Annotated in this window: 49 protein-coding genes and 1 pseudogene (2 of these 50 only partly in view); 20 read left to right on the top strand and 30 right to left on the bottom strand. The window is 71.9% G+C overall.

Annotated elements, in window-relative coordinates; all coding sequences use genetic code 11:
- Together AB3M81_RS14690 and AB3M81_RS14695 are read left to right on the top strand one after the other, a co-directional pair.
- On the top strand, positions 1-121 hold the end of the coding sequence (locus AB3M81_RS14690) for a hypothetical protein (protein WP_412904666.1). The gene continues 464 nt to the left of window position 1, outside the view; 121 of the gene's 585 nt are visible here — the last part of the coding sequence; its start codon lies beyond the left edge, outside the window; it ends in the stop codon at positions 119-121.
- A gap of 155 nt (positions 122-276) precedes the next feature.
- Positions 277-2,040, top strand: a complete 1,764-nt coding sequence (locus AB3M81_RS14695) for an acetyl/propionyl/methylcrotonyl-CoA carboxylase subunit alpha (RefSeq protein ID WP_489671980.1) — start codon at positions 277-279, stop codon at positions 2,038-2,040.
- A 195-nt stretch (positions 2,041-2,235) separates the two neighbouring features.
- Here the strand turns inward: AB3M81_RS14695 and AB3M81_RS14700 are convergent, their stop codons facing one another.
- The 8 genes from AB3M81_RS14700 to AB3M81_RS14735 form a co-directional block, all read right to left on the bottom strand.
- Entirely contained in the window at positions 2,236-2,667 is a 432-nt protein-coding gene (locus AB3M81_RS14700; RefSeq protein ID WP_412904667.1) for a phage holin family protein, read from the bottom strand.
- Between the two features lie 26 nt (positions 2,668-2,693).
- Positions 2,694-6,194, bottom strand: a complete 3,501-nt coding sequence (locus AB3M81_RS14705) for a SpoIID/LytB domain-containing protein (protein WP_412904668.1) — start codon at positions 6,192-6,194, stop codon at positions 2,694-2,696.
- 156 nt (positions 6,195-6,350) lie between these two features.
- Positions 6,351-7,721, bottom strand: coding sequence for an NAD(P)H-quinone dehydrogenase (locus AB3M81_RS14710; RefSeq protein ID WP_412904669.1), 1,371 nt, complete (start codon positions 7,719-7,721; stop codon positions 6,351-6,353).
- 46 nt (positions 7,722-7,767) lie between these two features.
- Positions 7,768-8,427 (bottom strand): biliverdin-producing heme oxygenase, encoded by a 660-nt coding sequence (locus tag AB3M81_RS14715; RefSeq protein ID WP_412904670.1) that lies wholly within the window; start codon positions 8,425-8,427, stop codon positions 7,768-7,770.
- A 53-nt stretch (positions 8,428-8,480) separates the two neighbouring features.
- Positions 8,481-9,275, bottom strand: coding sequence for a heme ABC transporter ATP-binding protein (locus AB3M81_RS14720; RefSeq protein ID WP_412904671.1), 795 nt, complete (start codon positions 9,273-9,275; stop codon positions 8,481-8,483).
- A complete protein-coding gene (locus AB3M81_RS14725) occupies positions 9,272-10,312 on the bottom strand; it encodes a FecCD family ABC transporter permease (RefSeq protein ID WP_412904672.1) in 1,041 nt (346 codons plus the stop codon). Before AB3M81_RS14725 ends, AB3M81_RS14720 begins: the two co-directional genes overlap by 4 nt.
- Positions 10,313-10,319: 7 nt before the next feature.
- The gene (locus AB3M81_RS14730) at positions 10,320-11,417 is read right to left on the bottom strand and encodes a heme/hemin ABC transporter substrate-binding protein (protein WP_412904673.1); all 1,098 of its coding nucleotides are present in this window, start codon (positions 11,415-11,417) and stop codon (positions 10,320-10,322) included.
- Entirely contained in the window at positions 11,414-13,951 is a 2,538-nt protein-coding gene (locus AB3M81_RS14735) for an HtaA domain-containing protein (protein WP_412904674.1), read from the bottom strand. Before AB3M81_RS14735 ends, AB3M81_RS14730 begins: the two co-directional genes overlap by 4 nt.
- A gap of 116 nt (positions 13,952-14,067) precedes the next feature.
- Here AB3M81_RS14735 and AB3M81_RS14740 point away from each other — a divergent pair, with 116 nt between their 5' ends.
- Both AB3M81_RS14740 and AB3M81_RS14745 read left to right on the top strand, forming a co-directional pair.
- Complete coding sequence (locus AB3M81_RS14740; RefSeq protein ID WP_412904675.1) at positions 14,068-15,186, top strand: hypothetical protein; 1,119 nt, start codon at positions 14,068-14,070, stop codon at positions 15,184-15,186.
- Positions 15,187-15,282: 96 nt separating this feature from the next.
- Complete coding sequence (locus AB3M81_RS14745; protein ID WP_412904676.1) at positions 15,283-16,566, top strand: hypothetical protein; 1,284 nt, start codon at positions 15,283-15,285, stop codon at positions 16,564-16,566.
- Between the two features lie 160 nt (positions 16,567-16,726).
- On the opposite strand, the gene AB3M81_RS14750 is transcribed toward AB3M81_RS14745, so the two are convergent.
- Positions 16,727-17,290, bottom strand: coding sequence for a TetR/AcrR family transcriptional regulator (locus AB3M81_RS14750; RefSeq protein ID WP_412904677.1), 564 nt, complete (start codon positions 17,288-17,290; stop codon positions 16,727-16,729).
- Between the two features lie 104 nt (positions 17,291-17,394).
- On the opposite strand from AB3M81_RS14750, the gene AB3M81_RS14755 reads away from it, so the two are divergent.
- Together AB3M81_RS14755 and AB3M81_RS14760 are read left to right on the top strand one after the other, a co-directional pair.
- Entirely contained in the window at positions 17,395-18,186 is a 792-nt protein-coding gene (locus tag AB3M81_RS14755) for a purine-nucleoside phosphorylase (protein ID WP_412904678.1), read from the top strand.
- 97 nt (positions 18,187-18,283) lie between these two features.
- Positions 18,284-19,897: a phospho-sugar mutase gene (locus AB3M81_RS14760; RefSeq protein WP_412904679.1), complete on the top strand. Its 1,614-nt coding sequence runs from the start codon at positions 18,284-18,286 to the stop codon at positions 19,895-19,897.
- 298 nt (positions 19,898-20,195) lie between these two features.
- Here the strand turns inward: AB3M81_RS14760 and AB3M81_RS14765 are convergent.
- A pseudogene (locus AB3M81_RS14765) lies at positions 20,196-20,699 on the bottom strand (Gfo/Idh/MocA family oxidoreductase); the annotation flags it as partial.
- 256 nt (positions 20,700-20,955) lie between these two features.
- Between AB3M81_RS14765 and AB3M81_RS14770 the strand changes: the two are divergent.
- The 6 genes from AB3M81_RS14770 to AB3M81_RS14795 all read left to right on the top strand — a co-directional run bounded on the left by AB3M81_RS14770 (position 20,956) and on the right by AB3M81_RS14795 (position 28,420).
- On the top strand, positions 20,956-22,107 hold the full coding sequence (locus AB3M81_RS14770) for an ROK family protein (protein ID WP_412904680.1): 1,152 nt from the start codon (positions 20,956-20,958) through the stop codon (positions 22,105-22,107).
- Between the two features lie 68 nt (positions 22,108-22,175).
- On the top strand, positions 22,176-24,290 hold the full coding sequence (gene tkt, locus AB3M81_RS14775) for a transketolase (RefSeq protein ID WP_412904681.1): 2,115 nt from the start codon (positions 22,176-22,178) through the stop codon (positions 24,288-24,290).
- A 2-nt stretch (positions 24,291-24,292) separates the two neighbouring features.
- A complete protein-coding gene (deoC, locus tag AB3M81_RS14780; RefSeq protein WP_412904682.1) occupies positions 24,293-25,198 on the top strand; it encodes a deoxyribose-phosphate aldolase in 906 nt (301 codons plus the stop codon).
- Between the two features lie 6 nt (positions 25,199-25,204).
- Positions 25,205-26,644, top strand: a complete 1,440-nt coding sequence (locus AB3M81_RS14785; protein ID WP_412904683.1) for an aldehyde dehydrogenase family protein — start codon at positions 25,205-25,207, stop codon at positions 26,642-26,644.
- Positions 26,641-27,495: an aldehyde dehydrogenase family protein gene (locus tag AB3M81_RS14790; protein WP_412904684.1), complete on the top strand. Its 855-nt coding sequence runs from the start codon at positions 26,641-26,643 to the stop codon at positions 27,493-27,495. The genes AB3M81_RS14785 and AB3M81_RS14790 overlap by 4 nt, the downstream gene beginning before the upstream one ends.
- A 349-nt stretch (positions 27,496-27,844) precedes the next feature.
- A complete protein-coding gene (locus tag AB3M81_RS14795; protein WP_412904685.1) occupies positions 27,845-28,420 on the top strand; it encodes a uridine kinase family protein in 576 nt (191 codons plus the stop codon).
- Between the two features lie 216 nt (positions 28,421-28,636).
- Here AB3M81_RS14795 and AB3M81_RS14800 read toward each other — a convergent pair whose 3' ends face one another.
- The 9 genes from AB3M81_RS14800 to AB3M81_RS14840 all read right to left on the bottom strand — a co-directional run bounded on the left by AB3M81_RS14800 (position 28,637) and on the right by AB3M81_RS14840 (position 38,179).
- Positions 28,637-29,716: an adenosine deaminase gene (locus tag AB3M81_RS14800; RefSeq protein ID WP_412904686.1), complete on the bottom strand. Its 1,080-nt coding sequence runs from the start codon at positions 29,714-29,716 to the stop codon at positions 28,637-28,639.
- Entirely contained in the window at positions 29,713-30,174 is a 462-nt protein-coding gene (locus AB3M81_RS14805) for a MaoC family dehydratase (protein WP_412904687.1), read from the bottom strand. Before AB3M81_RS14805 ends, AB3M81_RS14800 begins: the two co-directional genes overlap by 4 nt.
- Before the next feature lie 51 nt (positions 30,175-30,225).
- Positions 30,226-31,509, bottom strand: coding sequence for a thymidine phosphorylase (locus tag AB3M81_RS14810; protein WP_412904688.1), 1,284 nt, complete (start codon positions 31,507-31,509; stop codon positions 30,226-30,228).
- On the bottom strand, positions 31,502-32,701 hold the full coding sequence (locus AB3M81_RS14815; protein WP_412904689.1) for a cytochrome P450: 1,200 nt from the start codon (positions 32,699-32,701) through the stop codon (positions 31,502-31,504). Before AB3M81_RS14815 ends, AB3M81_RS14810 begins: the two co-directional genes overlap by 8 nt.
- Entirely contained in the window at positions 32,698-33,120 is a 423-nt protein-coding gene (locus tag AB3M81_RS14820) for a cytidine deaminase (RefSeq protein WP_412904690.1), read from the bottom strand. Before AB3M81_RS14820 ends, AB3M81_RS14815 begins: the two co-directional genes overlap by 4 nt.
- On the bottom strand, positions 33,117-34,376 hold the full coding sequence (locus AB3M81_RS14825; RefSeq protein WP_412904691.1) for an ABC transporter permease: 1,260 nt from the start codon (positions 34,374-34,376) through the stop codon (positions 33,117-33,119). Before AB3M81_RS14825 ends, AB3M81_RS14820 begins: the two co-directional genes overlap by 4 nt.
- A complete protein-coding gene (locus AB3M81_RS14830; protein ID WP_412904692.1) occupies positions 34,373-35,473 on the bottom strand; it encodes an ABC transporter permease in 1,101 nt (366 codons plus the stop codon). The genes AB3M81_RS14825 and AB3M81_RS14830 overlap by 4 nt, the downstream gene beginning before the upstream one ends.
- Complete coding sequence (locus AB3M81_RS14835; RefSeq protein WP_412904693.1) at positions 35,470-37,032, bottom strand: ABC transporter ATP-binding protein; 1,563 nt, start codon at positions 37,030-37,032, stop codon at positions 35,470-35,472. Before AB3M81_RS14835 ends, AB3M81_RS14830 begins: the two co-directional genes overlap by 4 nt.
- Before the next feature lie 103 nt (positions 37,033-37,135).
- On the bottom strand, positions 37,136-38,179 hold the full coding sequence (locus tag AB3M81_RS14840) for a BMP family lipoprotein (RefSeq protein WP_412904694.1): 1,044 nt from the start codon (positions 38,177-38,179) through the stop codon (positions 37,136-37,138).
- Between the two features lie 144 nt (positions 38,180-38,323).
- Here AB3M81_RS14840 and AB3M81_RS14845 point away from each other — a divergent pair, with 144 nt between their 5' ends.
- The gene (locus tag AB3M81_RS14845; RefSeq protein ID WP_412904695.1) at positions 38,324-38,794 is read left to right on the top strand and encodes a universal stress protein; all 471 of its coding nucleotides are present in this window, start codon (positions 38,324-38,326) and stop codon (positions 38,792-38,794) included.
- A 71-nt stretch (positions 38,795-38,865) separates the two neighbouring features.
- On the opposite strand, the gene AB3M81_RS14850 is transcribed toward AB3M81_RS14845, so the two are convergent.
- Together AB3M81_RS14850 and AB3M81_RS14855 are read right to left on the bottom strand one after the other, a co-directional pair.
- The gene (locus AB3M81_RS14850) at positions 38,866-40,032 is read right to left on the bottom strand and encodes an amidohydrolase (protein WP_412904696.1); all 1,167 of its coding nucleotides are present in this window, start codon (positions 40,030-40,032) and stop codon (positions 38,866-38,868) included.
- A gap of 129 nt (positions 40,033-40,161) precedes the next feature.
- On the bottom strand, positions 40,162-40,707 hold the full coding sequence (locus AB3M81_RS14855) for a CGNR zinc finger domain-containing protein (protein ID WP_412904697.1): 546 nt from the start codon (positions 40,705-40,707) through the stop codon (positions 40,162-40,164).
- A gap of 39 nt (positions 40,708-40,746) precedes the next feature.
- On the opposite strand from AB3M81_RS14855, the gene AB3M81_RS14860 reads away from it, so the two are divergent.
- Positions 40,747-41,751 carry an EamA family transporter gene (locus AB3M81_RS14860; RefSeq protein ID WP_412904698.1) on the top strand — a complete coding sequence of 335 codons (1,005 nt, stop codon included), beginning with the start codon at positions 40,747-40,749 and terminating at the stop codon, positions 41,749-41,751.
- Here AB3M81_RS14860 and AB3M81_RS14865 read toward each other — a convergent pair.
- From AB3M81_RS14865 to AB3M81_RS14890, 6 genes are all read right to left on the bottom strand, one after another.
- Complete coding sequence (locus AB3M81_RS14865; RefSeq protein ID WP_412904699.1) at positions 41,683-42,981, bottom strand: MFS transporter; 1,299 nt, start codon at positions 42,979-42,981, stop codon at positions 41,683-41,685. The genes AB3M81_RS14860 and AB3M81_RS14865 overlap by 69 nt on opposite strands.
- Positions 42,978-43,394, bottom strand: coding sequence for a MarR family transcriptional regulator (locus AB3M81_RS14870; protein WP_412904700.1), 417 nt, complete (start codon positions 43,392-43,394; stop codon positions 42,978-42,980). The genes AB3M81_RS14865 and AB3M81_RS14870 overlap by 4 nt, the downstream gene beginning before the upstream one ends.
- Positions 43,395-43,465: 71 nt before the next feature.
- A complete protein-coding gene (locus AB3M81_RS14875; RefSeq protein ID WP_412904701.1) occupies positions 43,466-44,704 on the bottom strand; it encodes a hypothetical protein in 1,239 nt (412 codons plus the stop codon).
- A gap of 135 nt (positions 44,705-44,839) precedes the next feature.
- Positions 44,840-45,574, bottom strand: coding sequence for a succinate dehydrogenase/fumarate reductase iron-sulfur subunit (locus AB3M81_RS14880; protein WP_412904702.1), 735 nt, complete (start codon positions 45,572-45,574; stop codon positions 44,840-44,842).
- Positions 45,571-47,523 carry a fumarate reductase/succinate dehydrogenase flavoprotein subunit gene (locus AB3M81_RS14885; protein ID WP_412904703.1) on the bottom strand — a complete coding sequence of 651 codons (1,953 nt, stop codon included), beginning with the start codon at positions 47,521-47,523 and terminating at the stop codon, positions 45,571-45,573. The genes AB3M81_RS14880 and AB3M81_RS14885 overlap by 4 nt, the downstream gene beginning before the upstream one ends.
- A gap of 14 nt (positions 47,524-47,537) precedes the next feature.
- Positions 47,538-48,254, bottom strand: coding sequence for a succinate dehydrogenase cytochrome b subunit (locus AB3M81_RS14890; RefSeq protein WP_412904704.1), 717 nt, complete (start codon positions 48,252-48,254; stop codon positions 47,538-47,540).
- Positions 48,255-48,335: 81 nt separating this feature from the next.
- On the opposite strand from AB3M81_RS14890, the gene AB3M81_RS14895 reads away from it, so the two are divergent.
- Positions 48,336-49,214 carry a LysR family transcriptional regulator gene (locus tag AB3M81_RS14895; protein ID WP_412904705.1) on the top strand — a complete coding sequence of 293 codons (879 nt, stop codon included), beginning with the start codon at positions 48,336-48,338 and terminating at the stop codon, positions 49,212-49,214.
- Position 49,215: 1 nt separating this feature from the next.
- On the opposite strand, the gene AB3M81_RS14900 is transcribed toward AB3M81_RS14895, so the two are convergent.
- On the bottom strand, positions 49,216-49,731 hold the full coding sequence (locus AB3M81_RS14900; protein ID WP_412904706.1) for a 2'-5' RNA ligase family protein: 516 nt from the start codon (positions 49,729-49,731) through the stop codon (positions 49,216-49,218).
- Positions 49,728-50,747 carry a tryptophan--tRNA ligase gene (gene trpS / locus AB3M81_RS14905; RefSeq protein ID WP_412904707.1) on the bottom strand — a complete coding sequence of 340 codons (1,020 nt, stop codon included), beginning with the start codon at positions 50,745-50,747 and terminating at the stop codon, positions 49,728-49,730. Before trpS ends, AB3M81_RS14900 begins: the two co-directional genes overlap by 4 nt.
- A gap of 43 nt (positions 50,748-50,790) precedes the next feature.
- On the opposite strand from trpS, the gene galK reads away from it, so the two are divergent.
- The 5 genes from galK (at position 50,791) to AB3M81_RS14930 (ending at position 56,515) form a co-directional block, all read left to right on the top strand.
- Entirely contained in the window at positions 50,791-51,879 is a 1,089-nt protein-coding gene (galK, locus tag AB3M81_RS14910) for a galactokinase (RefSeq protein ID WP_412904708.1), read from the top strand.
- A gap of 181 nt (positions 51,880-52,060) precedes the next feature.
- Positions 52,061-53,050, top strand: coding sequence for a hypothetical protein (locus AB3M81_RS14915; protein ID WP_412904709.1), 990 nt, complete (start codon positions 52,061-52,063; stop codon positions 53,048-53,050).
- A complete protein-coding gene (locus tag AB3M81_RS14920) occupies positions 53,047-53,886 on the top strand; it encodes a prephenate dehydratase (protein WP_412904710.1) in 840 nt (279 codons plus the stop codon). The genes AB3M81_RS14915 and AB3M81_RS14920 overlap by 4 nt, the downstream gene beginning before the upstream one ends.
- Positions 53,883-54,983 carry a GNAT family N-acetyltransferase gene (locus AB3M81_RS14925; RefSeq protein WP_412904711.1) on the top strand — a complete coding sequence of 367 codons (1,101 nt, stop codon included), beginning with the start codon at positions 53,883-53,885 and terminating at the stop codon, positions 54,981-54,983. The genes AB3M81_RS14920 and AB3M81_RS14925 overlap by 4 nt, the downstream gene beginning before the upstream one ends.
- 41 nt (positions 54,984-55,024) lie before the next feature.
- Complete coding sequence (locus tag AB3M81_RS14930) at positions 55,025-56,515, top strand: DHA2 family efflux MFS transporter permease subunit (protein WP_412904712.1); 1,491 nt, start codon at positions 55,025-55,027, stop codon at positions 56,513-56,515.
- Between the two features lie 61 nt (positions 56,516-56,576).
- On the opposite strand, the gene AB3M81_RS14935 is transcribed toward AB3M81_RS14930, so the two are convergent.
- Positions 56,577-57,671, bottom strand: partial view of an NADP-dependent isocitrate dehydrogenase gene (locus AB3M81_RS14935; RefSeq protein ID WP_412904713.1) — the end only. 1,122 nt of this gene lie beyond the right edge of the window; 1,095 of the gene's 2,217 nt are visible here — the last part of the coding sequence; its start codon lies beyond the right edge, outside the window — the gene reads right to left on this strand; its stop codon occupies positions 56,577-56,579.

Consider the following 57,671-nt stretch of genomic DNA (forward strand, 5'->3'; position numbering starts at 1 on the left):
GGTGATGGTGTCGGAGGCCAGCAAGGACAGGACGATCCTGCGCAAGGATGAGGGTGAGTACTTCCTCAAGGTCACCGCTGCGAATGCTCAGTACACCGTGGTGATCGAGGAGCTTCGCTGAGCCAGCACTTCGAACTCGAGGGGTGACCCAGAGAGAACGCCGCGAGCCCGGACGACGAGCTCGCGGCGTTCGCCGTCTCGGCGCAGAGCCCGCCGAGTCACGCGTCACATTGCTCCCTTAGACTCGCGAAAGCCGTTCAGACGCGAGGAGTATTCGTGAGCAAGCCCCTGCAGAAGGTCCTGATCGCCAACCGTGGCGAGATCGCCGTCCGTGTGATCCGCGCCGCGAAGGATGCCGGCATCGCCAGCGTCGCGGTCTATGCCGAGCCCGACCGGGACGCGCTGTTCGTGCGCCTGGCCGACGAGGCCTACTCGCTCGAGGGCTCCACGCCGGGCGACTCGTACCTCGACATCGCCAAGATCATCGCGGCCGCCGAGCGCAGCGGCGCCGACAGCATCCACCCCGGCTACGGCTTCCTGTCCGAGAACGCCGAGTTCGCCCAGGCCGTCATCGACGCCGGGCTGACCTGGATCGGTCCCCCGCCGGCCGCCATCGAGGCCCTCGGCGACAAGGCCAAGGCCAAGCAGATCGCCCTCAAGGCCGGCGCCCCGCTGGCGCCGGGCCTCAAGGACCCGGTCAAGGACGCCGACGAGGTCATCGCGTTCGCCAAGGAGAACGGCCTGCCGGTCGCCATCAAGGCCGTCTTCGGCGGCGGTGGGCGCGGCCTCAAGGTCGCCAAGACCATGGAGGAGATCCCCGAGCTGTACGACTCGGCCGTCCGTGAGGCCGTCGCGGCCTTCGGTCGCGGCGAGTGCCTCGTGGAGAAGTTCCTCGAGAAGCCGCGCCACGTCGAGACCCAGTGCCTGGCCGACCAGCACGGGAACGTCGTCGTCGTCTCAACGCGCGACTGCTCGCTGCAGCGCCGTCACCAGAAGCTCGTCGAGGAGGCCCCCGCGCCGTTCCTGAGCGACGAGCAGATCGAGCGCCTCTACAGCTCCAGCAAGGCGATCCTGAAGGAGGCCGGCTACGTCGGCGCCGGCACCTGCGAGTTCCTCGTGGGCATCGACGGCACGATCAGCTTCCTCGAGGTGAACACCCGCCTGCAGGTCGAGCACCCCGTCTCGGAGGAGGTCGCCGGTGTCGACCTCGTCCGCGAGATGTTCCGCATCGCCGCCGGCGAGGAGCTCGGCTACGACGACCCGCAGCTGCGCGGCCACTCGATCGAGTTCCGGATCAACGCCGAGGACGGCGGCCGTGGCTTCCTGCCCGCGCCCGGCACCCTGACGAAGTGGGAGCCACCGGCCGGCCCCGGTGTCCGCGTCGACTCCGGCTACGAGGAGGGCGAGACCGTCCCGGGCTCGTTCGACTCCCTCGTCGCGAAGCTCATCGTCACCGGCGCCACCCGCGAACAGGCCATCGAGCGCTCGCGCCGCGCCCTCGACGAGTTCGTCGTCGACGGCATGCCCACCGTCATCCCGTTCCACCGCGACGTGCTGGACGACCCGGCGTACAACGCCTCGAACGGCTCGTTCGACGTCTACACGACGTGGATCGAGACCGACTACGACAACCAGCTCGAGCCCTACAGCGGCGCCAGCGAGACCGACGAGCCGGGCGAGCGCGAGCGCGTCACGGTCGAGGTCGGCGGCAAGCGCGTCGAGGTCGTCCTGCCCGGCGGCCTGGGCGCCAGCGCGGCGGCCGCGGGCGGCGCCAAGAAGGCCAAGCGCAAGGGCGGCAAGTCCGCCGGCGCGGCGGCCAGCGGCGACTCGCTGACCTCGCCCATGCAGGGCACGGTCGTCAAGCTCGCCGTCGAGGACGGCCAGGAGGTCGCCGAGGGCGACCTGGTCGTCGTCATCGAGGCCATGAAGATGGAGCAGCCCATCAACGCGCACAAGTCCGGCACGATCACGGGCCTGGCCGCGGCGATCGGCGAGACGGTCGGCGCCGGCGCCGTCCTGTGCGACATCAAGGACGCCTGAGCTCTTACCGACAGCGCCCCGCCTCCCTGAGGGAGGCGGGGCGCTGTGCGTCGTGGGGCGCTGTCCGATCGCCCGATGGCAACTTTTGGAACGCGTTCCACGCCATTGCGCGAGCAGAAGGTGGATCCCGTTCCAAAAGTCGTGACGGGGGGCGCGGGCCAGGGGGCACCGGCCGCCGGCCGCGCGCCAGCGGCCTCAGGAGGCGCGGCGGTCGCCCTCGCGGGCGGCGGCGCGGACCTCGGGCGAGACGCCCGGCGTGGACTCGGGGGCGTGGTGGTCGACCTCGCCGAACGCGATGCCCGCGGCCCACACGATGAGGGTCGCCAGGATCCACGTGCCGTACCCGTGGATGTCGAAGCCCGAGGCGGGCACGATCCAGTCCGTCAGCGCCAGCGCGACCGCCGTGAGGGCCAGGCCGCCCGTGATGGCGTAGACGCGCAGCCAACGCGTGCTGAGCCGCTGCGCGAGCGTGCGCAGCACGACGCTCAGCACCGTGAACAGCACCACCGCGACCGCCCACCAGGCGAGGGTCAGGTCGAACCCGGGCAGCAGCCAGCCGGCGAGCGCGAGCGACGCGGCGTTGGCCAGCGCGGCGGTGACGATCGTGATCCAGAGGCGAGGACGCATGGGAACGATCATCCCATTGCCGGACCTCAGAACCCGAACCAGTCCGACTTCAGGCCGAACGCCCAGCGCGCGTCGACGCCGGTGATGGTCTTGCTGGCCTTGGAGCCCTTGAGCGTCAGCGACAGCACGCGGCCGCCCTGGTCGCCGTGGCCGTTCCGGCGCGTGATGGTGATCGAGCGCAGCGTGCCGATCGAGTACTTGGACTGGATCGTCGAGGCGCTGACCTTCTGGGTCCACGCGTGCATCTTGTTGCCGCTCCAGTTGTCCCACGGGTCCGAGACGGCCTTGAGGTACGGCATCGAGCCGGCGTTGGTGTAGCCGCCCGAGGAGCTGGAGAACTGCGTGAACGCCGGCGTGCCGCCGTAGGTCAGGATCTTGCCGCGCGTGCCGTCGATCGCCTGGTTGGTGCGGGAGGTCTCGGCCGAGACGCCGCCGTAGACCTGGCACGCGGTCGTGTCGCAGATGTCGTAGTGCTTCGACGAGCCCAGGAAGCGCGAGCCGTACGTGCGGGCCGCGACGGACTGGGCCTTGAGCGCCTCGAGGCTCCAGCTGGACGGCATCTCCCGCGCGACGACGCCGCGCGTGTAGTCCTCGAGGCTCAGCACGTTGACGGTGTCGCGCTTCGTGGACGAGTGGCGCGCCGAGCGCAGCGCGCCGCGGAACGCCTGTGTGGCGCCGCTGGGCATGACGAGAGAGATCGACGTGGGGCCCTCGAACTGCGCGTCGCCGCTGAAGGTCGTGTACGCGTACCAGGTGGAGCCGGAGCGGTAGAACAGCGTGTTCTTCCTCGCGTCGGCCTTGGCCAGGTCGATCGACCAGTCGCTGACGGCGCGGCCGCTGACCTTCGTCGGCAGCGTCGAGACGGCGTTGTTCGCGAGCTTGCGGAGCTTGAGGCCCGACTTGGGCTTCACGCGCACCGAGTTGCTGGTGTCGCCCGAGAGCAGGACGCGGATCGTGGCGGACTTCGAGGACAGCTTCGTGCCCGGGTAGTACTTCGCCAAGATCTGGTTGTACTTCTTCCCCGCCCGGGCGCCACCCTCGGCGCCGTACTGGCTCATGCCGATGCCGTGTCCGTAGCCGTGTCCCTTGAACGTGACCGCGCCGGACGACGGGGTCACCGTGTTCTTCGCGGACGGCTTCGGCGCGGGCGCGCTGGTGGCCGCGCCCTTCGTGGTGAGGACCGGGTACGGAGCGCCGGTGTAGCCGCTGACGCGCTCGCCCGAGGCCGGGTAGACGACCGCGACGCGGACGCGGTACTTCGTGCCCTTCGTCAGGCCGGTGACCATCACCGAGTTCGAGGCGGCCGCGAGGTACCGGGACTTGCCGCCCGCGGCCGGGGTGACCTGGACGCGGTAGCCGGGCGCGCCCGCCTGAGCGGTCCACGTGACGTTGAGGGCCTGGAGGCCCGTCGCCGCGGCGCGGACGCCCGATACCGGCGAGAAGGCCGGCGTGCGGGCGCTGACGGCACTGGGGGTCCAGGCGCCGACCTGCTTCTTCGCGACGGGGTCGTAGGCGGCGATGCGGATCGTGTAGGTCCGGCGCGCCACGAGGTTCGGGATCGTGATGCTCGTGGCGCCGCTCGTGCGGTAGTAGACGCCGCTCGTCGAGCCCGCGGGCGTGACGAGGATGCGGTAGCCGGGAGCCTTCTTCACGGCCTTCCACGACACGTTGATGGACGTGGGGCGCACGCTGGTCTTCACGCCCGTCGGCGCGGCGAGGCTGGCGCCGGCGCTGGGCGTGCCCGTGATGCCCTTGGTGGTGAGCACCGGGTACGGGGTCCTCGTGTAGCCGCTGACGCGCTCGCTCGTGGACGGGTAGACCACGGCGACGCGGACCCGGTACCGCGTGCCCTTCGTGAGGCCGGTGATCATCGCGGAGTTCGTGTAGGTCGTGACGTAGCGGTTCCTGCCGCCCTCCGCGGGCGTGATCTGGACGCGGTAGCCGGGCGCGCCGGCCTGCGCGGCCCACGTGACGTTGATGGCCTGCAGGCCGCGGGCCGCCGCCTTGACGCCGCTCACGGGCTGGAAGGCGGGCGTGCGGGCGCTCGCGCCCGGCGCGGCCGTCCAGGGACCGAGGACCTTCTTGGTCGCCGCGTCGTACACGGCCACGCGGACCCTGTAGTCGCGGCGGGCGTGCAGGTTCGGGATCGTGATGCTCGTGTTCGAGGCGCCGCTCGTGCGGTAGTACAGCGCGTCCTTCGTGCTGCCCGTGGGCGAGATCAGGATGCGGTAGCCGGGAGCCTTGGAGACGGCCTTCCACGAGACGTTGACCGAGGTCGGGCGCACGCTCGTCTTGACGTTCGTGGGCGCGGTGTACTTCGGGGCGGCGCTGGGCGCGCCGGCCGCCTTGGACGCCTTGGAGACGTACGTCGCGACGCGGTCGCGCAGGCCGCCGGACTCGTTCAGCCACGCGTAGCCGTACTTGCCCGGGCACGCCGTGGACTTCACGTCGCGGTGGCCGTTGATGACCTTGTAGGTCCGCCCGCCGGCGGAGTACGTGCCCTTGGGGTTGGCGCCGAAGTACTTGAGCCGCCAGCCGACCAGCTTGACGACGGCGGACTGCATCGCGGCGCTGGGCCGGACGTAGTCGAAGTGGCCCATCATCGAGACGCCGGTCGCGTACTGGTTGACCGCGTCGACGCCGGAGTGCGCGGCACGGACCTGGTTGGTCATGCCGCCCTTGCGGCCCTCGAAGATCTGGCCGAAGCGGTCGACGAGGAAGTTGTAGCCGATGTCGCACCAGCCCTGGCCCTTGACGTGGTACGTCTGGTAGCTGCGCACGATGCCGGCGGACTCGGCCTTCGTGTACGTGTTGGAGCCGGCCGTGTGGTGCATGACCACGCCGAGCGCCTTGGGACGCGTCACGGGCGCGCTGCAGCTCGTGCCCGCACCGGCCTTCCACTGGCTGCGCGTGATGATCGAGGGCATCGGGACGACCGACGGCGTGCCGTCGGCGCCGATCTCCTCGGTGACGGACTCGTCCTCGGTGGGATCGAACGCCGCCGTGCGGACGGGGGTGACGACCTCGGCCTTCCCCGGGTCGATGGTCGTCACCTTCACGCCCTCGGGCGTGCCCGACGCCGCCTTCACCTCGACGGCGATGGCGTCAGCGGGAGATCCGGTCCACAGCGGTGCGGTGCCGGGGCGGCCGCCCTCGGTCACCGACTCCACGTCGAGCTGCTGCCACGCCGTCCAGCGACCGCCCTCGCGCACCTGCACGCGGACGGTGACGTCGCGCGCGTCCGAGTCGGCGTCCCACGTCACGCCCGCCATGCGGAAGGGCTCGACGTCGTGGCGCTCGGGCTCCGGCGTCCCGTTGGCGGCCGGCTCGACCTCGACCGGGGTCTGCTCGACCTCGACCTCCTTCGAGACCGGTGCCGTCGTGGCGGCCTCGGACGCCGGGGCGCCCGGCCGCGAGACGACGATGTCGGTGCCGGCCGCCTGCGCGGGTGCGGCGGCGAGCAGGCCGGAGCCGGCGACGGCGAGACAGGACAGACCGATGGTGCAGCGGGTCAGCCAGGAATGCATGGGGGAAGTCCATTCTGTGGCGTGTTCACATCTGTTGCTCTGGGAGCACAGGCATCAGAACACACATTTTCTCGGCGTTCCAGCACTTCGCGGCTGACCTGCGAAACCACAACCGTGTGATTACACCGGTTGGGAGCCCAAAGTTCAAGCAGAAGTTCAGACTTGGCGATGGAGGCGGCGAGCGGCCTCGCCGACCGTGCCGGACATCGACGGGTACACGCTGAACGCGTCGGCCACGTGGTCGACCGTGAGCGAGGCCGAGACGGCGACCGAGACGGTGTGGATCAGCTCGCTCGCGCGCGGGCTCACCACCACTCCCCCGATCAGCGTGCCGACGCCCTGGCGCGCGTACAGCTTCACGAAGCCGTCGTGGACGCCCTGCATCTTGGCGCGCGGGTTCGACGCGATCGGCAGCATCGCCGTGTCGACCAGCAGGCCCTGCTCCTCGATCTGGCGGTGGCCCAGTCCGACCGTCGCGATCTCGGGCGAGGTGAAGATGTTGCTCGAGACCTTCTTGAGGTCGAGCGGGTGCACCGCGTCGCCCAGCAGGTGCGCCATCGCGATGCGGCCCTGCTGCGCGGCGACCGACGCCAGCATGAACACGCCCGTGCAGTCGCCCGCGGCGTAGACGCCCGGGACGTTGGTGCGGGAGACCTTGTCGACCTGGATGAAGCCGCCGTCGTCGCACGCGACGCCGACCTCCTCCAGGCCGATGCCTGCGGTGTTCGGGATCGAGCCGAGCGCCAGGAGGCAGTGCGAGCCGGTGACCGTGCGCCCGTCGGTGAGGGTGACGACGACTTGGTCGCCCTCGCGGCGGGCGGACGCCATGCGCGACTTCCCGAGGACGTTCATGCCCCGGTTGGTGAAGACGTTCTCGATGAGGGTCGCCGCGTCGGGGTCCTCGCCCGGGAGGACGCGGTCGCGGCTGGACACGAGCGTGACCTCGGCGCCCAGGCCGTTGTAGGCGCTCGCGAACTCCGCGCCCGTGACGCCGGAGCCGACGACGATCATGTGCTCGGGCAGCTCGCGCAGCGCGTAGACCTGCTCCCACGTGAGGATGCGCTCGCCGTCGGGCTGCGCGTCGGGGCTCACGCGCGGGTGCGCGCCGGTGGCGATGAGGACGCCGTCGGCCGGCAGCTCGATCTCGCCCCCGTCCGTCTGCGCGACCACGAGGCCGGGCTCGGCCACGCGCGCCGTGCCGTGCAAGATTCGCACGCCGGTCGAGGCGACGCGGTCCGCGATGTCGCCGGACTGGGCGGCCGCGAGCCGCAGGACGCGGTCGTTGACGGCGGCCAGGTCGGCGCGCGGGGCGCGCGGCACCTCGACGCCCAGCTCGGCCGACCGGCTGACCTCGTGCAGCAGGTCCGAGGTGGCGATGAGGGTCTTGCTCGGGACGCAGTCGGTGAGGACGGTGGAACCGCCCATGCCGTCGCGCTCGACCAGGGTGACCTCGGCGCCCAGCCTCCGGGCGACCAGGGCCGCCTCGTATCCGCCGGGTCCGCCTCCGATGATCACGACATGGGTCATGACCCGATTGTCTCGCATCGCGGAGCGGCCGCCTGCGGCGAGGCTCTCAGCGCGCGAAGCGGGGCAGCTGCGTGGACAGCTCGGCGAACAGCGCGCCGTTGAGGCCGAAGACCACCTTGACCTCCTCGACGACCCGCTGCTGGTCCGCGGCGGTGAGCGGCAGGGCGTCCAGGCGGGCGCGGTACTCGTCCTTGTAGGGCTTGGGCTTGGGGACCGCGGCGAACTGGTAGAACGCGATGCCGCGGTCGTCCTCGAGGCCGAACGTGCGGGCCAGGATGCGGCCGATCGCCTGGCCGCCCGAGAGGTCGCCGAGGTAGCGCGTGTAGTGGTGCGCGACGAACAGCGCCGGGTCGGCGGCCGTGGCCTCGATGCGCGCGACGTAGGCGTCGACCGCGTCGCTGCGCAGCTGCGGCGCGCCCGCCTCGCCGGCCCAGAACGCGAGGTCGCGGTCGATCGCCTCGAGGCGGTTGATGGCCGGGTCGATGATCGTGCCGGCGATCGGGTCGTCCGCCAGGCGCGCGGCGACGGACTCGAGCGCCGCGTAGACGGGGCGCAGCATCGCGAGGTACTCGGTGTAGCCGGCCTCGTTCACGCGGCCCTCGAGCAGCTCGGACATGAAGCTGGAGCTCTCGGCGTCCTTGTGCTCGGCCTGCGAGCCGTCGCGCATGAGGACGGACAGTCCGAGTTCGGTCGGCAGCACGGTCATGAGTTGGCCTCTCTGGGAAGTAGGTGAGCCTAACTATATGACAGTGTGTCAGTTCAAGATGACGCAGTGTCAGATCGTTCGCGATGTGGGACGACGATCGGATGGCCGTCCGGCGTGTCCGTGAGGACGTGCACCGCGATCCCGTAGACCCGCTCGACCGTCTCGGGCGTCAGCACGTCCGCGGGCGTGCCGATGCCGACGATGCGCCCGGCCTCGACGATCGCCATCCGGTCGGCCCGCGCGGCGGCCAGCGACAGGTCGTGCAGGACCACCACGACCGCACGGCCGGCGGCCGCCAGGTCGCGCGCCACGACCATGACGTCCTCCTGGTGGCGCAGGTCGAGCGCGGCGGTGGGCTCGTCGAGCAGCACGACCGGCGTGCGCTGGGCCAGCACGCGCGCGAGCGACGCGCGGGCCCGCTCGCCGCCGGACAGCGCCGTGAACGGCCGGTCGAGCAGGTGCGCGATGTCGGTGCGCTCGATCGCCTCGGCGATCGCGGCCTCGTCCTCCTGCGCGGTCGACCGGCCGAGCCACGGGCTCCGGCCCATCTCGACGACCTCGCGGACCGTGAACGGGAAGCTGACCTGGTTCGCCTGCAGCAGCACGGAGCGGGCCCGCGCGAGGTCGGCGGACGACCACTGGCCCAGCGGACGGCCCTCGAGCAGGATCTCGCCCGACGCGACGGGCACGTCGCCCGTCAGCGCGCCGAGCAGCGTCGACTTGCCGGCGCCGTTCGGACCGACGAGCGCGAGCACCTCGCCGTGACGAACCTCGAGATCGACGCCGCGCACGATCTCGCGGCCGCCGAGGCGGCACGTCAGTCCCCGGACCTCGTAGGCGGCGGTCATGCCCAGCCTCCGGCCTTCGCGCGGGTCGTCCGCACGAGGTAGAAGAAGAAGGGGCCGCCGATGAGCGAGGTCAGCAGGCCGATGGGCAGGTCCGAGCCCGCCACGATCGTGCGCGCCAGCAGGTCGGCCCACACCACGAGCGCGGCGCCGCCGATCATGCTCGCCACCAGCAGCGTGCGATGCGAGGGGCCCAGCAGCATGCGCACGAGGTGCGGCACGACGAGGCCGACGAACGAGATGATCCCCGAGAACGCGACGGCCACGCCCGTCAGCAGGGCGACGAGCAGGATCGAGCCGATCCGCAAGCGCTCGACCCTCAGTCCCAGGTGCGCCGCGGTCCGCTCCCCCAGCGACAGCAGGTCGTAGCGGCGGGCGAGCGCGCAGGCGGCGAGGCAGGCGGGGAGCCCGATGAGGGCGACGATGAGGACCTCGCTCCAGCGCGAGCCGTTCATCGAGCCGAGCTGCCAGAAGACGATCTGCTCGCGCGAGCCGGTGTCGGCGGCGAACATGACGAGCGCCAGGCCCGCGCCGGCGAACGCGTTGACCGCGATGCCGGTCAGCAGCAGCGTGACGACCTCGGTCCTCCCGCCCACGCGGGCCGTGGCGTACACGAGGACGGTCGCGAGGAAGCCGCCCGCGAAGGCCAGCACCGCGACGCCCCATCCGGCGAACGCCGTCAGGCCGAAGGCGATCGCGGCGGCGGCACCGAGAGCGGCGCCGGCCGAGACGCCGACGACGCCGGGCTCGGCGAGCGGGTTGCCGAAGACGGCCTGCATGACGGCGCCCGCGACCGCGAGCGTGGCGCCGACGAGGATGCTCATCGCGACGCGCGGGAAGCGGATCTGCAGAAGGGTCTGCTCGACGATCGTGTCGTCGGGCCGCCACGACGTGTCGAGCCCGATGCCGTGCAGCATCGATCCGACGACGTCGCGCGCGCCGACCGGGAGCTGCCCCACCGAGGCCGACACGAACGTGCCCGCCACGAGCAGCACGGCGAAGCCCGCCAGGACGAGCGTCCGCCGGCCGGCGCTCACCACGCGCGGTTCACTTCTGCGCCTCGGGGACGTAGATCGCCCGGGCCAGCGCCTCGACGACGCCCGCGGCGCGCGGGCCGAAGGCGAGGACGTCGCCGTCGGCCATGTCGACGAGCCGCTTGGCCTGGCCGGCGGGCGTCAGCGCGATCGCGGGCTTCTCGGCGAGCAGGCCGTCGACGCCCCCGGCGGACTCCAGGCCGTGCGTCATGAGCAGGACGACGTCGGGCTTGGCCTTGACCATCGCCTCGTCGGTGAGCGGCTGCATCGACGTCCAGCCGAGCTCCTTGGCCACGTCGACGCCGCCGAGCGCCTCGACGAGGTCGCCCACGCCGGAGTCGTCGGCGAACAGGTAGTAGACGCCGGAGTTGCCGCGGACGTAGAGGAACACCATGCGCAGGCGGTCGGAGGGCTTCTCGGGCACGAAGCGCCGGACCTCGGCCCTGACCTGCTCGACCTCGTCCTCGATCTGCTGCGCGAGGGCCTCGCCCGTCTTGGGCAGGCCGACGGCCGCGCCGACGTCGCGCGCGAGGCGAGCGGCGCCGGCGAAGCTGGCCTCCTTGTCGAGGAAGACGACCGGCACGCCCGTGTCCGCGAGCTGCTCCACGACGTCGCGCGGGCCCATCGAACCGTCCGTGATGATGAGCGTCGGCTTCTGCGCCATGACGGCCTCGGCGTTGACGGCGTGTCCCTCGGACGTGATGAGCGGCAGGTCGTCGGCACCGGGGAAGACGGTGGAGCGGTCGCGGGCCACGAGCCGGTCGCCCAGGCCCAGGCCCCACAGGGTCGAGGCGATGGAGCCGGACATGTCGAAGGCGACGATCCGCGAGGCGTCGGTGACCTCGACCTCGACGTCGCCGGACCGCACGTGGGACACGACCGTGGTGGGCAGCGAGGCCTGCTCGCCGACGTCGACGGGGTCGATCGTGCGGTCGGTCAGCATCGCGGTGCTGGGGCCCGTGATCTGCTGGGGCGCCCGGCCCGGCTCGAGCTCGCTCAGCGGGGGCAGGTCGGCGCCGTCACCGGGCTCACTGGCTCCGGTCCCGCCGCCGCACGCGGAGGTCAGGGCCAGCGCGGCGGCGGCCAGGGCGAGGGCGGCGCGAGACCTCATGCGCCCGCCCCGGGGGTCCGACGTCGCATGGCGAGCACCGTACCGCCGGCGATCGCCAGGACCGCGAGGAGTCCTCCGCCGGCCCACGGCAGCCACTCGGTCTCGGCGTCGGTCGGCGTGACGGAGTCGAGCACGACGGCCCCGGCGTCCTCCGCCTTCGGCTTCGCCGCAGCCGATCCGCAGTCGCTCGAGGTCGTCCACGTCAGCGTGACCGGGTCGAGCGCCGCACCGGCCTCGTAGTTCGGGAACGCGGCGCTGCCGGCGGCGGTGAGGGTCGCGGGGATGTCGCTGATCGTGACGCGCGTGCCCCGGCGTTCGGTGACGCCCCGCGCGAGGTCGAGGTCGGCGAAGGGCACCGCCTTCAGCGTGCGGCTGTCGTCCTTGCCAGCCATCGCGGCGTCCATCGTGCCGCCCGTGTAGTCGAGCGCGAGCGCGGCGGAATGGTCGTCGGTCAGGGTCACCACCGGGTTCTCCAGGCGGGTGTCGAGCGCGCCGTCGTGGCCCGTGAACTGCACGCGGCCCGTGAACTCGAGCCGGCCCGCGCGGGTCCGCGGGGCCATGACGCCGGTGCCCTTCGACCAGCTGAACTCGGGGGTCGCGTAGCTCGCGTTGCCCGCGGTGCTCCAGTCGCCGTTCGCGATCGAGCCGGAGATGTACGCGCGGAACGACTCTTTGAAGCCCCACTCGAGGCGGGCGTCCGTGAGCCGGCAGCCGACGATCTCGTCCGGCTCGGCGACGTCGATCACGACGCCCCGGTCGACCGAGCCCTGGAACGTCAGCGTGTGCTTGCCGGGCTCGATCGTCGCCGGGATCGTGCCCGTCCACGTGGCGCGACCGGCGGCGTCGGCTCGCACGTCCTGCGCCAGCACGAGCGGCGTGGAGTAGAGGACGACGCGGATGCCGGTCTCGTTCGGCAGGAAGCCCGCACCGGCGGCGGTGACCCGGTCGCCGGGCTTCGGCTCGACCTCGTCGATCGCGAGGCCGTTCGTGGCGGGCGGGGTCGGCGGAGCGGTCCACGGCGCCTTCGTGGTGGACGCGACGACCTTGGTCGCTCCTCCACCGCGCGGCGCGGCGGCGACCGTGCCGACCGAGAAGGTGACGGGGTCGAGCTGCTCGCCGGCGGTGTAGAAGCCGCGGCCCTGGTAGGAGAAGATCGCCGTCCCCGCGGCGGTCAGCCGCGCGGGCGCACCCGTGTAGCGGACCCAGCTGGCCTCGGTGCTCTTGCGCGCGGACGTGAGGTCCAGCGTCGCGATGTCGAGCCGGCCCCGGCCGCTGACGTCGGCGCTCAGCACGGCCTGGATCGGCGACGTGACGCGCACCGAGGGCCGCGAGATCGTGAAGTCGAGCTTGCCCTCGTGGCCCTGGAAGCGGACCGCACCGCCGTACGAGGTCGTGCCCGTGGCGCTCGGCGGCGTCGCCGTGGTGGAGGTCTGGCCGAAGACGAACCGGCCGCCGCTCATCGACGCCCCACCCGAGACCGAGACCGAGCCGCGGGCGATTCGGCCCACGACGTAGCTGCGGAAGCTGTCCTTGACACCCCAGCTGAGCTGGCCGGCCTTGCCGCCGCGCTTCGCGACCTCGCGCTCGGTGTCGACGGGCTTGACCGGCTTCGCCGGCGGCTTCGTCGGCTGGGGCTTCGTGGGCGCGGTGGGATCCGTCGGCTCGGGCAGCGGCGGGAGCTCCGGGACGACCGCGTCCTCGACCTCGAACGTGGCGCTCACGGGGTCCAGCAGGTCGCCGGCCGAGTAGAACGGACTGCCCTGGTAGGAGAAGAGCCTGTTGCCCTCCCGCGTCAGCGTCGCCGGCGCGTTCGAGATCGTGACCCTGCCGTCGGTGGCCTTCACCCGGTCACGCAGGTCCAGACGCGCGATGACCACGTCCGAGAGCTCCTCGCCCTCGCTGTCGACCGCGTCGACCAGGAGGCGTCCGCCTCCGTCGGTCGTGAACGCGATGCGCGGTGACGAGATCGTCAGGTTCATCGCCCACGTCTGGCCCATCCGGTGACCCAGGAACGTCACGCCACCGGACGTCCCGACCGAGATCGAGCGCTTCGTCCACGTGCCCTTCGCCTGCGGGAAGACGAAGCGGTCGCGCACGAGCGTGGCGGGCGCCTGCGGCGTGACCGAGCCCGCGGCGATCGGGCTCTGGACGTAGGCGCGGAACGACTCCTTCACGCCCCACGAGATCGTGCCGGCCGTCACCTCGTCGGGCGCGGGGACCGGCTCGGTCGGCTCGGTGGGAGTGGGCGTCGGCTCCGGAGTGGGCGTCGTGGTCGGCGCCGTGGTCGGCTCGGCCGTCGGCGCCGTGGTCGGCTCGGCCGTCGGCTCGGTGGTGGGCTCGACGGTCGGCTCGACGGTCGGCTCCGTGGTCGGGACGGTCGTCGGCTCGGCCGTGGGCTCGCTCGCCGGTGCCGTCGCCTGCTCGACCGCTGCGGTCTCGGCGCGGGCGGGCAGGCCGGCGCAGCACAGCAGCAGGGTGAGCACGACGGCGCCGAGCGCGCGGGCACCGCGCGCGGCTGTGGTCTCGTTCGGCACGGCAACTCCCTCAGGTCCGCCCCTGCCCCCAGGTGAGGGCACGCTAACTTCGTCAGTATAAGGTGTGCCTTACCTACAGCGGCCGCCGGTGCGTCGGCCTCGTCGAAAGGAACTGCATGTCCTCCCAGACCGTGACCCGCGGGCGCCGCCTGATGTCGGGCGCGACCGTCGCCGCGCTGACGGCCGGCGTCCTCGCGCTCGCCCCCACGTCCGCCCAGGCCGCCGAGAGCGCCGCCCCGACCGTGACCGTCTCGAAGGTGACGTTCGCGCCGGACGAGACCGCCACGATCACCGTCCAGGGCTCGGGCTTCGACCCCTCGGCCGTCACCGCGACGCGCCCGCCGCTGGCCGGCAGCTCCGCCGGCGTCTACATCGCCTTCGGCAAGTACGAGACGACCTGGCGCCCCTCGGAGAACGCCGCGTCCAGCGCCCGCAAGAACGCCGACGTCGACTGGGCCGTCCTGGCCTCGGACATGAACACCATCGGCGGTCCTGCCGCCGGCGCGGTGGAGCTGCGTCCCGACGGCACCTTCACCGCCGAGCTCAACGTCTCGAAGGCCGCGGCCGACGCCGTGACCGGCGTGACCGCCGCGCACACGCAGCACGGCGTCTACACGTACCCCGGCGGTGGCGCGAAGCACGCCGCGTGGGAGACCTACACGCCCGTGCGGTTCGTCCCGACCGCTCCGGTCGCGGCGAGCGTCTCCACGACCTACGCCCGCGGTGGCGCCGTCACCGTGACGGCCTCCGTGCCCGGCACCGTCCGCGTCGCGGGCCTCGGCTCGAAGACCGCGACCGCGGCCGGCCAGAAGCTCGCCTTCTCGCTGCCGAGGACGCTGACCGCCGGCACCCGGCGCCTCGCCGTCACCCTGGTCCCCGCGGACGCGAGCCTGTCCCCCGCGACCTCGACCGTCACGGTGAAGGTCGCCAAGGCCGCCGCCGCGAAGCCGCGCCTGAAGGTGAGCAAGAAGCCGACCCGCAAGGCCAAGGGTAAGGCCACCGTCAGCGTCCGGGGCGTCTCCGGCGGCGCCGCGCCGACCGGCAAGGTGCGCCTCAAGCTGACCAGGGGCAAGACGAACCGCTACGTCAACGTCTCGCTCGTCAAGGGCAAGCGCACCGTCGCGCTGCCGAAGCTGGCCAAGGGCCGCTGGACCGTGCGCGCCGCGTACTACGGCAACGCGAACTACACGAAGCGCGGCTACGTGAAGGTGGGCTCGTTCAAGGTCACCAAGTGACCTGAGCTCGCCTACGTCGGAGGTTCCAGTCACCCAGTGGCTGGAACCTTCGGCGTTGTGGGGTCGCGGAACCCGCACGGTGGATATCTTCGGCGCATGCGAGTCCCCGCCACCATGGCCGTCGTGGCGTTGGCGCTGGGAGCGCTCGTCGCGCCCGGCCCCGCCCACGCAGGACCGGAGCCGACGGCGATCGAGATCGTCGAGCCCCGCGTGGGCAGCCTGATTTGGCCGATCTCCGCGCACTTTTTCAGCGTCTTCGACGAGCGAGTGCTCGATGGCGTGCGTCTCACGTCGCCCGATTCGACCGCGGAGCCGCGCTTCGGGCCGGGACGGACCTCGCACGACTGGAGCACCGGGGTCACCACGATGGACTACTCCGGCACCCTGACGAGCGCGCGCGTCTGGGGCGGCGTGCGCGACGAGATCACTCTCGCCGACCCCAGCGTCGAGATCTCCGGGGACGGGTCCGGGCGGATCACGGCGCTCGTGTCGTCCCGCCTGGTCCGCTCCACGCCCGCCTTGTCTCCGTCGACCAGTCCTCGGCGCGTGACGGTCACGACGTTCTCCGGCAGCTCTGCGACCTGGGGTCGCTTCGGCTCGATGACCACCGCGTCGAACACCCCGGACTGGGACGGAGTCCTCGCACCGGACAGCGAGGCTGCCGCTGCACTGGGCCTGCCGGCTGGCCAGCCCGAGAACGGGGGCTCGTTCCATCCGGAGTTCCTCGGAGCCCTGGTGCCGTCGCTGCGCACACATTTCCACGCTGGCGCCTCGCAGTCGCGCCTGCGCGCGCCGGCTCCGTTCACCGCGCGGATCTCGGTCTCCCACGAGCCGATCCCGGTGACCAAGACCCTCCCCTACGGGTCCGTCCAGGGCATCGAGCTCATCGTGCCCGCGCCGGGAACGGTCGAACTCGAGAGCGGTGCGCGCGCGAGCACCACTGTCCCCGGCGAGCGCGTCGTCCTGCCCGTCACGCGTTTCACCCAGAGCGGTCGTCGGAGCTGGATCGTCGGGTTCACGCCCCGTGCCGTCAACCTGTCCGGGAGCGCCCAGACGATCCGGGTGAACATCGTGCCGGTGGCTGCCGCCCGACCACGCTTCGAACTCACGAAACGGCCCACCACGAAGCGCCGGGGCACCGCGACGGTCACGATCGCCGGCATCGCCGGCGACTTCGGGCCGACGGGCTCCATCCAGGTCCGGTTGACGAAGGGGACGAAGATCCGCCACGTGGACAGCTACGTCTACCGCGTCGGACGACGCGTCACGCTGCCGAAGCTGGCCAAGGGCACGTGGACCGTCCGCGCCGCGTACTACGGCAACGCGAACTACACGAAGCGCGGCTACGTGAAGGTGGGCTCGTTCAAGGTCACCAAGTGACCTGAGCTCGCTCGGAGGTCCCCGTCACCGTGGTGGCGGGGACCTTCGTCGTTCCCGGCCGCCGAGTGGCGCAGACCGGGGTCGCGAGTGGCGCAAGAATGCCCGCCACTCGGCGAGTGGCGGGCACTTCTGCGCCACTCGCCGAACCGGGGGGCGTGGCTCAGGAGGCCCGGACGGCGGCGAGGACGAACCTCGTCGTGGTGTCGGCCGAGGCGTGGCGCGCCGACAGGGTGGCGTGCAGCAGCGAGACGGTGGCGTCGACGTCGTCGATCGCGAACTCGCCCGCCGCGACGCCGTCGAGCAGGATCTGGCGCAGCACCTGCTCGACCGCCACGACGTGCTCGCGCATGCCCATCGCGGACTCCGGCGACAGGATCGCGCGCAGCTCGGGCGCCAGGCCGATGTGGAAGTCGGCCGAGGTGTCGACGTGGTGCCGCACGTAGGTCTCGAGGCGCTCGGTCGGCGAGGTCCGGCTGGCCAGCGCCTGCTGCAGCTGGGCGAGGTAGCGGTCGGTCTCGTCCGTGGCGAACGCGACGACCACGGCCTCCTTGTCCTTGAAGTGGTTGTAGAGCGACGAGCGGCCCACCTCGGCGCGGGCTGCCAGGTCGGCCATCGTGATCGCGTCGAACGGCCGGTCGGCCATGAGCTGCACGAGCGCGTCGAAGACCCGGCGCCGCATGGCGGCGCGGTGCTCCTCCAAGGACTCCCCGATGATCTTCGGCACGTCCGTAGAGTACGCGGGCCTCGCCCGGACGGCCTCATCACGAGCCCGCCCGTGGACGGCCCGCCGCACCCCGCATCACGCGTCTTCGCCGGTACGCTGTCGCGGTGAGCCCTTACGACCTCGCCCGCGACGCCGCCGACGCCCTCCGTGACCGGACGGGAGGTGGCGACCACGACGTGGCCCTCGTGATGGGGTCCGGCTGGCTGCCCGCCGCCGACGCGCTGGGCGAGCCCGAGTTCGAGATCCCCACCGAGGAGCTGCCGGGCTTCAGCAAGCCCGCCGTCGCCGGCCACGGCGGCACGATCCGCTCCGTGCGCGTGGGCGACCTGCGCGCCCTCGTGTTCCTGGGCCGCACGCACTTCTACGAGGGCAAGGGCGTCGACGCGGTCGTGCACGGCGTCCGCACCGCCGCCGCCGCGGGCGTCCGCACGATGGTGCTGACCAACGGCTGCGGCGGCCTCAACCCGGCGTGGACGCCCGGCACGCCCGTGCTGATTCGCGACCACATCAACCTGACGGCGACGTCGCCGATCGTCGGCGCGAACTTCGTCGACCTCACCGACCTGTACGCGCAGCGCCTGCGCGACCTCGTCCGCGAGGTCGAGCCGACGATCGACGAGGGCGTCTACGTGCAGTTCCCCGGACCCCACTACGAGACGCCGGCCGAGGTCAAGATGGCCGGCATCCTCGGTGGCGACCTCGTCGGCATGTCCACGACCCTCGAGGCGATCGCCGCCCGCGAGGCCGGCATGGAGGTGCTCGGCATCTCGCTCGTCACCAACCTCGCCGCCGGCATCTCGGACGCCCCCCTCAACCACGAGGAGGTCCTGCAGGCCGGCAAGGACGCCGCCACCCGCATGGGCGCCCTCCTCGCCGGCCTCCTCCCGCGGGTCTGACCTCCTCGCTGAGTTGCACGTTCGGCCGGCGACACGCCGGTCCGGCCCGGCCAAACGTGCAACTCAGCGAGAGCGCACCCCCGGATACGGTGTGCAGATGGACTCGCTCGACCTCGCCCGCGACTGGCTGTCCCAGGACCCCGACCCCGAGACCCGCGCCGAGCTCTCGGCGCTGATCGAGGCCGGCGACACCGCCGCGCTGGACGAGCGCTTCTCCGGCCGACTCGAGTTCGGCACCGCCGGCCTGCGCGGCGAGCTCGGAGCCGGCCCGATGCGGATGAACCGCGTCACCGTGGCGCGCGCCGCCGCCGGCCTGGCCCGCTACCTGCTCGACACCGCCCAGGACCCGAGCGTCGTGGTCGGCTACGACGCGCGCACCAACTCCGACGTCTTCGCGCGTGACACCGCCGAGATCATGCAGGCCGCAGGCGTCCGCGCGCTGCTGCTGCCCGAGCACCTGCCGACCCCCGTGCTGGCGTTCGCGATCGGCCACCTCGGCACGTCGGCAGGCGTCATGGTCACCGCCTCGCACAACCCGCCGCGCGACAACGGCTACAAGGTCTACCTCGGCGACACGAGCCAGATCGTGCCGCCCGCCGACGCCGACATCTCGGCCCGCATCGACGCGGTCGGCCGCGTCGACGAGCTGCCTCGCGACACCGACTACACGGTCCTGGGCGACGACGTCGCGCAGGCCTACCTCGACGCCGTCGTGGCCGCCGCCCCCGAGGGCCCGCGCGACCTCGTGGTCGCCTACACGCCCATGCACGGCGTCGGCGGCCGCATCCTCACCGAGGCCGCCCGGCGTGCCGGGTTCTCGGCGCCGCACGTCGTCCCCGCACAGGCCGACCCGGATCCCGCGTTCCCGACCGTCGCGTTCCCCAACCCCGAGGAACCCGGCGCGATGGACCTCGCGCTCGAGCTGGCCGCCTCGGTCGACGCCGACGTCGTCATCGCGAACGACCCGGACGCCGACCGCTGCGCCGTCGGCGTCCGCACGCCCGACGGGCACCGGCTGCTCACGGGCGACCAGGTCGGCGTCCTGCTGGCCGAGGCCCTGCTGCGCCGCGGCGTCGAGGGCACCTACGCCTGCTCGATCGTCTCGTCGGACCTCCTGGGCCGCCAGGCCGCCGAGCACGGCCAGCGCTGGCAGCAGACGCTCACGGGCTTCAAGTGGATCGGCAAGGTCGAGGGCCTCGTATACGGCTACGAGGAGGCGCTGGGCTACTGCGTCGCCCCGCACGTCGCGCGTGACAAGGACGGCATCTCGGCGGCACTGCTGATGATGTCGCTGGCAGCCTCGCTCAAGGCCGAGGGCCGCACGCTGACCGATCTGCTCGAGGACGTCTACCGCCGCCACGGCTGGCACGCGACCGGCCAGCTGGCCGTCCGCGTCGAGGACCTGGCGATCATCGCCGACGCGATGCAGCGCTTCCGGACCGCTCCCCCGCAGGTGCTCGCGGGTGTCGAGGTGACCTCGGTCGACGACCTCGCCGACGGCTACCAGGGCCTGCCGCCCACCGACGGCATCCGCCTCGGCCTGACCGGCGGGAGCCGGGTCATCTGCCGGCCGTCGGGCACCGAGCCGAAGCTCAAGTGCTACGTCGAGGCCGTCGTCTCGGACGACGACCTGGACGCCGCCCGTGACCGCGCGGCGGCCACCGTCGCGTCGATCATCGAGGACCTGCGCACCTTCGTCGGCACGCCCTGACGGACGGCCGGGCGCGCGGGGCGCCCGCCCTGCGGGCGGACCGCCGCCGGGGGGCCGGAGTCCTGCGGCAGAGTAGCCGAGGGAGTGCGACCGTACCGCGGCTCACGACCAGGGAGTCCCCGACGGCGGCGTAGGTGGGCGAGGGAGTCGACGCACCCGTGTCTGGCCGCCGAGGCGGATCGGCCGCATGCTGTGGCGCATCGCCTGCTCCCCCCGTGACCAGTCGTCGACATGATTTCGCCCGCACTTCCAGCGTCAGTGCGATGTGCTCGAGTGTCAATTCGAACGAAGGGCCACCTCACCCGGCGGCGAGGTCGACCCACGATCCCGCGGCCGAGGACGTCCGGGCGGCGTCGAAGATCGCCGCCACGTGCACCGCGTCGGCGGGGTCGACCGGAACCGGCGTCCCCTCCGTGATCGCGCGGGCGACGGCCGGAACAGCCGCTCCTCCTGCCCGTCGAACCCGTCGATCCGCGCACCCCCGAGCCCGCCCAGACGCGCAGCCGCGGACCCTCCGCCGCGGCGTGCACGGAGGCCAGGACCATCGACCGGGCCCCGCTCTCGTGCCGCAGCAGGACGAGGTCGTCGTCGTCGCTCGCCCGGCCCGGCTCCAGTGCCGCCAGGTCCGCGAAGACCCGGCGCACGGGCCGAGGAGCTGCACGGCCTGGTCGATCAGGTGCGGACCGAGGTCCACCAGCGTGCCGCCGCCGTCCACGGAGGCCCGGTCGCGCGTCCACGCCGGCAGGGCGGGCCGGAAGCGCTCGATCCGCGACTCCAGGCGGTCGATCCGACCCAGCTCCCCGCCGGCGACGCGGCGACCACCTGCTGCCCGCGATCCGCGAGCGCGTCTACAGCCGCTCCCTGCCGCTGGCGACCTCCGACCTCACCATCGTCGCCAGCAGCCTGCACCCGCGGGAGGGCCTCGTCGGCCTCGCGCACCTCGTCAGCGACGGAATCCTGGAGCCCGCACAGATCGGCCGGTTGATCGATCGCGACCGCACCCCGTGACGTACTACGGTGACGCCCGAGGGACCGCCGGTCCCGCGAGAGGAGCGCCGGTGTCGGGACACGGGGACGTGCTGACGTTGTTCCGCCGCAACGGCCGCCTCACCCGCGCCCAGGTCGTGGAGCTCTCGGGGCTGTCGCGCGTCACCGCGACGCACCGGCTCGAGGGCCTCGTGCGCAGCGGACTGCTGCGCCCCGAGGCCGACGACCGCACCACGGGTGGCCGGCCGGCGGCCGTGTTCGACCTCGCGGAGGACCGCGGGACCCTGCTCGTCGCCGACATCGGCAGCAGCCACGCCCGCTACGGCATCGCCGACCTGTCCGGGCGCGTCCTGCGTGCGCTCGACGAGGACATCACGATCGACGACGGCCCGGACAAGGTCCTGTCCGGGGTCGCCGCCGCCTTCGACGAGCTCGTCACCGGCGCCTCCGCCCCCGTGCTGGGCGCGGCGATCGGCGTGCCCGGCCCGGTCGACCAGCGCACCGGCCTGCTGGTCAGCCCGCCCACGATGCGCGGCTGGGACGGGATCGACGTCCCCGCGCTCGTCGGACGGCACGTCGACGCGCCGGTCGTGGTCGACAAGGACGCCAACCTGGTCGCGCTGGGCGTGCACCGCGCGATGCGAGCCGCGAGCGTGCCCGGGGCCGACGACCTCCTGGTGGTCAAGGTCGGCATGGGCATCGGCGCCGGCATCATCTCCCGCGGCGCGGTCCTGCACGGAGCGCGCGGCGGCGCGGGCGACCTCGGGCACATCCCGCACGACGACGGGCCGCGGTGCCGCTGCGGCCAGCGCGGCTGCGCCGAGGCATCGGCGGGCGCGTGGGCGATCGCGGCCCACCTGCGCGAGCTCGGTCACGACGCGCGGACCTCGGCGGACGTCGTGGCGCTCGCCCGGCACGGGAACGCGGACGCGATCGAGGCCCTGCGCAGCGCCGGCCGCCGCATCGGCGACGTCGTCGTCGAGGCCGTCGGCGTCCTCAATCCCGCGATGGTCGTGGTGGGCGGCGACCTGGCCGAGTCCGGCGACCTGCTCGTGGACGGCGTCCGCGAGCGGGTCTTCGAGCGCTCGCACCCGCTCGCCACCACGGACCTCGAGGTCATCGCGTCCCCGCTCGGCGCGGACGCGGGCCTGCTGGGCGCCGCGCAGATGGCCGCCGACGCGGCCCTGTCCCCCGCACGGGTGGAGGCCCTCGTCGACGCGTGACGCGCACCGCACCGGGGGCTTTTGTTAACAGCTAGACAAAAGTCCCCCCGCTCGCCTACGGTGGAGCGGTGAGCGACTTCTCCCCCACGTCTCCCGCGACCGCCGACGCCTGGTCCGACCGACTCGACTTCGAGGCTGTCCGCCACGCGCGCGTCCTGCCGCTGGACATCGTCCAGGCGAAGGGCAACGGCCACGCCGGAACCGCCGTCAGCCTGACCCCCGCGCTCTACGTCCTGTTCCAGGAGTACCTGCGCCACGACCCGGCCCAGCCGGACTGGGAGGGCCGCGACCGCTTCGTCCTCTCGGCCGGCCACACGAGCCTGTCGCTGTACCTGCAGCACTACCTGAGCGGCTACGGCCTCGAGCTCGACGACCTGCGCCAGGCCCGCGCCCTGCACAGCCTCACGCCCGGGCACCCCGAGTGGGGCCACACCCCCGGCGTCGAGACCACGACCGGCCCGCTCGGCCAGGGCGTCGGCAACGCGGTGGGCATGGCCATGGCCGCGCGCCGCACGCACGCGCTGCTGCAGCCGGACACCGATCCCGAGGACGGCCTGTTCCGCTTCCGCACGTGGTGCGTCGCCGGTGACGGCTGCCTCGCCGAGGGCGTCGCGCAGGAGGCCTCCTCGCTCGCGGGCACGCTCGGCCTCGACGGGCTGATCCTGATCTGGGACGACAACCGCATCACGATCGAGGGCGGCACCGACATCGCCTTCACCGAGGACGTGGCCGCGCGCTACCGCGCGTACGGCTGGGAGGTCGTCGAGATCGACGACGCCGAGGACCCCGCGGCGATCCGCGCCGGCTACGACGCCGCGCTCGCCGTGACGGGCAAGCCCGTGTTCGTCCGCCTGCGCACCCGCATCGGCCACCCGATGCCGACCGTGGGCGGCACGGCCGGCGCCCACTCCGGAGCCCCCGGCGAGGACGAGGTCAAGGCCACCAAGATCGCGCTCGGCCTCGATCCCGAGCAGTCGCTCGTCATGCCGCAGGACGCCCTGGACCACGCCCGCCTCGTGCTCGAGCGCGGCGCGAAGGCCCGCGAGGCCTGGGAGCACCGCTACAGCCAGTGGCGCGAGGAGCAGCCCGAGGCGGCCGCCCTGCACGACGCCCTGCGCCGTCGCGAGCTGCCCGCCGAGGTCCGCGAGAAGCTGGCCGCGCTGCGTGCCGAGCCTCAGAAGGTCGCGACGCGCATCGCCAGCGGCGCCGTCCTCAACGCCGTCTCGGCCGACCTGCCGTGGCTGTGGGGCGGCTCTGCCGACCTCGCCGAGACCAACAACGTCGCGATCGCCGGCGCCCGCAGCTTCACGCCCACGGCGTATAAGGGCGACGACTGGCCCGGCGGCCCCGACGGCACGCTCGTCCACTTCGGCATCCGCGAGCACGCGATGGGCGCGGTCCTCAACGGCATCGCCCTGGCCGGCCACTCGCACCCGTTCGGCGCGACGTTCTTCGTGTTCTCCGACTACATGCGCCCGTCCGTGCGGCTCGCCGCCCTCATGGGCCTGCCGGTCACCTACGTGTGGACGCACGACTCCGTCGGTGTCGGCGAGGACGGCCCCACGCACCAGCCCGTCGAGCACCTGTGGTCGCACCGCGCGATCCCCGGCCTCGACGTCGTGCGCCCGGGCAGCTGGACCGAGACGATCGACGCCTGGACCCGGATCCTCGAGTCCGACCGTCCGGCGGGCCTCGTCCTGAGCCGCCAGGGCGTCCCCGTCACGGGGGCCGAGGTCCTGCCCGAGCACGGCGCCGCGCGCGGCGCCTACGTCCTGGCCGACACCGAGGGCACGCCGGACGCGATCATCGTCGCGACCGGCTCCGAGGTCGGCCTCGCGATGACCGCCCGCGAGCAGCTCGCCGAGGACGGCGTCGCCGTCCGCGTCGTCTCGGCCCCGTGCCTGGAGTGGTTCGAGGAGCAGGACCGCGCGTACCGCGAGTCGGTCCTGCCGCGCTCGATCACCGCGCGCGTCAGCGTCGAGGCCGGAACCGGCACCGGTTGGCACCGCTACGTCGGCACCGACGGTGAGATAGTGAGTGTCGAGGAGTTCGGCGCCAGCGGAGCCGGTGACCTCGTGCTCGCCGAGCGCGGCATCACCGTCGAGGCCGTCGTCTCCGCCGTCCGGCGCACGATCGCCGCCACCGGCGCCGACCAGACCAGCCCGCTTCCGGAAGGGAAGTAACGATGAGCAAGACCCTGATCGCGGGGCTCGACCGCCTGCCGGGCGTCGACCAGGTCGGCCTCGAGGCCCGCGCGGCCGCGCTCGCCACCCGCTCGATCAAGACGACCTCGAAGCAGTGGGCGATCGACCTCGCCATCTCGATGGTCGACCTGACCACGCTCGAGGGCGCCGACACGCCCGGCAAGGTGCGCGCCCTGGCCACCAAGGCGCTGCGCCCCGATCCCACCGACCCGTCCTGCCCGCAGGCCGCCGCGGTGTGCGTCTACGGCGACATGGTCCCGTACGTGCGCGAGGTCGTCGGCGACCGCGTCCACGTGGCCGCCGTCGCGACCGCGTTCCCGTCCGGCCGCGCCGCGCTCGAGGTCAAGCTGGCCGACACCGCCGCCGCCGTCGCCAACGGCGCCGACGAGATCGACATGGTCATCGACCGTGGCGCGTTCCTCGCCGGCGACCTGGCCACCGTGCACGAGCAGATCGTCGCGGTGAAGGAGGCCTGCGGCTCCGCCCACCTCAAGGTCATCCTCGAGACCGGCGAGCTGCAGACGTACGACAACATCCGCCGCGCCTCGTGGCTCGCGATGGACGCCGGCGCCGACTTCATCAAGACCAGCACCGGCAAGGTGCAGCCGGCCGCCACGCTGCCGACGACGCTGCTGATGCTCGAGGCCGTCCGGGACTACCGGATCGCCACCGGCCGCCAGGTGGGCGTCAAGCCCGCGGGCGGCATCCGCACCTCGAAGGACGCGATCAAGTACCTCGTCGTCGTCAACGAGGTCGCCGGCGAGGACTGGCTCGACCCGGACTGGTTCCGCTTCGGCGCCTCCTCGCTGCTCAACGACCTGCTCATGCAGCGCCAGAAGATGCTCACCGGCCGCTACTCCGGCCCCGACCACGTCACCTTGGACTGATTACTGATGCCGAAGTTCGAATACGCACCGGCGCCGGAGTCGCGCTCGATCGTCGACCTGGCCGCCAGCTACGGCCTGTTCATCGACGGTGAGTTCACCGACGGCGGCGGCGAGCCGTTCAAGACCGTCAACCCCGCCACCGAGGAGGTGCTGGCCGAGGTCGCCGAGGGCGACGAGGCCGACGTCGACCGCGCCGTCCGCGCGGCCCGCCGCGCCTACGACAAGGTCTGGGGGCCGATGCCGGGCCGCGAGCGCGCCAAGTACCTGTTCCGCATCGCGCGCATCCTGGCCGAGCGCAGCCGCGAGTTCGCCGTCCTGGAGACGCTCGACAACGGCAAGCCGATCAAGGAGTCGCGCGACGTCGACGTCCCGCTCGTCTCGCAGTGGTTCTTCTACCACGCGGGCTGGGCCGACAAGCTCGAGCACGCGGGCCTGGGCCCGAACCCCCGCCCGCTCGGCGTCGCCGCGCAGGTCATCCCGTGGAACTTCCCCCTGCTCATGCTGGCGTGGAAGGTCGCCCCGGCGCTGGCCGCGGGCAACACGGTCGTGCTCAAGCCGGCCGAGACCACGCCGCTGACGGCCCTGCTGTTCGCGGACGTGTGCCGCCAGGCCGAGCTGCCCGCCGGCGTCGTCAACATCGTCACGGGCGCCGGCGAGACCGGCCGCCTGCTGGTCTCGCACCCGGACGTCAACAAGGTCGCCTTCACCGGCTCCACCCCGGTCGGTCGCGAGATCGCCCGCACGGTCGCCGGCACGGACAAGCGCCTCACGCTCGAGCTCGGCGGCAAGGCCGCGAACATCGTGTTCGACGACGCGCCGATGGACCAGGCGATCGAGGGCATCGTCCGCGGCATCTTCTTCAACCAGGGCCACGTGTGTTGCGCCGGCTCGCGCCTGCTCGTGCAGGAGAGCGTCGCGGAGGAGGTGCTCGAGCGCCTCAAGGCCCGCATGGCCACGCTGCGCCTGGGCGATCCCCTCGACAAGAACACCGACGTCGGCGCGATCAACTCGCTCGAGCAGCTGGGCCGCATCCGCGACCTCGCCGCGACGGGCGACGACGAGGGCGCCGCCCGCTGGAGCGCTCCGTGCGAGCTGCCCGAGCGCGGCTACTGGTACGCCCCGACGATCTTCACCGGCGTCACCCAGGCCCACCGGATCGCCCGCGAGGAGATCTTCGGCCCGGTCCTGTCCGTCCTGACCTTCCGCACGCCCGGCGAGGCGATCGAGAAGGCCAACAACACGCCGTTCGGCCTGTCCGCCGGCGTGTGGACCGAGAAGGGCTCGCGCATCCTGGCGATGGCGGACAGGCTCCGCGCCGGCGTGGTGTGGGCCAACACGTTCAACCAGTTCGATCCCGCCTCGCCGTTCGGCGGGTACAAGGAGTCCGGATACGGCCGCGAGGGCGGCCGCCACGGGCTCGCCGGCTACCTGGAGGCCAACCGATGAGCGATCGACTCGACGTCCGCAAGACCTACAAGCTGTTCATCGGCGGGGCGTTCCCCCGCTCGGAGTCCGGCCGCACCTACGAGGTCGCCGCGACCGACGGCCGCTTCCTGGCCAACGCGTCGAAGGCGTCGCGCAAGGACGGCCGTGACGCGGTCGCCGCCGCGCGCAAGGCGTTCGGCGGCTGGTCCACGCGCACGCCGTACAACCGCGGCCAGATCCTGTACCGCGTCGCCGAGGTCCTCGAGGGCCGCCGCGACCAGCTCGTGGCCGAGGTCCGCGCCGCCGAGGGCGTCTCGGAGAAGCAGGCCAACGCGATCGTGAGCGACGCGGTCGACACGTGGGTCTGGTACGCCGGCTGGGCCGACAAGCTCTCGCAGGTCACCGGCAACGCCAACCAGGTCAACGGCCCGTTCTTCAACCTCACGTCCCCCGAGCCGACCGGCGTCGTCGTGGTCGCCGCGCCGCAGCAGTCCTCGCTGCTCGGCCTGGTCGAGGTGCTCGCGCCCGTCCTGGTCTCGGGCAACACGGCCGTGGTCGTGTCGTCCTACGGCCGCCCGCTGCCGGCCATCACGCTCTCGGAGATCCTGTCGACCTCCGACGTGCCCGGCGGCGTGGTCAACGTGCTGACGGGCGACATCGCCGAGGTCGGCTCGTGGCTCGCCGGCCACCTCGACGTGGACGCGCTCGACCTGACCGGCGTCGACGACCCCGAGGTCGCCCGCGAGCTCGAGGCCGAGGCCGCGATCAACCTCAAGCGCGTCGTCCGCCCGGGCACGCCCACGGCGCAGTCGCTGCAGCGCATCACGCCGTTCCTCGAGGCCAAGACCGTCTGGCACCCGATCGGCGTCTGAGCCAGGATCTCGATACACCGTCTCGCAAGCTCGCCGGCACTCGATCACCGGTGGCCGAGCAGCACGCGAGCCTGCGCGGTCCCGGCGGCCGAGCAGCACGCGAGCCCGCCAGCGGCCCCGGCGGTCGAGCAGCCCGCGAGCCTGCGAGCGGCCCCGGCGGTCGAGCAGCCCGCGAGCCCTGCGAGCGGCCCCGGCGGTCGAGCAGCCCGCGAGCCTGCGAGCGGCCCCGGCGGTCGAGCAGCCCGCGAGCCTGCCGGCGGCCCCGGTGGTTGAGTAGCACGCGAGCTTGCGAGCGGCGTATCGAAACCACCGTCCCCGGCTCGCCGCCACCGGCGATAACCTCGTACCCGTGCCGCACGTCGTGATCCTCGCCGGCCCGTCCGGATCGGGGAAGTCCCACCTGGCCGAGCGGCTCGGCTGGACCGTGCTGCGGCTCGACGACTTCTACCACGACGTCGACCACCCCGACCTCCCGCTGAGCACGCTCGGCATCGTCGACTGGGACGACCCGCGCTCGTGGAACCAGGCCGCCGCCATGGCGGCGATCACCTCCCTGTGCCGCGACGGGCGCGCCGAGGTGCCCGTCTACGACATCTCGGTCAGCCGCGCCGTCGGCACGCACGAGGTCGTCCTCAATGGCGACCGCTTCATCGCCGAGGGCCTGTTCGCCACCGAGATCATCGCCGCCTGCCGCGAGGCCGGCGTGCTCGACGCCGCCATCTGCCTCACCCGCCCGCGACTCGTCGTGTTCGCGCTGCGGCTCGTGCGCGACCTGCGCGAGGCCCGCAAGCCCCCGCTCACCCTGGTGCGGCGCGGCTGGCGACTCATGCGGGACCAGCCGCGTGTCATCGCCGAGGCCCTCGCCGCCGGATGCGTGCCGATGCACCCCAAGCGGGCCTACCGCCACCTGACGCGGTCCCGCTGACGCTCGCTGTTCGAGTGCCGGCGAGCCTGCGAGACGGTGTGTCGAGATCAACTGGGCCGTGAGCCGTGGTCTCGATACGCGGCTCGTTCCTCGCCTGCTACTCGACCACCGGACCGCTCGTTCCTCGCCTGCTACTCGACCACCGGACCGCTCGTTCCTCGCCTGCTACTCGACCACCCGTGCGGCTCTCCTCGCCGCACCGCGCGAACGCCGGGGTCAGCTCGACTGCGCGGCGTACCCGGGCTTGATGACGTCGTTGATGAGCACGAGGCGCTCGTCGAACGGCAGGAACGCGCTCTTCATGGCGTTGACCGTGAACCAGCGCAGGTCGCCCAGGCTGTAGCCGAACGCCTCGGTCAGCAGGTTCATCTCCCGGCCGATCGAGGTGCCGCTCATGAGCCGGTTGTCGCTGTTGATCGTGACGCGGAAGTTGAGCTCGGCGAGCGGGCCGATCGGGTGGTCGGCGATCGACTCCATGCCCGGGACGGCGCTCGTCTGCAGGTTCGACGAGGGGCACATCTCCAAGGGGATGCGACGGTCGCGGACGTACGCGGCGAGGCGGCCCAGCGTGGGCGTGCCCGAGAAGTCGATGTCGTCGACGATCCGCACGCCGTGGCCGAGCCGGTCGGCGCCGCAGCGCTGCACGGCCTGCCAGATCGAGGGCAGGCCGAACGCCTCGCCGGCGTGGATCGTGAAGTGCATGTTCTCGCGGCGCAGGTACTCGAACGCCTCGAGATGCAGGATCGGCGGGAAGCCGTCCTCGGCACCGGCGATGTCGAAGCCCAGGACGCCGCGGTCGCGGTACTCGACGGCGACCTTGGCGACCTCGAGGCCGCGCGTGGCGTGGCGCATGGCCGTGAGCAGCTGTCCGACGACCATCGTGCGGCCCTGCTCGCGAACCTGGGCGACGCCCTCGTCGATGCCCTCCTGGACGGCCTCGACGGCCTCCTCCAGCGACAGGCCGGCGCTCTGGTGCTGCTCGGGCGCCCAGCGCAGCTCGGCGTAGACGACGCCGTCGGCGGCCAGGTCGAGGACGGCCTCGCGTGCGACGCGAGCGAGGTCCTCGGAGCGCTGCATCACGGCGACGGTGTGCTCGAACGTCTCCAGGTAGCGCGGCAGCGAGCCGGACGAGGAGGCCTCCTCGAACCACGCGCCGAGCCGCTCGGGCGCGGCGGGCAGGTCGTGACCGATCTCGAGCGCGATCTCGGCGACCGTCTCGGGACGCACGCCTCCGTCGAGGTGCTCGTGCAGCGCGACCTTCGGGACGGCGGCGATCTGCGCGGCGGTGGCCTTCATGCGCTCGCCTCCATCAGCAGCGTGACGGTCTCGGCGATGCACGCGGGCTTCTCGCTGCCCTCGATCTCGACGGTGTGCTGCAAGGTCACCTGCTGTCCCTTCTCGATGTCCTGCACGTCCAGCACCTCCACACGGAGGCGCACCTTGGACCCGACCAGCACGGGCGTCATGAAGCGCACGCGGTTGAGGCCGTAGTTGACCCGGGCGCGCTCCCCCGCGAACGCGAACACCTGCGCGCCGAGGAACGGCAGCAGCGACAGCGTCAGGTAGCCGTGCGCGATCGTCGCGCCGAACGGGCCCTCGGCCGCGCGCTCGGGGTCGACGTGGATCCACTGCCGGTCGCCCGTGGCGTCGGCGAACATGTCGATCCGGTCCTGGTTGATCTCGATCCAGTGACTGACGCCCAGCTCGCTCCCTGCGGCGGCGGCGATCTCGTCACTGTCGTTCAGGATGCGCATGGTGTCGAACCTACCCTGTCGGCCGGGCCGCGGCCGCGCCGCGATCGCCGCTCAGCCGATGCGGTCGATGACGATCGGCGAGGCCTCCGCAGCGGTGTCGCCGATGCTCCAGCCGCCCTCCAGCGCCTCGCGAGCGCGCTCGAACCGCTCGGGCGTGTCGGTGTGCAGGGTGAGCAGCGGCTGGCCCGCGCGCACGGCGTCGCCGGGCTTGGCGTGGATCTCGACGCCCGCACCGGCCTGGACGTCCTCGCCCGGGCGCGAGCGGCCCGCGCCGAGGCGCCAGGCGGCCACGCCGACGGCCATGGCGTCGAGCGACGTCAGCACGCCGTCGGCGTCGGCCGTGACGACCTCGGTCTCGCGCGCGACGGGCAGCTCGGCGTCCGGGTCGCCGTCCTGCGCGCGGATCATCCGGCGCCACACGTCCATCGCGCGGCCGTCCTTCAGGGCGTCCGCCGGGTCGACGTCGTGCATGCCGGCCCCGGCGAGCATCTCGCGGGCGAGGGCGACCGTGAGCTCGACGACGTCGGCCGGGCCGCCCCCGGCGAGGACCTCGACGGACTCGCGGACCTCGAGGGCGTTGCCGGCCGTGAGGCCCAGCGGGACCGACATGTCGGTCAGCAGTGCGACGGTGTGGACGCCGGCGTCGGTGCCCAGCGCGACCATCGTCTCGGCGAGCTCGCGCGCGTCGGCCTCGTGCTTCATGAAGGCGCCCGAGCCGACCTTGACGTCCAGCACGAGCGCGCCCGTGCCCTCGGCGATCTTCTTGCTCATGATCGAGCTGGCGATGAGCGGGATGGCCTCGACCGTGCCGGTCACGTCGCGCAGCGCGTAGAGCTTCTTGTCGGCCGGGGCCAGGCCCGAGCCGGCGGCGCAGATGACCGCGCCGACGTCCTCCAGCTGCGCGAGCATCTCCTCGTTGGACAGCGCGGCGCGCCAGCCCGGGATCGCCTCGAGCTTGTCGAGCGTGCCCCCCGTGTGGCCCAGGCCGCGACCCGAGAGCTGCGGCACCGCGACGCCGCACGCCGCGACCAACGGCGCGAGCGGCAGCGTGATCTTGTCGCCGACGCCGCCGGTGCTGTGCTTGTCGGCCGTGGGACGCGAGAGGGACGAGAAGTCCATGCGCTCGCCCGTGGCGATCATCGCCGCGGTCCAGCGGGCGATCTCACGGCGGTTCATGCCGTTGAGCAGAATCGCCATCGCCAGCGCCGACATCTGCTCCTGCGCGACCACGCCGCGCGTGTACGCGTCGACGACCCAGTCGATCTGGTCGTCGGTCAGCTCGTGGCCGTCGCGCTTGGCGACGACGATCTCGGTCGGGGCGAACTTCTCAGTCATGGGCGGACACCTGGATGCTCTCGTAGCCGCGCAGCACCCACGTGGGGCGGCGCGGGGACTCGCCCGCGAGGACGAGGTCGGGGAAACGGTCGAGCAGGGCACGCAGCGTGATGCCCAGCTCGAGGCGCGCCAGCGGGGCGCCCAGGCAGAAGTGGATGCCCAGGCCGAAGCCGACGTGCGGGTTGGGGTCGCGGCCGACGTCGAACGTGTCGGCGTCGGCGAAGACCTCGGGGTCGCGGTTGGCCGAGCCCATGAGGCACGCGACCTTCTGGCCCGCCGTGACGACCTGACCGGCCACCTGGACGTCCTTGGTGGCGGTGCGCTCGAACAGCTGCAGGGGCGCGTCGAACCGGATGAGCTCCTCGAGCGCGACGTCGATCGGCACGTCGCCGCTCGTGACCCGCGCCAGCTGGTCGCGGTGCGTCAGCAGGGCGTGGATGCCGTTGCCGAACGTGTTCACGCTGGCCTCGTGGCCGGCGTTCAGCAGCAGCACCACGGTGGCGACGAGCTCGTCGTCGGAGAAGCCCTTGCCGGCGTCGGTCTCGGCGATGAGGTCGCTGACCAGGTCCTCGCCGCCCCTGCCCGACGACAGAGCGCGGCGGCGCATCGCGATGACCTCGCGGACGTAGTCGGCGAAGGCCGTGCTGGCCTCGACCGCCTCGGTGCGCGTGGCCTCGTCGACGTCCTTCTCGTACATGTGCACGATCGCCTGGCTCCAGCGGCGCAGGTCCTCGTGGTCCTCGCGCGGGACGCCCAGCAGGTCGCAGATGACGTAGACCGGCATGGGCTCGGCGTACTGGGCCAGCACGTCGAACGTGTCGGGCAGTGCGGCGACCATGTCCGTGGCGAGCGCCTCGATGCGCGGGCGCATGCGCTCCACGTGCCCGCGGCCGAACGCGCCGGCCAGCAGGCGGCGCATGCGGGTGTGCTCGGGCGGCTCGTTCTCCATGAGCTGGTTGCGGTGGAGCGTGTTGAACGGCTCCATCTGCTCGACCGGCTCCCAGTCGTTCCAGAGCCGCCCGAAGGCCCGGTTCTTCAGCACGGCCGAGACGGTCGCGTGGTCCGTGGCGAGCCACGTCGACCACGGCTCGTGCCACACGAGCGGCCCCTGCCGGCGCAGGTCGGCGAGGGCGGGGTAGGGGTCGGCGAGGAACCCGGCGTCAGTGGGATCGAACGTGGAGAGGGTGGTCATGCATCTTCCAGGTCGGCGACGTCGAACGCGTCGGGCAGGACCTCGGCCATCGTCTTGATGCCCGAGGAGGTCAACAGCTGGCACTCGGGCCCGCCGTTCTCCCAGAGCAATTGTCGGCAACGGCCGCACGGCATGACCGGGCGCCCCTGCCCCTCGACGCAGACGACGGCGCGCAGCCGGCCGCCACCGGTCGAGTGCATCGCCGAGACCATGCCGCACTCGGCGCACAGCGCGACGCCGTAGGCGGCGTTCTCGACGTTGCAGCCGAGCACGACCCGGCCGTCGTCGACGAGGCCGGCGGCGCCGACCTTGTACTTCGAGTACGGCGCGTAGGCGCGCTCCATGACCTCGGTGGCGTACTTCTGCAGCGCCTCCCAGTCGACGGGCGCCTCGGGCGGGGTGAAGCCGAATCCGCTCATCCTGCCGATCCCTTCCGGTAGATCTCGCCGTCGGCGGCGGGCATCCTCAGGTTCTGGCTGAAGACCGCGAGCACGATCAGCGTGGTCAGGTACGGCGCCATCGTGGCGAGCTCGTTCGGGACCTCGTCGCTGATGGCGTAGATGCCGGCGACGAGGATGCCCAGCAGGGCCGCGATCAGCGCCGAGCGCTGGCCGTGACGGCGCCACTGCCACACGGCGAGCAGCACGAGGAAGACGGCCACGAGCAGCAGCAGCGCGTGGACGGTCTCGCCGCCGCCGCGCAGGCGCAGCGACTCGGTGTAGCCGAACAGCGTGGCACCGGCGAACAGGCCGCCCGGGCGCCAGTTGCCGAAGATCATGGCGGCGAGGCCGATGTAGCCGCGGCCGCCGGTCTGGCCGTCGCGGAAGGCGTTGGCCGCCACGAGCGCCAGGAAGCCGCCGGCCAGGCCGGCCAGCGCGCCGGACGTGGTCACCGCGACGAACTTGTAGCGGTACACGTTGACGCCGAGCGACTCGGCCGCCGCCGGCGACTCGCCGCACGACCGCAGGCGCAGGCCGAAGGCGGTGCGCCACAGCACCCACCACGTCACGATGAACAGGCTGAACGCGATGATCGTCAGCACCGACATGTTCGTGACGAGGGCGCGCAGCACGGACGCGGCGTCCGAGACGAAGAACCAGTGCTTCTGCTCGATGTCGCCCAACGGGTCGGACAGCCCCGAGATCGTGATGCTGGGCAGCCGCTCGATCGGCGGGGACTGCGTCTGGCCGCCGCCGGGCACGCCGCTGAAGGCCATGCCGGCGAGGAACTGGACCGCACCCGCGGCGATGATGTTGATCGCGACGCCGGAGACGATGTGGTCGACGCCGAAGTAGACCGTCGCGACGGCGTGCAGCAGGCCGCCCGCCGCGCCGAGCAGGATCGCGCCGACGACGCCCTGCCACGGTCCGTAGAAGTAGCCGAAGTAGCCGGCGCCGAACGTGCCGAGCATCATCATGCCCTCGAGGCCGATGTTGACGACGCCCGCGCGCTCGGACCACAGGCCGCCGAGGCCGGCCAGGCCGATCGGGACGGCGGCGATGAGGGTCGCGCGGATCGTGCCGGACGAGTCGAGGTCGTCGACGCCCGTCACGAGGCGCAGCACCGACATCACGACGAGGATGCCCGCGATGCCGATCAGCATCCACGGCCAGCTCAGTCGGAAGCGGCGCTTGGCCGCGGGGGTGCCGACGACGGGGTCAGTGGCGACGCTCATCGGGCCACCTCCTTCTCACGGGGCGCGACATCCAGGGCCGCGGAGACCTGACGCTGCTCGAGCCGGACGCGGTAGCGGCGGACGACCTCGTACGCGATGACGACGGCGAGCACGATGACGCCCTGGGTGACCTTGACGATGTCCGGGGAGACGTCGAGCAGGATCTGCAGCGGGTTGGACTGCTGGTCCAGGAACGCGAACAGCAGCGCACCGAGCGCGATGCCGACCGGGTGGTTGCGGCCCAGCAGCGCGATGGCGATGCCGGCGAAGCCCAGGCCGGACTGGAACGTGGAGCCGTAGGCGTAGTCCTGCCCGAACAGCAGGGGCAGTCCCACGAGGCCGGCGATGGCGCCCGAGAGCAGCATCGTCACGAGCATCATCTTCTTGACGTTGATGCCCGAGGCGACGGCGGCGGTCTCGGAGCGGCCCGCGGCCCGCAGGTCGAAGCCGAACCGGGTGCGGTTGATGAGCACCCAGTAGCCGATGCCCACGAGCACCGCGATGATGACGAAGCCGTAGATCTCGCCGCCCAGGAACGGGATGCCCGGGATGCGGCTGCTCTCCTCGAGCGGCTTGGTCGAGATGATGTTGCTGCCCTCCTCGCGGACGGCGACCTTGCGCAGCAGGTACGCCACGACGGCCGTCGCGATGGAGTTGAGCATGATCGTCGAGATGACCTCGGAGACGCCGCGCGTCACGCGCAGCAGGCCCGCGATGCCGGCCCACATGGCGCCGACCAGCATGCCGGCGACGAGCGCGAGCACGATGTTGAACGGCCCCGGCAGCCAGGCCTCGCCGGCGACCCACGCCGCGGCGAACGAGGCGATGCGGTACTGCCCGTCGACGCCGATGTTGAACAGGTTCATCCGGAAGCCGATCGCCACCGCGACCGCCGACAGGTAGTAGACCGTGGCCGCGTTGACGATGTTGACCATCGTGCGGTTGTTCGGCCAGCTGAGGATCTGCTCCCAGACGCCCAGCCAGTCGTCGCCGGCCAGGATCAGCACGAGGCTGGTGACGAGGAACGCCGTGACGAGCGCGAGGACCGGGGCGGCCAGGGCCAGCCCGATCCGGGTCAGGCGCGACGACTCGCTCATCGCACATCCTCCTCGTCCGTGGCGCCGGTCATCGCCGAGCCGAGCTGTTGCGGGGTGACGCTGGCGGGGTCGAACGTGCCCACGAGGCGGCCGCGCAGCAGCACCGCGATCGTGTCGGACAGGCCGATGAGCTCGTCGAGGTCGGCCGAGATCAGCAGGACGGCCAGGCCCTCGCGACGGGCGCGCTTGATGTGGTCCCAGATCGCCGCCTGGGCGCCCACGTCGACGCCGCGCGTGGGGTGGGCGGCGATGAGCAGGCTGGGCTCGCTGCTCATCTCGCGGCCCACGATGAGCTTCTGCTGGTTGCCGCCGGACAGGGCGCGCGCCAGCGTGTCGATGCCCGGCGTGCGCACGTCGTACTCGCGCACGATGCGCTCGGTGTCCTCACGGGCGCCGCTGCGGTCGATGAACGGGCCCGCGATGTTCGGCTCGCGGGTCTGGTGGCCCAGGACGCGGTTCTCCCACAGCGGGGCGTCCAGCAGCAGGCCCTGGCGGTGGCGGTCCTCGGGGATGTAGCCGATGCCGGCCTCGCGACGACGGCGCGTGGACCAGCCGGCGATGTCGCCGTCGTTGAGCTCCACGACGCCGGTGGCGGCGGGGCGCATGCCCATGATCGCCTCGACGAGCTCGGCCTGGCCGTTGCCCTCGACGCCGGCGATGCCCAGGATCTCGCCCCGGTGGATGGCGAAGGAGATGTCGTCCAGCAGCGGGCGGCCGCCGGCGGGGTCGGGCAGGCTCAGGCTCTTGACCTCGAGCACCTCGACGTCGGTGACGGTGGAGGCCTCGGTGCTCGGGCTGGGCAGCTCGGAGCCGACCATGAGCTCGGCCAGCTGGCGCGAGGTGACGCTGTGACCCGGCACGGTGTCGACGGTGGTGCCACGGCGGATCACGGTGACCGTGTCGGCGACGGACAGCACCTCGTCGAGCTTGTGCGAGATGAAGATGACGGCCAGGCCCTCGGACTTGAGCCCGCGCAGGTTGTCGAACAGCTCGTCGACCTCCTGCGGGACCAGCACGGCGGTCGGCTCGTCGAGGATGATGATGCGCGCGCCGCGGTAGAGGACCTTGAGGATCTCGATGCGCTGGCGGGCGCCGACGCCGAGGCTCTCGACGAGGTCGTCAGGCTCGATGCCCAGGCCGTAGGTGTCCGAGAGCTCGCGGATGCGCGTGCGCGCGGCGTCGCCGATGCCGTGCAGCTTCTCGGCGCCCAGGACGACGTTCTCGAGCACGGTCAGGTTGTCGGCGAGCATGAAGTGCTGGAAGACCATGCCGACGCCGTGCGCGATGGCATCGGACGGCGAGGAGAGCGTGACGGCCTCGCCGTCGATCTCGATCACGCCGGAGTCGGGCTTCTGGACGCCGTAGAGGATCTTCATCAGCGTCGACTTGCCGGCGCCGTTCTCACCCACGATCGCGTGGATCGTGCCGCGCTCGACGTCGATGTCGATGTCGTGGTTGGCAATGACGCCGGGGAACGTCTTGCCGATGCCGCGGAGGCGGACGGCGACGTCCGGGGTGCTGCTCTGACCGGCGGCGGGCTCGGTCGTCGTGGTGCTCACGATGTCACCTTTCGGTGGTCGGGCGAGGCCAAGGAAGAGGCCCGGCCCCACGCTACTCTCACGCGGGGCCGGGCCGGCGGTCCTCAGTGCTTCGAGGACTCGCTCACTTGGACGGGACGGTGATGTCGCCGTCGATGATCTGCTGCTTGTACTCGTCCAGCTTCTTGGTGATGTCGTCGATGTTGCCACCCGTGGTGGAGTAGCCGACGCCGTCGACCTTGAGGTCGTAGACCTGCGGGCCCGTCTTGGCCTTGCCCTCGTCGACGCTCTTGAGGAAGTCGTAGACGGCGACGTCGATGTTCTTCACCATCGAGGTCAGGATGCTGCCGCGGACGGCCTCGTCGGCGGTCTTGGCCTGGTCGGAGTCGACGCCGATGGCCCACTTCTTGGCATCGGTGGCCGCCTGGAAGACGCCACCGCCCGAGCCGCCGGCCGCGTGGTAGACGACGTCCGCGCCCTTCTCGAACATGCCGGTGGCGGCTGTGTTGCCCTTGGCCGGGTCGGCGAAGCCGCTGAAGTCCGGCGGCGTGGTCAGGTAGACCGACTGGACCTTGATCTTGGGGTTGACGGCCTTGGCGCCCGCCTCGTAGCCCGCCTCGAACTTCTTGATGAGCTCGGTCTCGACGCCACCGACGAAGCCGATGTTGTCGGTCTCGGACTTGAGCGCGGCCGCGGCGCCGACCAGGAACGAGCCCTGCTCCTCGGCGAAGACCAGGTTGGCGATGTTGTCGCCCTCGACGGCGTCGTCGACGATCGCGAAGTTCACGTCGGGGTTGGCCTTGGCGATCTTGCCGACCGCGGCGGAGTAGGCGAAGCCCACGGCGATGACGGGGTTGTAGCCGGCGTCGACCAGCTGCTGGAGGCGCTCCTCGCGAGCCGACTCGGGCTCGCCGTCCTGTGCCTCGGCGTCCTTGACCTCGAAGCCGAGGTCGCACGCGGCCTTGTCGAGGCCCTTCGCGGCCGAGTCGTTGAAGGACTGGTCGCCACGACCGCCCACGTCGAAGGCCATGCCGACCTTGACGTCACCCTTCTCGACGCAGTCCTCGCTGCCGGCGCTGTCATCGGCGGACTTCTTGGAGCAGCCGGCTCCGGCGAAGACCAGCGCCGTGACGGCGGCCACGGCGGTGAGCTTGTTCAAACGACGCACTATTTCCTCCTACGGGGCAGCGCCCCAGGGGGCGCGCGATGTCACAACGAGGGTAGGCGTCACGCGGCCGACTTCCGGCCACTCTGCCCCTCGCGGAGGCAACTGTCACCGAACCGTAATCAAACGACGCACTAGGATCGCGTCATGCCCTTCTCCGGACCCATCGTCGTCGGTCACGACGGCTCCGACTTCAGCGATCAGGCCCTGCGCTGGGCCCTCGAGCTGGCGCACCGCGCCCACATGCCGGTCACGATCGTCCGCGCCTGGACGATGCGCACCGCCCCCAAGCCGAAGACGCAGGAGTTCGGATACGTCCCGCCCGCGTCCGACTTCGCCGACGCCGTCCGCGAGCGTCTCGAGGAGAGCACCCGCGAGCTGCTGGCGCAGTACCCCGACGTCGAGGTGACGTTCAAGATCGAGCGCGGCCAGCCCGCCACCGTCGTGGTCGAGGCCGCCCAGGGCGCCTCGCTGCTCGTGGTCGGCCCGCGCGGCCTGGGTGGCTTCAAGGGCCTGCTGCTGGGCTCGGTCAGCGAGCACGCGGTCGGCACGGCGCCGTGCCCCGTGGTCGTGGTCCGCGGCGACGACGACCCGGCCCAGTCCGAGCCCGAGGCCTGACCACCCCGCTGAGTTGCACGTTCGGCCCGCGACACGCCGTGTCCGGCCGGCCGAACGTGAAGCTCAGCGGGTCAGACGACGGCGGCGTTGGCCAGCACGAGGGCGCCGACCGCGATCGCGCGCTCGTCGACGCGCAGGTTGCCCTGGTGCAGGTCGTACGTGGCGCCGCCGGGCGTGCGGGTGCCCAGGCGCGCCATCGTGCCGGGGAGCGTCTCGACGTACCAGGCGAAGTCCTCGCCGCCGAGGCTCTGCGCCGTGGTGGCGATCCCGTCCGCGCCGAGCGCCGCCGTGACGGCCTGGCGCAGCTTCTGGGTGACGCCGAAGTCGTTGACCACGGGCGGGACGCCGCGGACGTAGGTGAGGTCGACGCCCACGCCGAACGGCTCGACGATGTCGGCGATGATGCCGCGCACGAGGTGCTCGGCGTCGTGCCACGCGGCGGCGTCCAGCATCCTCAGGGTGCCCTTGAGCTCGCCCACCGCGGGGATGACGTTGGCGGCGTTGCCCGCGCTGACCTGACCCCACACGAGGCTGGCCCCGGCGCGCGGGTCGAAGCGGCGTGACAGCACGGCCGGCAGCTGCGTGATGAGGCTGCCGAGCGCGAACGTCAGGTCCTCGGTCAGGTGCGGGCGCGACGTGTGGCCGCCACGGCCGTTGAGGACGACGTGGATCTGGTCGGAGGCGCCGGTGATCGCACCCTCGCGGATGCCGACGCGACCGACGTCGAGCGAGGGGTCGCAGTGCAGCGCGAAGATGCGGCTGACGCCCGCGAGGACGCCGTCGGAGAGCAGCCGCAGCGCGCCGCCGGGCATGACCTCCTCGGCGGGCTGGAAGATCAGCCGGACGCGCTGGGGCAGTCCGACCTCGCGATCGGCCTCGACCAGGGCCGAGGCGGCGCCGACCAGCGCGGAGACGTGGACGTCGTGGCCGCACGCGTGCGCGACGCCGGGGTTCTTGGAGCGCCAGGGGTCCTGCGTGGTGTCGAGGATCGGCAGGGCGTCGAGGTCGGCGCGCAGTGCCACGATGGGGCCGCCCACGGGACCGATGTCGACCGACAGGCCGGTCCCCTCGAAGCGCTGCGGGCTCAGGCCGAGCTTGTCCATCCACGCGGCGACGATGTCGGTGGTGCGCTCCTCCTGCCACGAGAGCTCGGGGAACGCGTGCAGGTCGCGGCGCAGTTCGATGAGGTCGGGCGTGACCGCCTCGACGGCGCGCGCGATCGTCTGCTGAAGGGTCATGACCTGTCGATTCTACGCCCGTCGGCCAGACGTGCCGTGCTTGTCCGCGATCTGTCGGTTTCCCCGGTTAAGTAGGTTTCCTGTCACTTCACGAGGTTCGCGAACCTCGCGAAGTGACAGAGAACCCGCTTAACCGGGGAAACTGGAGCCCTGCCGCGCGCGGTAGGCCGCCTGGGCCTCGCGGTTCCCGCACGTCGTGCTGCAGAACTTGCGCGAGCGGTTGCGGGAGAAGTCGACGACGACGGCGTCGCAGTCGGAGGCCGCGCACAGTCCGAGCCGGCTCATCTCGTCGGCGCGGATGACGTCGATCATCGCCATGGCCGTCTCGACGAGGACCCGCTCGTGCAGCGGGCGGCCGTCCGCGATCGCGTGGACGTGCCAGTCGAGGCGGTCGTGGCGCACGAGGCGCGGCACGGCCTGCTGCTCGGCGAGGGCCGCGTTGACCAGGTCGACCGCGTCGTCGCGCCCAGCGGTCAGCAGTGCGCGCAACCGGGGGCGGACCTCACGGACCGCGTCGAGGTCGGCGCGCGTGGCCGGCCTGGACCCCGTGTACTGCCAGCGGTCGAAGAACTCGAGCAGGTCGTCGAGGGTCTCGAGCGAGTCCGGCTCCTGGGCCGAGTTGGCCAGTTCCGCCGCGGCTCCGAGCGCATCGCTCACGTCAGGAGTGAAGACCATGTTGACACCTTACGACACCGACCCCTAGTGTCAGGACTCATGAGCGTGGACACTCCTGACGCGGCGTTCGTTCGCCACACCCCCACCGGCCTCGTGCTGGCCCTGACGTCCGCGCTGTCCTTCGGGATGTCGGGCACGATGGCTCGCGGCCTCATGGACGCCGGCTGGTCCCCCGCGGCCGCCTTCGCCGTGCGCGTCACGCTGGCCGCCCTCGTCCTCGCGATCCCGGGCTACCTCGCCGTCCGCGGGCGGACGCGCCTGCTGCTGACGCACGCCCGCACGATCGTGCTGTACGGACTGTCGGCCGTGGTCTGCGCGCAGCTGTTCTACTTCATGGCCGTCCAGCGGCTCGACGTCGGCATCGCGCTGCTCATCGAGTACACGGCGCCGGTCGCGGTGGTGCTGTGGATGTGGCTCGCCCACGGCCAGCGCCCCGGCCGGTTCACCCTCGTCGGCGCGGCGCTCGCCGCCGTGGGGCTCGTGCTGCTGCTCGACGTCTTCGGCGGTGCCGAGCTCGACGTCGTCGGCGTGCTGCTCGCCCTCGTCGCCATGACGGGCGCCGCGGCGTACTTCGTCATGTCGGCCGACCAGTCCAGCGGGCTGCCGCCCATCACGCTCGCCGCCGGCGGTCTCGTCGTCGCGTCGGTCGCGGCGTGGGCGGTCCCGGCCACCGGACTGCTCCGCCTGGACCTGACGACCGAGGACGTCGCGTTCTCGGTCGGCACCGTCCCGTGGTGGGTCCCGGTGCTCGTCCTCGGGTTCGTCGCCGCGGCGCTGGCCTACGTCACGGGCATCGCCGCGGCGCGCCACCTCGGCGGCCGGCTCGCCTCGTTCGTGGCGCTCACCGAGGTCGCTGCGGGGCTCGGCTTCGCCTGGGCGCTCCTCGACCAGGCGCCCCGCCCGCTGCAGCTGCTGGGCGCCGCACTGGTCGTCGGTGGCATCGTCGTGGTCAAGCTGGGCGAACGCGAGATCGCCTCAGTCGGCGGCGACCAGGACCTCCTGATCGAGCCGCTGCCGGTGCAGCAGCCGCCGCACGGCGGGTGAGATCCGGCCGCGCGCCGACAGGTGGTGCGTCCTCGCATAGAGGGCCGTGGCCACCGCGATGCCGGCCGCGGACAGCGCACCGCCCACGATGAGCGTCCAGCGGGCGCCGAACGCCTCGCCGATCCAGCCGATGAGCGGCGCACCCAACGGGGTGCCGCCCATGAACACCATGAGGTACAGGGCCGCGACGCGACCGCGCATCTCGGGCGTCGAGGTCAGCTGGATCAGCCCGTTCGCGGACGTGATCATCGTCAGCGAGGACAGGCCCAGCAGCGGCAGCACCATCGCGAACGTGACGTAGCTCGGCATGAGCCCGGCGACGATCTCGCCGACGCCGAAGGTGACGCCGGCCAGCGCGACGAAGCGCAGTCGCGGGCGCGTACGGCGGGCGGCCAGCAACGCACCCGTCAGGGACCCGATCGCCAGGATCGAGCCGAGCACGCCGTACTCCCCCGCGCCCTTGCCGTAGACCTCGGTGGCCATGAGCGCGGACGTCATCTGGAAGTTCATGCCGAAGGTGCCGACGAAGAACACGCACGTCAGCAGCAGCACGAGATCGGGCCGGGACCTCACGTACCGCACGCCCTCGTGCACGGCGCCCTTGCGCTCGGGCGCGGCCGGCGCGGGCCGCAGGCGACGCACGTCGAGCGCGTTGAGCGACGTCAGCACCGCGAGGTAGCTCAGGGCGTTGATGAGGATGACCCAGCCGGTGGCGGCGGCGCCGCTGCCGAGCCAGGCGATCAGCAGGCCGGCGACGGCGGGACCGATCATGCGGGCGGTGTTGAACGAGGCCGAGTTGAGGCCGACCGCGTTGGACAGGTCCTCGCGGCCGACGATCTCGGCGACGAACGACTGGCGCGCGGGCGCGTCGAACGCCGTGCCGACGCCGAACACGAACGCCAGCACGTAGACGTGCCACGCCTCGACCAGCCCCGTCACCGCGAGGACGCCGAGCACGGCCGCCGGCAGCGCCATCGCGAGCTGGGTGACCTTGAGGACCTGGCGCTTGGGGAACCGGTCGGCGACGACGCCGGCGAGCGGGCTGAACAGCAGGGCCGGCAGCATCTGCAGGCCGGTGACGATGCCGAGGGCGGCGCCGCTGCCGGTGAGGACGAGGATCAGCCAGTCCTGGGCGACGCGCTGCATCCACGTGCCGACGTTCGACACGAGGGCGCCCATCGCGTAGACGCGGTAGTTGCGGACGTGGAGGCTGCGGAACGTGGGGCTCACGCGTCGTCCTCCGCGAGCCGGACCAGCAGCGCGGTGGCATCGCGCAGCAGCGCGCGCTCCTGGGGGCTCAGCGTGGACAGGCGGCGGTCGAGCCAGAGGTCACGGCGCTGGCGCTCCTCCTCGAGCACCTTCTCGCCGAGGTCGGACATGGCGACCAGCACCTGCCGGCCGTCGTCGGGGTGAGGGGTCTTGGTGATGTACGCGTCGTCGAGGAGGCACTTGATGGTCCGGGTGACCGAGGGCTGGGAGACGCGCTCGCGCGCGGCGATCTGGCTGGGCGTGGCCGGTCCGAGGACGCGCACGGACCCCAGCACGGAGAGCTGGGTGGCGGTCAGGTCGGACTGGCGCTCCTGGCGCAGCCGTCGGTTGAGTCGGGCCACCGCCTGGGCGAGACGCTGGGAGTCGGTGGGCATGTCTTTAGCATAGTTCATTAACTATGCTAATTAAAGAGAGCGGCGTCACTCCCTGGCGCGTCTCCGAGGGCTCAGCGGATTGAGAGCCGGGCCGAGCGGATCGCCTGGGACCGATACCAGCCACGCTCGATGCCGACCGCGACCCAGACCTTCCGTCCGCGGTCGACCTTGCGGAGTCGATAGGTGCGTCCGGTCGCGCCCTTGATGTGACTGCGCCCGCGATACCACCGGTAGGTCACCCGGGTCGGCTGGGGCGACCACGCGCCCGCGGCCTTCAGCGTGGCGCCGACCCGCGGCCTGCCGACGACTCGCAACGGGGACGTGGTCTCGAACTCCCGGAAGGCGCGCAAGGTGAAGTCGATCCCGGTGACCGAGCCCGCGCCTAGGTCGATCGTCCTCGCACGCCTGGCCGCGAGCACGCCGGTCGTCGACCCGTTCCAGTACACGGTCGGGTGATCCGCTTCGGGTCCGTCACCCCACAGCGGCCCATTGCCCCAGACCACGACGCGCACGCGCGGTCGAGCGCCCGGCACCGCGATGGAGTAGGTGTCGGTCGCGCGGTAGTCGTGGTGGACGTCGCGCCACCCGCGAGAGGTGTAAACCTCGGCCGAGACGTGCGAGTCGCCGGCGAACCCCACGCGCGTCAGGGCGCCCGAGACCGTCATGCTCCTGCGGAGCGCCAGGTCGACTCCCGAGACCGTCTTGGTGCCGCGCACCGTGACCACTCGACTGGCCGGGGCCCAGAAGCGACCCTCGAGGTGGCGGTAGAGGACGCGGTACGTTCCCGGCCTGACCCCGAAGACGTACCGCCCGTCGGGGGCTACCGGCTGGCTCCGGCCCTTCGACCAGCCCTTCTTCTCGCGTCGCCAGAGCTGAACGGCTCCGCGCTTGGGAATGTCGGTCGGCACGTTGAGGACCGTGCCCACCACGGCGCCCGAGCGCTTGAGCGCGACGGTCAGGCCCGAGACGTCCCGCCCGGGACCACCCTTGAACGGCTTGGAGTAGCCGACCCCGTACGGTCCGGCCTTCGGCTTGGCGCGCACGATGTACGTCCCCGCCTTCGCGATCGCGAACGAGAAGTCGGTCTCTCCCTCGTCCAGCACCCGCTGCGCCCGGAAGTACCACCCGCGCGAGGTCTTGCGGAGCAGCTCCACCCGCATCTGCGAGACGCCGACTGGCTTCGCACCGCCCGGCCCGGTGGCGATGCCCGTGACCCGGCCGGCGGAGGCCGCCGAGCTCGGTGCGAAGATCAGCAAACTGGCGACCAGCGTCGCCATGGCGACGAGGACGGCTCCCCGGACAAGATTCACGATTGACTCCCCCGATGACGTGGACTGGCGCCGACGATACGCCGAGGGGGAACCACGGGGCGCGGATCGTCACAGGCGCCGCCCGGACACGACGAAGGGCCCGCCGGATCGGCGGGCCCTTCGTGGGATCGTGACTCAGACGAGCGCGTTGCGCAGGTCGCGGTACAGCGTGCTGATGACGTCGAGCGGGATGCCCTTGGGGCAGGCCGCCGCGCACTCACCGATGTTGGTGCAGCCGCCGAAGCCCTCGTAGTCCATCTGCTCGACCATGCCGAGGACGCGCGAGTCACGCTCGGGCTGACCCTGCGGCAGCAGGCCCAGGTGCGTGATCTTCGCGGCCGTGAACAGCATCGCCGAGCCGTTGGGGCACGCCGCGACGCAGGCGCCGCAGCCGATGCACGTGGCGGCCTCGAACGCGTGGTCCGCGTCCTCCTTGCGCACGGGGATGTTGTTGGCCTCGGGGGCCGAGCCCGTGTTCGCCGAGATGTAGCCGCCGGCCGCGATGATGCGGTCGAGCGCGCCACGGTCGACGACGAGGTCCTTGACGACCGGGAAGGACGCCGCGCGCCACGGCTCGATGTCGATGACGTCGCCGTCGCTGAACGTGCGCATGTGCAGCTGGCACGTGGTGGTGACCTCGGGGCCGTGGGCGATGCCGTTGATCACGACGCCGCACATGCCGCAGATGCCCTCACGGCAGTCGGAGTCGAACGCGACCGGCTCCTCGCCCTCGAGCGTGAGCTTCTCGTTGAGGACGTCGAGCATCTCCAGGAAGGACATGTCCTCGCTGACGTCGTCCAGCCCGTAGGTGACCATCTTGCCCTTGGTGTCGGCGTTCTTCTGACGCCAGACCCGAACGGTGATCTTCACTTGTAGCTCCTGGCCTTCATCTCGACGTACTCGTACTCCAGCGGCTCCTTGTGCAGGATGGGCTGGTTCCCGGTGTGCTCCCAGGCGGCGACATAGGCGAACTCGTCGTCGTGGCGCAGCGCCTCGCCGTCCTCGGTCTGGCTCTCGGCGCGGAAGTGGCCGCCGCAGGACTCGCGGCGGTGCAGCGCGTCGATGCACATGAGCTCGCCGAGCTCGAAGAAGTCGGCGACGCGGTTGGCGCGCTCGAGGGTCTGGTTGAGCTCCTCGGCCTCGCCCGTGACCTTCACGTTGCTCCAGAACTCCGCCTTGAGGTCGCGGATCATCTGGATCGCCTTGATCAGGCCCTCCTCGGTGCGCTCCATGCCGCAGTAGTCCCACATGATCTGGCCGAGCTCCTTGTGGAAGGAGTCGACCGTGCGGGTGCCGTTGATGGAGAGCAGCTTCTGGACGCGCTCCTCGACGGCCTGGCGGGCCTCGACGACGCGCGGGTGGTCCTCGGAGACCTTCTCGTACGGCGCGTGCGACAGGTAGTTCGCCAGCGTGTACGGCAGCACGAAGTAGCCGTCCGCGAGGCCCTGCATGAGCGCCGACGCGCCCAGGCGGTTGGCGCCGTGGTCGGAGAAGTTCGCCTCGCCCGCCACGAACAGGCCCGTCAGGTTGCTCTGCAGGTCGTAGTCGACCCACAGTCCGCCCATCGTGTAGTGCACGGCGGGGTAGATGCGCATCGGACGCGTGTAGGGGTCCTCGCCCGTGATCCGGGCGTACATGTCGAACAGGTTGCCGTACTTGGCCTCGACGGCCGGGCGGCCGAGCCGCTCGATCGCCTCGGCGAAGTCCAGGTACACGCCCAGGCCGCCGGGGCCGACGCCCTTGCCGGCGTCGCACTGGTACTTGGCGGCGCGCGACGCGATGTCACGCGGGACCAGGTTGCCGAACGACGGGTAGATGCGCTCGAGGTAGTAGTCGCGCTCGTCCTCGGGGATGTCCGCCGGGTGGCGGTCGTCGCCGGCCTTCTTGGGCACCCAGATGCGGCCGTCGTTGCGCAGCGACTCGCTCATCAGCGTCAGCTTGGACTGGTAGTCGCCCGAGACGGGGATGCAGGTCGGGTGGATCTGCGTGTAGCAGGGGTTCGCGAAGTACGCGCCCTTGCGGTGCGCGCGCCACGTCGCCGTGACGTTCGAGCCCATGGCGTTCGTCGACAGGAAGAACACGTTGCCGTAGCCGCCGGTGGCCAGCACGACCGCGTCGGCGAGGTGGGTCTCGATCTCGCCGGTCAGCATGTTCCGCACGATGATGCCGCGGGCCCGCTCGGTGCCGTCGGCGTCGGGGACCATGATGAGCTCGAGCATCTCGTGGCGCGTGTTCATCTCGACCGTGCCGGCGCCGATCTGGCGCTCGAGGGCCTGGTAGGCGCCGAGCAGCAGCTGCTGGCCCGTCTGGCCACGCGCGTAGAACGTGCGCGACACCTGGACGCCGCCGAAGGAGCGGTTGTCGAGCAGGCCGCCGTACTCACGCGCGAACGGGACGCCCTGCGCGACGCACTGGTCGATGATGTTCACCGAGACCTGGGCGAGGCGGTAGACGTTCGACTCGCGGGCGCGGAAGTCGCCGCCCTTGACCGTGTCGTAGAAGAGGCGGTAGATCGAGTCGCCGTCGTTGCGGTAGTTCTTCGCCGCGTTGATGCCGCCCTGGGCGGCGATCGAGTGGGCGCGGCGCGGGCTGTCCTGGTAGCAGAACGCCTTGACGTGGTAGCCGGCCTCGCCGAGCGTGGCGGCGGCGGAGGCGCCGGCCAGGCCCGTGCCGACCATGATGACGCTGAGCTTGCGCCGGTTGGCCGGGTTGACCAGGTTCATGTGGGCGCGGTGCTCGTCCCAGCGCTTCTCGATGGGGCCCGCCGGAGCGGCGGTGTCGCGGATCTCGTCGCCGACGACGTGAAAGTCCAAAGTCATGTTCTTGTTCTCTCTCAGTCGACGATCCCGAGCAGGATCGCCCAGGGCGGAATCAGGAAGCCGATGGTGATGATGGCCGCGACGATCCACGACAGCGGGGTCAGGCGCGAGCCGACGCGGGTGCCGCTGTGGTTCTGGCCGAGCGTGGTGAGCGCGCTCCACACGCCGTGCCACAGGTGCAGGCCGACGGCCAGCATCGCGACGGTGTAGGACAGCACGACCCACCAGATCTCGAAGCCGTTGACGACGCGCGTGTACGGGCTGTCGCTCGCGCCGCCCGGGTGGATCTGGTTACCCGTGAGGTGCAGCAGGTGGTAGATCACGAACAGCAGGATGACGACGCCGCCCCAGCGCAGGGTGAACGACGCGTAGCTGCGCTGGATGCCGCGGCTGCCGCGCGAGGAGTGGTAGCGCTTGCCGCCCACGTAGCCGGCGGCCTTGCGGTTGCGGCGCCACAGCGTCACGGCGGCGTAGGCGTGCCCGACGATCGACGCGAGCAGCAGCACGCGGATGATCCACAGGGCGCCGTTGCGGGGCAGGTAGGGCTCGCCGAGGATCCGCAAGTGGTGCGAGTAGTCGTCGAACGCCTCCTGGCCCGAGAAGACCTTGAGGTTGCCGTACATGTGCAGGAGCAGGTACCCGACCATGATCAGGCCGGTCACCGCCATCAGGAACTTCAGCGCGACCGTGGACCGCTGAGCGGGCACGCGCGTCATCTGGGAAGTGGCCACCGCCACAGGTTAGGCGCGTTCGAGGATTCACGCTAAGTCGAAGTAAGGCGGACTTTCATAGACGTCGGCTATGGTTGCTCCGTGCAATTGCGCCACCTGGCCTACTTCGTGGCCGTCGCCGACGAGCGCAGCTTCACCCGGGCGGCCGACGTCCTGGGCGTCTCGCAGCCCACGCTGTCCAAGCAGATCCGCGCACTGGAGAACTCCCTGGGCACCCGCCTGCTCGTGCGCGACCGCGCCGGCATCGAGCTGACCAGCGCCGGCGAGGCGCTCCTGCCGCACGCCCATCGCATCCTGATCGAGGCCGAGAACGCCACCCGCTCGGTGCACGAGGTCGCCTCGCTGCGGCGCGGCCGCGTGCGCATGGGCGCCACGCCGTCGATGGTCGAGGGCCTGCTCGCGCCGGTGCTGACGCGGTTCCGCGCCGAGCACCCGGCGATCGACCTCGAGGTCCACGAGGCCGGCTCGCGCGACCTCACGGCCGAGCTGTCCACCGGCCGCATCGACCTCGCGCTGCTGATCGTGCCGCTCGCCGCCCAGATCCCCGACCTGGAGACCTCGGTCGTCTACCGCGAGCGGCTCGTCCTGGCCAGCGCCGCGGACGCCGACATGCCCGAGGAGATGGACGTCGCCGACCTGGCCGGCCTGCCGCTGGTGATGTTCCGCGAGGGCTACGACCTGCGCGACGTGACGCTGCGCGCGTGCGCCGCCGCGGGGTTCGAGCCGCGACTGTCGGTCGAGGGCGGCGAGATGGGCTCGGTGCTGCGGTTCGTCGAGTCGGGGCTGGGCCACGCCGTGGTGCCCGACATCGTCATGAGCACGCGGTCCGGGCTGCGCCGCACGCGCCTGGAGAACCCTCCCCTGTCGCGCAGCATCGCCGTCGCGCACCGGCCGCTCGAGACGCTGCCGCTCGCCGCGCGGGCGTTCCGCGCCCTGCTGGTCGAGTCGCTCGCGCGCTGACTCAGCCCAGGCCGAACCGGTGCGTCGGCACCCAGCCGCGCTCGGCGTCGTCGACGTAGAGGTGGATCGCGTCGACCACGAACGAGGCACGGAAGTCCCGCAGCTCGGTCATGGCCCGGTCGAGCGCCGCGTCCTCGAGGTTGTGCGCCACCGTGACGTGCGGGTGGAACGGGAACTCGGACTCCGGGGCCCCGATGGCCTTGCGGACGCCCTCGGCGAGGACCTCGATCTGCGCGATGCCCTCGCTCACCGCGATGAACACGACCGGCGAGATCGGCCGGAACGTGCCCGTGCCGAGCAGGCTCACCGTGAACGGCTCGTAGACCTCGGTCAGCTCGGCGAGGTCGGCGGCGAACGCCTCGATCTCCCCCGGCTCCTCCACCAGCAGCGGCGGCGCGAGGGTGATGTGGGTGGGGATGCGGTCCGCCATCGTGTCGCCGAACGAGCGGCGCCGGTCGCGCAGCAGCTCGCCGAACGGCTCGGGGACGGCGATCGAGACGCCGACGGTCACGGTCACGCCGACGCGCCCCCGGGCTTGACGAAGCCGGACCGGTCGTAGACGACCTCGAGCGTGGGGATCGCGACCTCGCGGGCGCGGGCGGCGCCGGCGGCCAGGATGCGGTCGAGCTCGGACCGGTCGTCGAGCAGCTCGCGCGTGCGGTTGCCGAACGACTCGACGAGGTCGCCGACGATCTCGGCGAGGTCGACCTTGAGGTGCCCGTACTGCTTGCCCTCGTACTCCTTGACGATGTCGTCGATCGTGCGGCCGGTCAGCACCGAGTAGATCGTCAGCAGGTTGGAGACGCCCGGCTTGGCCTGCGGGTCGAAGCGGATCTCCGTCTCGGAGTCGGTGACGGCGGACTTGATCTTCTTCGCCGCCTGCTTGGCCGTGTCGGTGAGGTCGATGACGCCGGTGTGCACGGGGTTCGAGCCGCTCATCTTGGCGGTCGGCTCCTGCAGGTCGTAGATCTTCGCCGTCTCCTTGACGATGTACGCCTCCGGCACGGTGAAGGTCTCGCCGAAGCGGTGGTTGAACCGCTGCGCGAGGTTGCGGGCGAGCTCGACGTGCTGGCGCTGGTCCTCGCCGACCGGGACCTTGTCGGCCTGGTAGATGAGGATGTCCGCCGCCATGAGGATCGGGTACGTGAACAGGCCCACGCTGGCGAACTCGGTGCCGGCCTTGGCGCTCTTGTCCTTGAACTGCGTCATGCGGCTGGCCTCGCCGAAGCCCGTGACGCCGTTGAGGATCCACGCCAGCTGGGCGTGCTCGGGCACGTGGCTCTGCACGAACAGGGCGCTGCGCGAGGGGTCGACGCCGGCGGCGAGCATCTGCGCGGCGGCCACGTACGTGCGCTCGGCGAGCTTCGCGGGGTCGTAGTCGACGGTGATCGCGTGCAGGTCCGGGATGAAGTAGAAGGCCTCGAAGTCGTCCTGCAGCGCGACCCAGTTCATGAAGGCGCCGATGTAGTTGCCGAGGTGGTACGAATCGGCCGTCGGCTGCGCGCCGGACAACGCTCGGGGGAGGCGGGACATGGGGTCGATTGTGCCAGCCGCTCCGATGAGTAGGGTGAACGGCGTGGACGACGTTCGCCGCTGGCGGGTGCCCGGACGGGTCAATCTGATCGGTGAGCACCTCGACCACAACGGCGGGTCCGTCCTGCCGATCGCGATCGATCGCGCGCTGCTGGTGAAGGCGCGCTCACGTCCCGACGGCGTGGTCAACGTGTGGAGCCGCGGCGAGCGCGCCGCGTTCGGCGTCGACGCCTCCCCCGGCTCCGTGACGGACTGGTCCGCGTACGTCGCGGGCGTCGTGTGGGCGCTGCGCGCGGCGGGCGTGCCGGTGACCGGAGCCGACCTCGTGCTCGAGTCCGACCTGCCCGTCGGGGCGGGTCTGGCGTCGTCGGCGGCGCTGACGTGCGGCGTGGCGCTGGCGCTCGACGACCTCGCCTCGGCCGGGCTCCCGCGCGAGCGGCTGGCGCGCATCGCCCAGTCCGCCGAGAACGACTTCGTCGGCGTCCCGACCGGGCTGATGGACCAGTACGCGGTGCTCCTGGCGCAGGCCGGTCACGCGCTGCGCGTCGACTTCGGCTCCGAGGCGCCCGCCGTGGAGCACGTGCCGGTCGACTTCGCGGAGGCCGGGCTGGCGCTCGCCGTCGTCGACACGCGCGCGCACCACCGGCTCGCCGCCGGCGAGTACGCCGCCCGGCGCGAGGAGTGCGCGGCGGCCGCGGCATCGGCCGGGGTGGCCTCGCTCGCCTCGATCGGCCTCGACGGGCTGCTGCGGCTGGAGGACGAGACGCTCAAGGCGCGCGCCCGCCACGTGCTGACCGAGTCCACCCGGGTCCGCGGCGCCGTCACCGCCCTGCGCCGTCGCGACTGGACACAGTTCGGCGCGATGCTGACCGCCTCCCACGAGTCCCTGCGCGACGACTTCGCCGTCTCGTGCGAGGAGCTCGACGTCGTCGTGGACGCCGCCCTCGCCGCCGGCGCGCTGGGCGCCCGGATGACCGGCGCCGGCTTCGGCGGCAGCGCGATCGCCCTCATCGCCCCCGAGAAGATCGACGCCCTCCGCGCCCGCACCGAGGCCGCCTTCACCGCCCGCTCCTGGCCCCTCCCCCACGTCTTCGCCGTCCGCCCCTCCCCCGCCGCCGCCCGCCTCGCCTGACGGGGGACGGATCTTTCGACCTTTCGCCCACGGAGGGGACGGAAGTTGTGCCAGCGAGGCCCAAATATGGGCCTCGTCGGTACAAGATTCGTCGTCCACAGCGAGCCGAAGCCCGCGGAGTCGTCCACAGGTCTGCGCAGGGCGATGGCGAGTGTCCGAGTGATCCGAGACGGTCGCCGGCATGGACGACGTTCTCACCACCGGCAGCGCCACCGCGATCTTCGGGCGCGCAGCTGTCAGGCGCCACCTGCGCGCGGGCACCTGGCAGCGCCCGTTTCGCGGCGTCATCGTCACGCACAACGGACCGCTGACCCGGGACCAGCTCGAGCGCGCGATCCTGGCGGCCTGTCCTGCAGGCTCGGCGCTCGCCGGGCCGACGGCTGCCCACAGGCTCGGGTTCCAGGGCTTCGCGCCCGAGCGAGTGCACGTCGTGCTTCCCGCCGGCGCCAAGCAACCGGACATCGACGCGGTCTTCCACTGGAGCACGATGCTGGACTCACGCGACGTGCTCCTGAACCGCGAACCCCGGATGACGACCCTCGAACGAAGCATCGTCGACGCCGCCAGCTGGTCGGTCTCGAAGGCGCGCGCCCGGGTGCTGGTCCTGGCAGCGTTCCAACAGCGGCTGACGAGCGTACGTCGCATGCGCGATGCGCTCAGCCGCCGCGGACCGTGTCGGCACCGGGCGGTCGTCATCGAGTCGATCCTCGACGCCCACGGAGGCATCCAGTCGCTGCCCGAGCGCGACTTCGACGAGATCCGCGTCCTGGCTGGCTTCCCCAAGCCCGAGCGCCAAGCGCCGGTGCGGGGGCCGGGTGGCCGCTACTTCCTCGACGTCTGGGTGCCGCAGCTCAACCTCGCCATCGAGGTCCACGGAACCCAGCACGCTGCGATCGGGCAGTGGACGAGCGACCTGCACCGAGCGAACGAAGTCGTCATCGACGGCCGCCGCACGCTCGCCTTCTCCTCGTTCGCCATCCGGCACGAGCGCGCGGTCGTGATCGATCAGCTGAGACGAGCCGCGGGCCTCACCTCCACCGACGTTGTACCGCCCAAGCCCATATATGGGCCTGGCGAGTACAAGATCAGTCCCGCCGATGGGCCGAAGGTCGAAGGATCCGTCCCCACCGGCGCGGGGCCGCGGCGGGGCGGGCATACGCTGGTGCGGTGACGCGGATTGCCTACCAGGGAGAGCCCGGCTCGAACTCCCACATGGTCATCAACCTCCACCACCCGGATGCGGAGGCGGTGCCGTGCGCCTCGTTCGAGGACGCCTTCGCCGCGGTGACGTCGGGCCAGTGCGACCTGGCGATGATCCCGATCGACAACTCGCTCGCCGGGCGCGTCGCCGACATTCACCACTTCCTGCCCACCAGCGGGCTGCACATCGTGGGCGAGCACTTCCTGCCGATCAAGTTCTCGCTCATGGGCACGCCGGGCACCACGCTCGAGTCGATCAAGACCGTCCACAGCCACGTGCACGCGCTCGGCCAGTGCCGCCGCATCATCCGCAAGCACGGCTGGACGCCCCTCATCTCGGGTGACACCGCCGGCGCCGCGCGCGAGATCAGCGAGGCCAACGACGTCACGCAGGCCGCCATCGCGCCGCCGCTCGCCGCCGGCATCTACGGCCTGGACGTGCTCGCGAACGACATCGAGGACGAGGCCCACAACACGACGCGGTTCGTGCTGCTCTCGCGCGAGGACCGCCGCGCCCCCTCCGGCAACGGCCCGGTCGTCACGAGCTTCATCTTCAACGTCCGCAACCTCCCGGCCGCGCTCTACAAGGCCCTCGGCGGGTTCGCCACCAACGGCATCAACATGACCAAGCTCGAGAGCTACATGGTGGGCGGCGAGTTCACCGCCACGATGTTCCTCGCCGAGGTCGACGGCCACCCCGACGAGCCGGGCCTCGCGCGCGCCCTCGAGGAGCTGCGCTTCTTCACCACCGAGATCAAGGTCCTCGGGGTCTACCCCGCTGATCCGTTCCGGGCCGGCCTCGCGTGACGGCGCCCGCCTGGCCCCTGAACGTCCCCGTCCTGACCGACGGTGTCGTCACGCTGCGCGCCCACGTGCGCGGCGACGTCCAGCGGATGAACGAGATGGCGAACGACCCCGACATGGTCCGGTGGACCGCCGTCGCCACCCCGCACCCGCTCAGCGCCAGCGAGAAGTTCGCCTTCGAGATCATCCCGCACGGCTGGGACAGCGGGACGTTCATGTGCTGGGCGATCGAGTTCGAGGGCCGCTACGCCGGCAATGTCGACATCCGCGGCAAGGGCGCGCTGACCGACATCGGCTTCGCCCTGCACCCCGACTGCCGTGGGCGCTCGCTCACCACGGCGGCGGCGCGGCTCGCGATCGACCACGCGTTCGTCGAGGCCGGCAAGGAGGCCGTCGTGTGGCGCTCCCAGGTCGGCAACCTGGCCAGCCTGCGCGTGGCGCACGCCCTCGGCTTCCGGCTGCACGGCGTCCAACCGGACGCCCTGCTCGAGCGCGACCGGATCCACGACGCGTGGACCGGCTCCCTGCGCTTCGGCGACGCACCGTACCCGCGCACGACCTGGCGCGCCTCGACCCTGCGGACCGAGCGGCTCACGCTGCGTCCCCTCACGTACGACGACGTGCCGCGCATCGTCGAGGCGGGCAGCGACCCGAGCACCCGGCACTTCCTGTCGAACCTGCCGTCGCCCTACGGGACGAAGGAGGCGCTGAGCTACATCCACGACTCGTGGTGGAAGGCGGCGATCGGCCGCGACGAGACGTGGGCCGTGGCGGACGAGGACGACCGCCTCGTCGCCACGATCGGCGTGATGGGACTCGACGACCCCACCGGGGGCCTCGGCGAGATCGGCTATTGGACGCACCCGGACGCCCGCGGGCAGGGCGTCATGACCGAGGCCGCGCGGGCCGTCGTGGCGCACGCCCTCGACCCCGAGGGCCTCGATCGCCGGCGGCTCTCGCTCGTGGCCGCCGAGGGCAACACCGCGAGCCTGCGCATCGCCGAGCGGCTCGGCTTCACCCGCTACGGCACCGAGCACGGCACGTGCCGCCTGGCCGACGGCACGATCACCGACCACCACGTGCACGAGCTGCTGCGCTGAGCCGTCACGCCGTTGTCGGTGACCGGGCGTAGATTCCCCGGGTGAGCCAAACGACGGACAGCCCGACCCTCCCCGCGAACCCGTGGCCCGCCCTGTGGGCCATGGTCATCGGGTTCTTCATGATCCTGGTCGACTCGACGATCGTCTCGGTCGCGACGCCGGCGATCCGCGACGACCTGTCCACCGACTACAACTCGGTCATCTGGGTCACCAGCGCCTACCTGCTGGCGTACGCCGTGCCGCTGCTCATCACGGGACGGCTCGGCGACCGGCTCGGGCCCAAGCGGGTCTACCTCACGGGCCTGACCGTGTTCACCGTCTCGTCGCTGTGGTGCGGCCTGACCGGCTCGGTCGAGACGCTGATCGTCGCGCGCGTCTTCCAAGGCCTGGGCGCCTCGATGATGACGCCCCAGACGATGGCCGTCATCACCCGCACCTTCCCCGCCGACAGCCGCGGCCGCGCGATGGCGCTGTGGGGCGCCACCGCCGGCGTCGCCACGCTCGTCGGCCCCGTGCTCGGCGGCATCCTCGTCGACCAGGCGGGCTGGGAGTGGATCTTCTTCATCAACGTGCCCGTCGGCATCATCGGCTTCGTCCTGGCGCTGCGCCTCGTGCCCGCCCTCGAGACCCACACGCACAGCTTCGACTGGCTCGGCGTCGCGCTCAGCGCCGTCGCGATGTTCCTCATCGTGTTCGGCATCCAGGAGGGCGAGCAGTACGACTGGGGCACCATCACCGGCGTCGTCTCGGTGCCGCTGCTGATCGGCGCGGGGCTGGTCGTGCTGGCGGTGTTCGTCTACTGGCAGTCGCGCAACCGGCGCGAGCCGCTCGTGCCGTTGCGCCTGTTCCGCGACCGGAACTTCTCGGTCGCCAACGTGGCGATCTCGACCGTCTCGTTCTCGGTGACGGCGATGGCCTTCCCGTTCATGCTCTGGACGCAGACGGTGCTCGGCTACGACGCCACCCAGTCGGGCCTGCTGTTCGTGCCGATGGCGGTCGTCACCGCCGCGATGGCCCCGGTCGTGGGCCGGATGAGCGACCGGCTGCCTCCGCGGCGCCTCGCCTCGATCGGCTTCGGCGTCTCGTCCGTGGCGCTCGTCGCCACCGCGCTCGTCATCGCGCCGGACACGCCGCTGTGGCAGCTGCTGGTCGTGAACGCGATGCTCGGCTTCGGCAACGCGTTCCTGTGGGCGCCGCTGGCCTCCACCGCCACGCGCAACCTGCCGCTGTCGGCCGCCGGGGCGGGCTCGGGCGTCTACAACGCCACGCGGCAGGTGGGGGCGGTGCTGGGCTCGGCGGCAATCGCCGCGGCCATCACCGCACGGCTGAGCGCCAACCTGCCGGGCGTGCCGGACTCGGCGGGAGCACGGACGAGTGGCGCGAGCCTGCCCGAGCAGCTGGCGGGGCCGTTCTCGGACGCGATGTCCGAGGCGCTGCTCGTCCCGGCCGCCGCGTTCCTCGTCGGCCTGCTCGTCGTGCAGCTCTTCGCGGCGCCGAGCCACGCGCGCCGGGAGGCCACCCAGCGCGGGTGACACCCGCGAACGACGACGGCGGCCGGGACCCGAAGGTCCCGGCCGCCGTCGTGCGGGCGACTCAGAAGGAGGCGAGCGCCTCGTTGAAGGTGGCGCTGGGGCGCATGACCTTCGCGGCCTTCTCCGGGTCGGGCTGGTAGTAGCCGCCGAGGTCGACCGACTCGCCCTGCACCGCGAGCAGCTCGTCGACGATCGCCTGCTCGTTGCCCTTCAGCTTCTCGGCGAGCGGCGCGAACGCGGCCGCCAGCTCGGCGTCCTCGGTCTGCTGCGCGAGCTCCTGGGCCCAGTAGAGCGCCAGGTAGAAGTGCGAGCCGCGGTTGTCGATCGTGCCCAGCCTGCGGCCCGGCGAGCGGTTCTCGTCGAGGAACGTGCCGGTGGCGCGGTCGAGCGTGTCGGCCAGCACCTGGGCCTTGTCGTTGCCCGCGACCTTGGCGTACTGCTCCAGGCTCGGGACCAGCGCGAAGAACTCGCCCAGGCTGTCCCAGCGCAGGTAGTTCTCCTTGACGAGCTGCTGGACGTGCTTGGGGGCCGAGCCGCCCGCGCCCGTCTCGAACAGGCCGCCGCCGTTGATCAGCGGGACGACCGACAGCATCTTGGCCGACGTGCCGAGCTCGAGGATCGGGAACAGGTCGGTGTTGTAGTCGCGCAGGACGTTGCCGGTGACGCTGATCGTGTCCTCGCCGCGGCGGATGCGCTCGAGGCTGAACGCGGTGGCCTCGGCCGGCGCCATGATGCGGATGTCCAGGCCCTCGGTGTCGTGCTCGGGCAGGTACGCCTTGACCTTGGTGATCAGGTTGGCGTCGTGGGCGCGGGTCTCGTCGAGCCAGAACACGGCCGGCGTCTGCGAGGCGCGGGCGCGGGTGACGGCCAGCTTGACCCAGTCGCGGATCGGGACGTCCTTGGTCTGGCAGGCGCGCCAGATGGAGCCGGCCGTGACGCGGTGCTCGATGAGCGTCTCGCCGGCCGCGTTCTTCACGCGGACCGTGCCGTCGACGGGGATCTCGAACGTCTTGTCGTGGCTGCCGTACTCCTCGGCCGCCTGCGCCATGAGGCCGACGTTCGGGACCGAGCCCATGGTCGACGGGTCGAGCGCGCCGTTGGCCTTGCAGTCGTCGATGACGGCCTGGTAGACGCCGGCGTAGCTGCTGTCGGGCAG

Source organism: Aeromicrobium jepli (assembly GCF_047246605.1).
Taxonomy (GTDB): Bacteria; Actinomycetota; Actinomycetes; order Propionibacteriales; family Nocardioidaceae; genus Aeromicrobium.

Excerpts from the sequence above, each read along its gene's own strand:
- AB3M81_RS14870 (WP_412904700.1), bottom strand. The coding sequence starts at position 43,394 with ATGCCCACCGACTCCCAGCGTCTCGCCCAGGCGGTGGCCCGACTCAAC.
- AB3M81_RS14860 (WP_412904698.1), top strand. The coding sequence starts at position 40,747 with ATGAGCGTGGACACTCCTGACGCGGCGTTCGTTCGCCACACCCCCACC.
- AB3M81_RS14805 (WP_412904687.1), bottom strand. The coding sequence starts at position 30,174 with ATGCGCATCCTGAACGACAGTGACGAGATCGCCGCCGCCGCAGGGAGC.
- AB3M81_RS14730 (WP_412904673.1), bottom strand. The coding sequence starts at position 11,417 with ATGAGGTCTCGCGCCGCCCTCGCCCTGGCCGCCGCCGCGCTGGCCCTG.
- AB3M81_RS14825 (WP_412904691.1), bottom strand. The coding sequence starts at position 34,376 with ATGAGCGTCGCCACTGACCCCGTCGTCGGCACCCCCGCGGCCAAGCGC.
- AB3M81_RS14760 (WP_412904679.1), top strand. The coding sequence starts at position 18,284 with ATGGACTCGCTCGACCTCGCCCGCGACTGGCTGTCCCAGGACCCCGAC.
- AB3M81_RS14715 (WP_412904670.1), bottom strand. The coding sequence starts at position 8,427 with ATGACCGTGCTGCCGACCGAACTCGGACTGTCCGTCCTCATGCGCGAC.
- AB3M81_RS14830 (WP_412904692.1), bottom strand. The coding sequence starts at position 35,473 with ATGAGCGAGTCGTCGCGCCTGACCCGGATCGGGCTGGCCCTGGCCGCC.
- AB3M81_RS14800 (WP_412904686.1), bottom strand. The coding sequence starts at position 29,716 with ATGAAGGCCACCGCCGCGCAGATCGCCGCCGTCCCGAAGGTCGCGCTG.
- AB3M81_RS14820 (WP_412904690.1), bottom strand. The coding sequence starts at position 33,120 with ATGAGCGGATTCGGCTTCACCCCGCCCGAGGCGCCCGTCGACTGGGAG.
- AB3M81_RS14790 (WP_412904684.1), top strand. The coding sequence starts at position 26,641 with ATGAGCGATCGACTCGACGTCCGCAAGACCTACAAGCTGTTCATCGGC.
- AB3M81_RS14700 (WP_412904667.1), bottom strand. The coding sequence starts at position 2,667 with ATGCGTCCTCGCCTCTGGATCACGATCGTCACCGCCGCGCTGGCCAAC.
- AB3M81_RS14855 (WP_412904697.1), bottom strand. The coding sequence starts at position 40,707 with ATGGTCTTCACTCCTGACGTGAGCGATGCGCTCGGAGCCGCGGCGGAA.
- AB3M81_RS14845 (WP_412904695.1), top strand. The coding sequence starts at position 38,324 with ATGCCCTTCTCCGGACCCATCGTCGTCGGTCACGACGGCTCCGACTTC.
- AB3M81_RS14720 (WP_412904671.1), bottom strand. The coding sequence starts at position 9,275 with ATGACCGCCGCCTACGAGGTCCGGGGACTGACGTGCCGCCTCGGCGGC.
- AB3M81_RS14785 (WP_412904683.1), top strand. The coding sequence starts at position 25,205 with ATGCCGAAGTTCGAATACGCACCGGCGCCGGAGTCGCGCTCGATCGTC.
- AB3M81_RS14705 (WP_412904668.1), bottom strand. The coding sequence starts at position 6,194 with ATGCATTCCTGGCTGACCCGCTGCACCATCGGTCTGTCCTGTCTCGCC.
- AB3M81_RS14810 (WP_412904688.1), bottom strand. The coding sequence starts at position 31,509 with ATGACTGAGAAGTTCGCCCCGACCGAGATCGTCGTCGCCAAGCGCGAC.
- AB3M81_RS14740 (WP_412904675.1), top strand. The coding sequence starts at position 14,068 with ATGTCCTCCCAGACCGTGACCCGCGGGCGCCGCCTGATGTCGGGCGCG.
- deoC (WP_412904682.1), top strand. The coding sequence starts at position 24,293 with ATGAGCAAGACCCTGATCGCGGGGCTCGACCGCCTGCCGGGCGTCGAC.
- trpS (WP_412904707.1), bottom strand. The coding sequence starts at position 50,747 with ATGTCCCGCCTCCCCCGAGCGTTGTCCGGCGCGCAGCCGACGGCCGAT.
- AB3M81_RS14710 (WP_412904669.1), bottom strand. The coding sequence starts at position 7,721 with ATGACCCATGTCGTGATCATCGGAGGCGGACCCGGCGGATACGAGGCG.
- AB3M81_RS14850 (WP_412904696.1), bottom strand. The coding sequence starts at position 40,032 with ATGACCCTTCAGCAGACGATCGCGCGCGCCGTCGAGGCGGTCACGCCC.
- AB3M81_RS14815 (WP_412904689.1), bottom strand. The coding sequence starts at position 32,701 with ATGACCACCCTCTCCACGTTCGATCCCACTGACGCCGGGTTCCTCGCC.
- AB3M81_RS14745 (WP_412904676.1), top strand. The coding sequence starts at position 15,283 with ATGCGAGTCCCCGCCACCATGGCCGTCGTGGCGTTGGCGCTGGGAGCG.
- AB3M81_RS14885 (WP_412904703.1), bottom strand. The coding sequence starts at position 47,523 with ATGACTTTGGACTTTCACGTCGTCGGCGACGAGATCCGCGACACCGCC.
- AB3M81_RS14915 (WP_412904709.1), top strand. The coding sequence starts at position 52,061 with ATGGACGACGTTCTCACCACCGGCAGCGCCACCGCGATCTTCGGGCGC.